This is a genomic window from Shewanella sp. N2AIL (assembly GCF_022690845.1).
GTDB lineage: Bacteria > Pseudomonadota > Gammaproteobacteria > Enterobacterales > Shewanellaceae > Shewanella > Shewanella baltica.
The window spans coordinates 1-53,289 of sequence record NZ_JALBYT010000035.1 but is presented as its reverse complement, the minus strand read 5'-3'; the positions used below and the strand labels follow the sequence as shown (position 1 = coordinate 53,289).

43 protein-coding genes and 1 pseudogene are annotated in these 53,289 nt (G+C 45.9%); 24 read left to right on the top strand and 20 right to left on the bottom strand.

Going from position 1 to position 53,289, the window contains the following annotated elements; genetic code table 11:
• The first annotated feature begins 152 nt into the window (after positions 1-152).
• From MO387_RS17550 to MO387_RS17460, 19 genes are all read left to right on the top strand, one after another.
• Positions 153-2,276: an OmcA/MtrC family decaheme c-type cytochrome gene (locus tag MO387_RS17550; RefSeq protein WP_242326432.1), complete on the top strand. Its 2,124-nt coding sequence runs from the start codon at positions 153-155 to the stop codon at positions 2,274-2,276.
• Between the two features lie 377 nt (positions 2,277-2,653).
• Positions 2,654-4,639 (top strand): OmcA/MtrC family decaheme c-type cytochrome, encoded by a 1,986-nt coding sequence (locus MO387_RS17545; RefSeq protein ID WP_107947034.1) that lies wholly within the window; start codon positions 2,654-2,656, stop codon positions 4,637-4,639.
• 68 nt (positions 4,640-4,707) lie between these two features.
• Positions 4,708-5,709, top strand: a complete 1,002-nt coding sequence (mtrA, locus tag MO387_RS17540; RefSeq protein ID WP_107947033.1) for a decaheme c-type cytochrome MtrA — start codon at positions 4,708-4,710, stop codon at positions 5,707-5,709.
• Between the two features lie 12 nt (positions 5,710-5,721).
• Positions 5,722-7,809 carry an MtrB/PioB family decaheme-associated outer membrane protein gene (locus MO387_RS17535; RefSeq protein WP_107947032.1) on the top strand — a complete coding sequence of 696 codons (2,088 nt, stop codon included), beginning with the start codon at positions 5,722-5,724 and terminating at the stop codon, positions 7,807-7,809.
• Positions 7,810-8,037: 228 nt separating this feature from the next.
• A complete protein-coding gene (locus MO387_RS17530; protein WP_107947031.1) occupies positions 8,038-8,643 on the top strand; it encodes a hypothetical protein in 606 nt (201 codons plus the stop codon).
• Between the two features lie 137 nt (positions 8,644-8,780).
• Complete coding sequence (locus MO387_RS17525; RefSeq protein WP_107950182.1) at positions 8,781-9,479, top strand: uracil-DNA glycosylase family protein; 699 nt, start codon at positions 8,781-8,783, stop codon at positions 9,477-9,479.
• Between the two features lie 8 nt (positions 9,480-9,487).
• Positions 9,488-10,726 (top strand): sugar diacid recognition domain-containing protein, encoded by a 1,239-nt coding sequence (locus MO387_RS17520; protein WP_107947030.1) that lies wholly within the window; start codon positions 9,488-9,490, stop codon positions 10,724-10,726.
• Between the two features lie 151 nt (positions 10,727-10,877).
• Positions 10,878-11,885 carry a catalase family peroxidase gene (locus MO387_RS17515; RefSeq protein ID WP_107947029.1) on the top strand — a complete coding sequence of 336 codons (1,008 nt, stop codon included), beginning with the start codon at positions 10,878-10,880 and terminating at the stop codon, positions 11,883-11,885.
• 327 nt (positions 11,886-12,212) lie between these two features.
• A complete protein-coding gene (locus MO387_RS17510) occupies positions 12,213-13,571 on the top strand; it encodes a GntP family permease (RefSeq protein WP_107947028.1) in 1,359 nt (452 codons plus the stop codon).
• Between the two features lie 84 nt (positions 13,572-13,655).
• Complete coding sequence (locus MO387_RS17505) at positions 13,656-14,867, top strand: glycerate kinase (RefSeq protein ID WP_107947027.1); 1,212 nt, start codon at positions 13,656-13,658, stop codon at positions 14,865-14,867.
• Positions 14,868-15,141: 274 nt separating this feature from the next.
• Complete coding sequence (gene panP / locus MO387_RS17500; protein ID WP_107947026.1) at positions 15,142-16,791, top strand: pyridoxal-dependent aspartate 1-decarboxylase PanP; 1,650 nt, start codon at positions 15,142-15,144, stop codon at positions 16,789-16,791.
• Between the two features lie 796 nt (positions 16,792-17,587).
• Positions 17,588-18,637, top strand: coding sequence for a DUF262 domain-containing protein (locus MO387_RS17495; protein ID WP_107947025.1), 1,050 nt, complete (start codon positions 17,588-17,590; stop codon positions 18,635-18,637).
• Entirely contained in the window at positions 18,618-19,214 is a 597-nt protein-coding gene (locus MO387_RS17490) for an MAE_28990/MAE_18760 family HEPN-like nuclease (RefSeq protein WP_107947024.1), read from the top strand. Before MO387_RS17495 ends, MO387_RS17490 begins: the two co-directional genes overlap by 20 nt.
• Positions 19,215-19,784: 570 nt before the next feature.
• Positions 19,785-20,093, top strand: coding sequence for a hypothetical protein (locus MO387_RS17485; protein WP_107947022.1), 309 nt, complete (start codon positions 19,785-19,787; stop codon positions 20,091-20,093).
• A 144-nt stretch (positions 20,094-20,237) separates the two neighbouring features.
• Positions 20,238-20,894 (top strand): Vat family streptogramin A O-acetyltransferase, encoded by a 657-nt coding sequence (locus tag MO387_RS17480; RefSeq protein ID WP_107947021.1) that lies wholly within the window; start codon positions 20,238-20,240, stop codon positions 20,892-20,894.
• A gap of 187 nt (positions 20,895-21,081) precedes the next feature.
• Complete coding sequence (locus MO387_RS17475) at positions 21,082-21,918, top strand: AraC family transcriptional regulator (protein WP_107947020.1); 837 nt, start codon at positions 21,082-21,084, stop codon at positions 21,916-21,918.
• A 241-nt stretch (positions 21,919-22,159) separates the two neighbouring features.
• A complete protein-coding gene (locus MO387_RS17470; RefSeq protein WP_107947019.1) occupies positions 22,160-22,981 on the top strand; it encodes an AzlC family ABC transporter permease in 822 nt (273 codons plus the stop codon).
• Positions 22,978-23,280, top strand: coding sequence for an AzlD domain-containing protein (locus MO387_RS17465; protein WP_006085337.1), 303 nt, complete (start codon positions 22,978-22,980; stop codon positions 23,278-23,280). Before MO387_RS17470 ends, MO387_RS17465 begins: the two co-directional genes overlap by 4 nt.
• A gap of 767 nt (positions 23,281-24,047) precedes the next feature.
• On the top strand, positions 24,048-25,340 hold the full coding sequence (locus MO387_RS17460; RefSeq protein WP_107947018.1) for an aerolysin family beta-barrel pore-forming toxin: 1,293 nt from the start codon (positions 24,048-24,050) through the stop codon (positions 25,338-25,340).
• A gap of 116 nt (positions 25,341-25,456) precedes the next feature.
• On the opposite strand, the gene MO387_RS17455 is transcribed toward MO387_RS17460, so the two are convergent.
• From MO387_RS17455 to MO387_RS17420, 8 genes are all read right to left on the bottom strand, one after another.
• Positions 25,457-26,170, bottom strand: a complete 714-nt coding sequence (locus MO387_RS17455) for a YafY family protein (protein WP_107947017.1) — start codon at positions 26,168-26,170, stop codon at positions 25,457-25,459.
• Between the two features lie 109 nt (positions 26,171-26,279).
• Positions 26,280-26,729: a GyrI-like domain-containing protein gene (locus MO387_RS17450; protein ID WP_071939018.1), complete on the bottom strand. Its 450-nt coding sequence runs from the start codon at positions 26,727-26,729 to the stop codon at positions 26,280-26,282.
• A gap of 101 nt (positions 26,730-26,830) precedes the next feature.
• Positions 26,831-27,214 (bottom strand): VOC family protein, encoded by a 384-nt coding sequence (locus tag MO387_RS17445; protein WP_107947016.1) that lies wholly within the window; start codon positions 27,212-27,214, stop codon positions 26,831-26,833.
• 173 nt (positions 27,215-27,387) lie between these two features.
• Positions 27,388-29,109, bottom strand: a complete 1,722-nt coding sequence (locus tag MO387_RS17440) for a phospho-sugar mutase (RefSeq protein ID WP_107947015.1) — start codon at positions 29,107-29,109, stop codon at positions 27,388-27,390.
• 191 nt (positions 29,110-29,300) lie between these two features.
• Complete coding sequence (locus MO387_RS17435; protein WP_107947014.1) at positions 29,301-30,839, bottom strand: hypothetical protein; 1,539 nt, start codon at positions 30,837-30,839, stop codon at positions 29,301-29,303.
• A 258-nt stretch (positions 30,840-31,097) separates the two neighbouring features.
• Positions 31,098-32,084, bottom strand: coding sequence for a TerC family protein (locus MO387_RS17430; RefSeq protein ID WP_012588062.1), 987 nt, complete (start codon positions 32,082-32,084; stop codon positions 31,098-31,100).
• Between the two features lie 297 nt (positions 32,085-32,381).
• Positions 32,382-32,651: a hypothetical protein gene (locus MO387_RS17425; RefSeq protein WP_234421005.1), complete on the bottom strand. Its 270-nt coding sequence runs from the start codon at positions 32,649-32,651 to the stop codon at positions 32,382-32,384.
• A gap of 9 nt (positions 32,652-32,660) precedes the next feature.
• Entirely contained in the window at positions 32,661-32,954 is a 294-nt protein-coding gene (locus MO387_RS17420) for a hypothetical protein (RefSeq protein ID WP_234421004.1), read from the bottom strand.
• 544 nt (positions 32,955-33,498) lie between these two features.
• Between MO387_RS17420 and MO387_RS17415 the strand changes: the two genes are divergently transcribed.
• Positions 33,499-35,118, top strand: a complete 1,620-nt coding sequence (locus MO387_RS17415; RefSeq protein ID WP_107947012.1) for a peptide MFS transporter — start codon at positions 33,499-33,501, stop codon at positions 35,116-35,118.
• A gap of 43 nt (positions 35,119-35,161) precedes the next feature.
• Here the strand turns inward: MO387_RS17415 and MO387_RS17410 are convergent, their stop codons facing one another.
• From MO387_RS17410 to MO387_RS17385, 6 genes are all read right to left on the bottom strand, one after another.
• The gene (locus MO387_RS17410; protein WP_011846424.1) at positions 35,162-35,401 is read right to left on the bottom strand and encodes a DUF3624 domain-containing protein; all 240 of its coding nucleotides are present in this window, start codon (positions 35,399-35,401) and stop codon (positions 35,162-35,164) included.
• 78 nt (positions 35,402-35,479) lie between these two features.
• Positions 35,480-36,670, bottom strand: a complete 1,191-nt coding sequence (oleD, locus tag MO387_RS17405) for a 2-alkyl-3-oxoalkanoate reductase (RefSeq protein ID WP_107947011.1) — start codon at positions 36,668-36,670, stop codon at positions 35,480-35,482.
• A gap of 460 nt (positions 36,671-37,130) precedes the next feature.
• Positions 37,131-38,981 (bottom strand): olefin beta-lactone synthetase, encoded by a 1,851-nt coding sequence (oleC, locus tag MO387_RS17400; RefSeq protein WP_199908796.1) that lies wholly within the window; start codon positions 38,979-38,981, stop codon positions 37,131-37,133.
• A complete protein-coding gene (locus tag MO387_RS17395; protein ID WP_107947010.1) occupies positions 38,981-39,889 on the bottom strand; it encodes an alpha/beta fold hydrolase in 909 nt (302 codons plus the stop codon). The genes oleC and MO387_RS17395 overlap by 1 nt, the downstream gene beginning before the upstream one ends.
• Before the next feature lie 147 nt (positions 39,890-40,036).
• Positions 40,037-41,086, bottom strand: coding sequence for a 3-oxoacyl-ACP synthase III (locus MO387_RS17390; protein WP_011846420.1), 1,050 nt, complete (start codon positions 41,084-41,086; stop codon positions 40,037-40,039).
• 253 nt (positions 41,087-41,339) lie between these two features.
• A complete protein-coding gene (locus tag MO387_RS17385) occupies positions 41,340-42,740 on the bottom strand; it encodes a methyltransferase (protein ID WP_107947009.1) in 1,401 nt (466 codons plus the stop codon).
• Positions 42,741-42,904: 164 nt separating this feature from the next.
• On the opposite strand from MO387_RS17385, the gene MO387_RS17380 reads away from it, so the two are divergent.
• The gene (locus MO387_RS17380; RefSeq protein WP_006085323.1) at positions 42,905-43,138 is read left to right on the top strand and encodes a DUF1289 domain-containing protein; all 234 of its coding nucleotides are present in this window, start codon (positions 42,905-42,907) and stop codon (positions 43,136-43,138) included.
• Between the two features lie 55 nt (positions 43,139-43,193).
• On the opposite strand, the gene MO387_RS17375 is transcribed toward MO387_RS17380, so the two are convergent.
• The 3 genes from MO387_RS17375 to MO387_RS17365 all read right to left on the bottom strand — a co-directional run bounded on the left by MO387_RS17375 (position 43,194) and on the right by MO387_RS17365 (position 46,677).
• The gene (locus MO387_RS17375) at positions 43,194-43,556 is read right to left on the bottom strand and encodes a YajD family HNH nuclease (protein ID WP_006081075.1); all 363 of its coding nucleotides are present in this window, start codon (positions 43,554-43,556) and stop codon (positions 43,194-43,196) included.
• Between the two features lie 165 nt (positions 43,557-43,721).
• Positions 43,722-45,698 (bottom strand): BCCT family transporter, encoded by a 1,977-nt coding sequence (locus MO387_RS17370; protein WP_006081074.1) that lies wholly within the window; start codon positions 45,696-45,698, stop codon positions 43,722-43,724.
• A 397-nt stretch (positions 45,699-46,095) separates the two neighbouring features.
• On the bottom strand, positions 46,096-46,677 hold the full coding sequence (locus MO387_RS17365) for a DUF502 domain-containing protein (protein WP_012088779.1): 582 nt from the start codon (positions 46,675-46,677) through the stop codon (positions 46,096-46,098).
• A gap of 187 nt (positions 46,678-46,864) precedes the next feature.
• Between MO387_RS17365 and MO387_RS17360 the strand changes: the two genes are divergently transcribed.
• Positions 46,865-47,260 (top strand): VOC family protein, encoded by a 396-nt coding sequence (locus MO387_RS17360; RefSeq protein ID WP_107947008.1) that lies wholly within the window; start codon positions 46,865-46,867, stop codon positions 47,258-47,260.
• 493 nt (positions 47,261-47,753) lie between these two features.
• On the opposite strand, the gene MO387_RS17355 is transcribed toward MO387_RS17360, so the two are convergent.
• Positions 47,754-48,713 (bottom strand): integron integrase, encoded by a 960-nt coding sequence (locus tag MO387_RS17355; protein ID WP_107947007.1) that lies wholly within the window; start codon positions 48,711-48,713, stop codon positions 47,754-47,756.
• A 372-nt stretch (positions 48,714-49,085) separates the two neighbouring features.
• On the opposite strand from MO387_RS17355, the gene MO387_RS17350 reads away from it, so the two are divergent.
• Entirely contained in the window at positions 49,086-49,394 is a 309-nt protein-coding gene (locus MO387_RS17350) for a hypothetical protein (protein ID WP_017428770.1), read from the top strand.
• An 81-nt stretch (positions 49,395-49,475) separates the two neighbouring features.
• On the opposite strand, the gene ltrA is transcribed toward MO387_RS17350, so the two are convergent.
• The gene (gene ltrA / locus MO387_RS17345) at positions 49,476-50,825 is read right to left on the bottom strand and encodes a group II intron reverse transcriptase/maturase (RefSeq protein WP_014609903.1); all 1,350 of its coding nucleotides are present in this window, start codon (positions 50,823-50,825) and stop codon (positions 49,476-49,478) included.
• An 800-nt stretch (positions 50,826-51,625) separates the two neighbouring features.
• Between ltrA and MO387_RS17340 the strand changes: the two genes are divergently transcribed.
• Positions 51,626-52,603: a transposase gene (locus MO387_RS17340; RefSeq protein ID WP_107947006.1), complete on the top strand. Its 978-nt coding sequence runs from the start codon at positions 51,626-51,628 to the stop codon at positions 52,601-52,603.
• 589 nt (positions 52,604-53,192) lie between these two features.
• Here MO387_RS17340 and MO387_RS17335 read toward each other — a convergent pair.
• Positions 53,193-53,289 (bottom strand): annotated as a pseudogene (locus tag MO387_RS17335) (IS5/IS1182 family transposase); the annotation flags it as partial.

The window sequence follows — 53,289 nt, the reverse complement described above, 5'->3', positions numbered from 1 at the left end:
CGAGTACCAGTTGGGAGAGGCGCCACCTCAAGTCACAGGACTCACAGTGGACCAGCAGATCATTCTCGACGTGTTAGGCGAACGGTATCGGCAAATTTATTCCTAAATCAGGTGCGGAAAGTCGGTTCAATTTCAATGCCGCAACAAAAGCGATGTTGGGTGCCAGTTTACTTTCACTTGTTCTCACTGGCTGCGGTGGCAGTGATGGTAAAGATGGTGAAGACGGTAAACCGGGCCCAGTCGGCTCGCCGATTAGTAAAGTTGCTAAAGTAAAAGCGCAAATTACCGCAGCCAATGTCGATGATAAAGGTTTTTTAACCATCAATTTCGATCTTACCGATGCAAACGGTGCTGCCGTATTTGGACTAACCAATACCGATATCAGTGCAGTCTCCTTTGGCCGTATGGGCAATGAAGACGAAGTAGGCACCACCGATATCCCAGGCTCACCCCGTGATATCTGGTTAAGTTATTTTAACAAAGATAAAAAAGACGGCTTTTATACTGGCTCCGATTACTTTCAGGGTAAAAACTGTAGTGACTGTTTAACTGATAATGGTGATGGCAGTTACACCCTTAAGCTAAACAAAGAAATTAATACTCTGGGTAAATATGCCTACGATGCAACAGCCACCAGTGGTGTATATTTGGGTATACAAGCTGTCAATGCAACAGGCTCAAAACTCGTTGAAAACAGCTTCCACTATTGGCAACCTAGTTCAAATACGGATCAAGCGAAACCCAAAGCGGCTATTGCTAACGAAACTTGCCAAAGCTGCCACCGTCTGGGCCAAGATGGTGCGTTAGCAATGCACGGTGGCAAACATGTCACGCTTGAATCTTGTACTTTCTGCCATACTGACAACAACTCGTACATGAAGTCAGACAAGGATGCGGCCGGCAATGTCATTAAAACTTACAAATATGATGGCTCGATTAAAGGCATGGCCCACGAGATCCACAGCCATTCCTACTACAACGGCATTTATCCGCAATCGGCATCAAACTGTATCACCTGCCACAAACCCGATGAAACATTGGAAATGGCAGACATTTGGAAAGCAGACCTAGATACAGCGACTTGTATGAACTGCCATAACAGTCAATACGCTGTACCAAGTTGGCATTGGAATGCTGAACAAGGTCAAATTGCTGATGGCAAAGAAAACTGTGTCAGTTGCCATAATGACCCTAATGGTAAACGTGGGGCTGAGCGTGGTCACTACGTGCAAAATGATAACGCTCAAGCTGCCGCAACTAAGGTAATCTTCAATAGCATGACCTACAATGCCGACACTAAAACTGTTGTCGCGAATATGTCCATTAAGCATGGCGATACATTAGCCACCCTAGCTCAGATAGATCCAACGCCTTATAAATATGGTGGATTTACCAGTGCGATAGTATTTAACGGCATAGTTAGTGATGACTTTATTGTTAACTATCAGAAGATTGGTTTTAATAAATTTGCTCAAGCTGCCGATGGCACAATTGATGTAACCTTTACTGATGACCCAATTAAAGTCGTTAAAATGATGGAAACTCCCAATGTTACAGTGACTCTAAGTAGCCAATTACACCTTTGCTTTAATGGTAAAGGGGCTGTTGCTGATTGTAAGTTAAGCGAAGATGGCAAAACAGCTACTAATGCAGGTCCTTACAGCGTCTCAGATACTTACTACTTTAAAGCTGATGGTTCCAAGGTAGTTAAACCACCGCGTGTACAACATGCAGAGATGAAAGATTGTCAACAGTGTCACACAACTAGCATTACGCATAGATTCACTAATGACCTAGATGGCTGCGCCTCCTGTCATAATGGCACTCGTGATAGGGATGGCAAAAATAGCTCTAACCTAGCCTACATTGTTCATAGTAAACACTATATCTATAGCGATCCTGAAAGAAAGAATCTGTTCTTCAAAAAAGCGGAATGTCAGGCATGTCATGGCAAAGATGGCTTCTCTCTGAGTAAGATTGCCGCCGATGCAGCTCCAGTTGCGTTTGGCAAAACAGCTGACGGCACAGAGCAACTCTTGGTATCACCACAAACAGCGGCATGCGTGAGTTGTCATCAAGGTCCATACGCTCTAAGTAGTGCTACTGCGGGTCATATTGAATCGATGGGTGGAGTATTATTGCAAGACTCATCAAATCTGACTGTTCTGGGCATTCCAGCATCTCAATATGATCTAACAAAAGTGCAAGAAAGCTGTAGCACTTGTCATAATGATGCAAATATCTTAGAAAAACATGCTAACTGGGGTGCGAAGTAATAGCCTCAAATGAATGTAATAGGATTAAGCCTGTATCTTTAGGTTAACTATCTCAAGAGGAGAGGCCACGGTCTCTCCTTTTTATAACTTTGGTTTCAAGTCTCATCTCATCTGCACCAATCTTATCTATTCTTAGTCAAAACATTTTATCAACCCTTCCCAGGTGTTTTAACTACCTCTTTAGAAATAGAAAGATCCAAGTCACACATTAGCAAAGGCCTTGGAGATTTTAAGGTCATGTTAGGTTAGCCTTTCCTTGGGGAATTCTATTTCCAGCATCCACTTAAGTCGCTTCTAGTGACCAAAAACACAGACATAGAATCTGTTGGCTCTAGAACACAGCGTTTAAGCAATGCCAAACCTATGCAGGGAAAAAAATGATGAACGCACAAACAACTAAAATCGCACTGCTGTTAGCAGCAAGTGCAGTCACTATGGCCTTAACTGGCTGTGGTGGCAGCGATGGTAATGATGGTAATCCCGGTGAACCTGGTGGCGAACCTGCTCCAGCGATTCAAACCCTTAATTTCACGTTTGATAAATCTGTCATCACTAACGGTGTACCGAGTGTTGAGTTTACCGTGACTAACGAAGATGATTTACCCGTCGTTGGTCTCCAAAAAATGCGCTTCGCCGCAGCACAGTTGATCCCACAAGGGGCGACAGGTGCCGGTAATGCCTCACAATGGCAATACTTTGGTGATGAAACCTGCGATGTCGCAGCAACATGCCCAGGGACCTTTGTTGACCAGAAAAACGGTCACTACAGCTATACCTTCAACATGAACCTGACCGCTAACGCTAAAATCACCTACAACGATCAGTTAGCTCAACGGGTGTTAATCCGCGCTTATAACACGCCGTTACCCGATGGAACTCAAGTCCCTAACAGTAACGCCTTTGTAGACTTTACGGCCGATACCGGTGCCGCACCGACATACAGCCGCAAAATTGTGGCCACTGAAAGCTGTAATACCTGTCACCAAGATTTAGCCAATGTGAAACACGGCGGCGCGTACTCAGATGTTAACTACTGTGCAACTTGCCACACAGCAGGCAAAGTTGGCGTAGGTAAAGAGTTCAATGTTCTCGTTCACGCTAAACACAAAGACCTGACCTTAGGTTCATTGGAAAGCTGCCAAAGCTGTCATGCTGCAAACGATGCCGCGCCAGATTGGGGTAATTGGTCACGTATTCCAACTGCCGCAACCTGTGGAAGCTGTCATAGCACAGTGGACTTCGCCGCAGGTAAAGGCCATTCACAACAGCTAGATAACTCTAACTGTATCGCTTGTCATAACAGCGACTGGACTGCTGAGCTACACACAGTGAAAACCGTGGACAAAAAAGTTTTAATTAACAAGTACGGTATTGAGGCAAGCTCCGTCGTAGATTCAGCAACTAAAGCCGCTACAATAAGCATCCAAGTAACTGACAGTAAAGGGTCTCCTGTAGATATCAGCGCCCTACTACCTCAAATCCAACGTGTTGAGATCATCACTAACGTTGGCCCCAATAACATTGCTTTGAGTTATTTCACTAAAGATTCAGTAATAGCCGTTAAAAATGGTGTACTTGATTCTAAAGCCAGTATTGTAGATGGTAAGCTGGTTTACACGACCACGAAACCACTGCCTTTTGGTGCAGTAAAAACCGATACTGATACCTCTGTAACCTTTGTTAACTGGGCAATGTGTTCTCTAAATGCTCAATTTGTAGCATGTGCAGAACCAACATTTGATGGTAGTGATGTGAGTAAATACACATCCATGAAAGCAGATATCGCCTTTGCAACATTATCTGGTGAGAAACCAAGTACTCGCCACGTAGATTCAGTAAACTTCAGTACTTGTGCTAATTGCCACGGTACGGAGTGGGAGTCTCGATATCACAAAGGTAAAAACAGCCCTGGTTTCGTAATGTCAGAACAACTTGCTCATAGTAAGGACGCCACTGGTAAACCGATTGTTGGCCTTGATGGTTGTGCAACTTGCCATACTCCACATGGCACCTATGCAAGTGGTAAAAACAAAGGCGCATTAGAGATGAAACTGCACGTGATCCACGGCGAGCAAGGTGTCATCAAAGAATGTACCCAATGTCACAACGACTTCAACCTAGATGCATTTAAGGTCAAAGGCGCGCTGGCAACTTCCGCGGGTAAATACACCACGCCAATCACAGCAACTTGTACTTCATGCCACAATCACAATCCGCTAAAGGCACATTCACAAGCTGTGCTTGAAGGCTTCGGTGCCATTATTGATGGTGACTTTACCCAAGCTAACCAAGCGGCGCAGTCAGAAACCTGTTTCTACTGTCACAAACCCACACCAACAGATCACACTCAGGTGAAAATGTAATTTGCCCAAGCAGGGGGAGTTAGCTCCCCCTTTCTTGAATTTTGTTGGGACAAATTGGGAAGCCTATTATGAAGAACAGCCTAAAAATGAAAAACCTACTGCCGGCACTTGTCATCACCATGGCAATGTCAGCAGTCATGTCTTTATGCATCGCACCAAACGCTTATGCGTCAAAATGGGATGCGAAAATGACGCCAGAGCAAGTCGAAGCCACCTTAGATAAGAAGTTTGCCGAAGGCAACTACTCCCCTAAAGGCGCCGATTCTTGTTTGATGTGCCATAAAAAATCTGAAAAAGTGATGGACCTGTTCAAAGGTGTCCACGGCGCCATTGATTCATCAAAAAGCCCAATGGCGGGCCTGCAATGTGAAGCCTGTCATGGTCCTTTAGGTCAACACAATAAAGGCGGCAACGAGCCGATGATCACTTTCGGTAAGCAATCGACCTTAAGTGCTGAAAAACAAAACAGTGTCTGTATGAGCTGTCACCAAGATGACAAACGTGTGTCTTGGAACGGCAGTCACCATGACAATGCAGATGTCGCTTGTGCCTCTTGCCACCAAGTGCATGTGGCAAAAGATCCTGTGTTATCAAAAAACACTGAAATGGAAGTCTGTACTAGCTGCCACACTAAGCAAAAAGCAGACATGAACAAACGCTCAAGCCACCCATTAAAATGGGCTCAAATGACCTGTAGCGATTGTCATAATCCCCATGGGAGCATGACAGATTCCGATCTAAACAAGCCGAGCATTAACGAAACCTGTTACTCCTGCCACGCCGAAAAACGCGGCCCAAAATTGTGGGAACATGCACCCGTCACTGAGAACTGTGTCACTTGCCACAATCCTCACGGCAGTGTGAATGATGCCATGTTGAAAACCCGCGCACCGCAGCTGTGTCAGCAATGTCACGCCAGCGATGGCCATGCCAGCAATGCTTACTTAGGTAACACTGGTTTAGGTTCAAACATCGGCGACAATGCCTTCACGGGTGGAAGAAGCTGTTTAAATTGCCACAGTCAGGTTCATGGTTCAAACCATCCATCTGGCAAGCTATTACAGCGCTAAGGAGACGAGAAAATGAAATTTAAACTCAATTTGATCACTCTGGCGTTACTGGCAAACACAGGTTTTGCGATAGCGGCCGATGGGTATGGCTTAGCCAATGCCAATACCGAAAAAGTCAAAATGTCCGCTTGGAGCTGTAAAGGCTGCGTTGTTGAAACGGGCACATCGGGCACTGTGGGTGTCGGTGTCGGTTATAACAGCGAAGAGGATATTCGCTCGGCGAATGCCTTTGGGACGTCAAACGAAGTCGCAGGTAAATTGGATGCTGATGTCACCTTTCGCGGTGAAAAAGGCTATCGCGCCAGCGTTGAAGCCTATCAACTGGGCATGGATGGCGGCCGTTTAGAGGTGAATGCCGGCAAACAAGGCCAGTACAATGTCAATGTGAACTATCGCCAGATTGCCACTTACAACAGCAACAGTGCCTTAACACCCTACTCGGGTGTGGGCAGCGATAATTTAACGCTGCCAGACAACTGGGTGACGGCGGGTTCAAGCAGCCAAATGCCATTACTGATGGACAGCCTGAACGCCTTAGAACTGTCGCTCAAACGTGAGCGCACAGGGCTTGGTTTTGATTATCAAGGTGAATCGCTGTGGAGCACACATGTGAGCTACCAGCGTGAAGAAAAAACTGGCTTGAAAAAAGCATCAGGTGGATTCTTCAACCAATCTATGATGTTAGCCGAGCCTGTCGATTACACCACTGACTCCATTGAAGCGGGTATCAAGCTTAAAGGCGACAACTGGTTTACCGCACTTAACTACAATGGCTCGATTTTTAAGAACGAGTACAACCAGTTAAATTTCGACAGTGCATTTAATCCAACCTTTGGCGCGCAAACCACGGGCTCTATCGCCCTTGATCCAGACAATCAGTCACACACAGTCTCGTTAATGGGCCAATACAACGACAGTACCAATGTGCTATCGGCTCGCGTGCTTGCAGGACAAATGAGTCAAGACCAAGCGTTAGTGACTTCAGGTTATGGTTATCAAGTGCCAACTGAAGCCCTAGATGCCAAGGTCGATCTTATCGGCTTAAACTTAAAAGTGGTCAGCAAAGTCACCAACTCACTGCGCTTAAGTGGTAGCTACGACTATAACGACCGCGATAACAATACGCAGATTGAAGAGTGGACCCAAGTCAGCATCAACAATGTCAACGGTAAGGTGGCCTACAACACCCCTTACGATAACACCAGCCAACGCTTCAAAGTGGCCGCAGATTATCGTATTACCAGCGGCATGAAACTCGATGGTGGCTATGACTTCAAACGTGACGAACGTAATTATCAAGACCGTGAAACCACGGATGAAAATACTGTTTGGGCGCGTTTTAGAGTCAACAGCTTCAAAACTTGGGATATGTGGGTTAAGGGCAGTTACGGTCAACGTGATGGCTCGCAATATCAAGCCTCTGAATGGACATCCTCTGAAACCAACAGCCTGTTGCGTAAGTACAATCTGGCGAACCGTGACAGAACCCAAGTGGAAGCTCGAGTCACTCACTCGCCTATCGAAAGCCTGACACTAGATTTCGGTGCCCGTTACGCATTCGATGACTACACAGATACTGTCATCGGTTTAACTGAGTCAAAAGACACCAGTTATGATGCCAACATCAGCTATATGATCACCGATGATTTACTGGCAACCGCCTTCTATAACTATCAAATCATTGAATCTGAACAGGCGGGAAGCAGCAACTACAGCACCCCAACCTGGACAGGATTCATTGAAGATAAAGTCGATGTTGTCGGCGCTGGCATTAGCTACAACAACTTACTTGAGAACAAGTTACGCATGGGACTGGATTACACCTATTCAGACTCCAACAGTAACACCCAAGTGAGACAAGGTATCACAGGCGACTATGGTGATTATTTTGCCAAAGTGCACAACATTAACTTATACGCTCAATATCAAGCCACCGAGAAAATGGCGCTGCGCTTGGATTATAAAATTGAGAACTATAAGGACAATGACGCTGCCAATGATATCGCCGTTGATGGCATTTGGAACGTCGTAGGCTTTGACAGCAATAACCATGACTATACAGCGCAGATGATCATGTTAAGCATGAGCTACAAGCTCTAATCCTAAATGATAGACAATCCAAAAGCCCGCATCTTGCGGGCTTTTGTTTAACCGCAGCAGTCACATCCAAAGTCACATGTAAAATCATTACATCAGCCAAGATATAAGTAAAAATCTTGAATAAGATCAGACTCTGGCGCAAAAGTCTGCCCATAAAAACCTTATTCCTTGAGTTTTAGCTCACTTTAGCGGATCTTAATTCAATCTTTTGGTTAATCCTCTGAGCCCATGCGTATTTATTCTTCCCTCTGCCAATCTAACTGGTTGTCATCGCTTCCCGCCCTACTGGGACTGAGTCTATTACCCTTACCCGCCTTGGCGTTCGACCCCTCGGGCGGCACCGCCAGCCTGTTTATCATTCTCGGCCTCGGCGGCTTTACCTTAATCAATTTATTTTTGCAGGGTTTGTTCTTTTTTGCGGGTCGGTATCGTAGTACCGCCTTTGCCAAACGCCATGTATTAAGCGCCTTAATCGTTCCGCTGATTGCCGTTGCGTTAGCCATTTATGATCACAGAGGTTGGAGTGATTTCGCCCTGAACTTAGGCATTATTTGTGTGGGGATTGGATTGATATTATTGCCACTACAACTGTGCCAAATCGATAAACCCGCCAATCGTAATGCCGATTGGATCATCAGCCTAGGGGCATTATTCATCCTCGCCTTGAGTTATGTCATTGCGCCCTTAGCCTTCTTTACCCTTGTGCTAACCCACATCTGTTTGGCTTCAAGCCCAAGTAGAGTGCCTAAGTTATTAAGCTACTTGGGCTTATTGTTGGGGTACGGTCTTTTTGGCTACTGGCTATATCAAACGGCGATGATGTTCCAATCCTGATTGAAAATGAATCAGCGATGACATTAATCACTGGCACTGACCACTGACTAAGACAAATGTTGACTAAAACACATTGCACTAACGCGCCGGCGCCATCACCGCTAAGCGAAACAGTATCGCCGCCCAGTTCTGCATCAATGGCAGCGCTGCTGACGAAAATTAACGCCTGTACTTTATGTCAGGCCGATTTACCCTTAGCGCCCAAGCCGATATTGCAGGCCAGTAGCCAAACGCGGATTTTGATTGCCGGCCAAGCTCCGGGCGTGAAAACCCACCATAAAGGCATACCATTTGACGATGCCAGCGGTGAACGGCTGCGCACTTGGTTGAATGTCACTCGCGAGCAATTTTATAACCCTGCCCTTTTTGCCATTATCCCTATGGGATTTTGTTTTCCGGGCAGTATCGAAAAAAACGGTAAAAAGCAGGGTGATAAACCACCGCGCCCCGAATGCGCCGCCACTTGGCATCAAGCCTTACTTGCGTTAATGCCACAAATTGAGTTAATCGTGATCCTCGGCCAATATGCCATCGATTATCATCTACCGCGTGAATCGTCCGTGGCCATAAACCTCACTTCGCCGCTCACTGAGCCTCAAACAATCAGCAATAATGTATCGTCCAGCACCAAAGCAAAAACCATCCCCAAACTGAAAGCCATCACAGTGACCCAAGCGTGCGCGCAGTGGCAGCAATATTGGCCTAAATATTTTGTCTTACCGCACCCGAGCCCACGCAATAATCTCTGGCTTAAGCAGCATCCTGAGTTTGAACGCGATATGCTACCCAGATTAAGAATGCGTATTGCATCCCTGTTAAACCTTCAACCACTCTAGGCACTTATATGTATCTGCTTGATTCTGCCATCGCTAAACAGATTGTGAGTCGCACAATGAAAATCATTGGCCACAATATCAATGTGATGAACGGCCAAGGAGTGATTTTAGGCTCAGGCGATCCCAAACGTATTGGCTCGACCCACGAAGGCGCCCTGCTGGCCATTGCCCAAAATCGCAATGTGGAGATAAGCCAAGAAGTCGCCTCTGGGTTACATGGTGTTAAACCTGGCATTAATTTACCCTTGCATTATCAAGGACAAATCATAGGTGTTGTCGGTATTACTGGCGATCCAAGTGAGCTTACCCATTACGGCGAGTTACTTAAAATGACCGCCGAAATGATTGTCGAACAAGCCAACCTGCAGGATAAATTGCAGTGGGAGAATCGCCAGCGGGAAGAGTTTATTCTGCAACTGATCAAAGCTGAAACCGATGATGCACAGTTGCACCGCTGGGCAAAACAGCTCGACATTGATATCAGCCTGCCAAGAGTCGCGGCCATTATTGAGATCAGCGAGAAACACACCCAAAAACAACATTTAAAGACTGACGCCAACTCATCGGCCTTATCCTTAGTAGAGGCATCCACTCAGTCCGTAGATGAACGCAGCCCCAGAGTCAGCGAAACCCTCAAGCAAGTGCTGCATCTATTGCAAAATCCGGATCGTGGTAACTTAATAGCCATGACATCCATGTCGCAGTTAGTGATCCTAAAGCCCGCTTTTTTAGATGGAAAACAATGGGATCCTGAACTTGAAAACCAGCGTATCGATAAACTGTTGCAGCGCTTACCCGCCCAAATGGATTTAAATTTTAAAATTGCCTTGGGTCATTTTTTCCCCGAAAAAGGCGGTATCGCGCGATCCTATCAAACCGCGCAGGAAACCTTAGCCCTAGGTAAACAACGCAATGCTGAGAGTAATAAATACCTGTTCGAAGATTATTCCCTACAAGTACTTCTTGCAGGACTTAAACATGACTGGCGCGGTCAGGCACTAGCGTCACCCTATCAGCAACTCGCCAAGGCCGATAAAAACGGCCAGTTACGCAAAACCTTAGCCGCCTATATCACCCACTTTGGTGATGCACAGCAATGTGCGAATGCGCTGTTTATACACCGCAACACACTTAGATATCGCCTCGATAAAATTCAGCAAATCACCCAAGCCGATATCCAATCCCTGCATGGATTATTGAGTTTGTATCTTGGACAACTGCTTGATACTTCGGCAACCCCAAGATAACGGGTGTTATTTCCTATGCAATTGAGTCAGTAAGGCATTAATTAACAGATCGATTGAAAGATTTATACCGTATCCCCTTTCCTATAGTTTCTAATAACAATCTCGCGCCGACATGTCGAACGCTCGACCCAGACCATTGAAAGGAATTGCAATGACCCCATTCAAACTGACTTTACTCGCCAAAGCCTGCCTCATCACAGGCTTAGCGCTAACTTCACCGACATTAGTCGCAGCCGAAAAAACCATTCCAGAGCTGGTTGATGCCGTCAATGGCACGCCCGATGCGGCAAGTCGCGAGGCGGGTAAAAAGGTAAAACTGCGTAATCACACGAAAGGATTTTGCACCTCAGGCAGTTTTAAACCGGATCCGCAATTACAACAAACACTGGCGATTCCGTTTTTTAATCAAGATGCCATTAAAGTTACTGCCCGTTTTTCCCTTGGCGGTACTAATCCACAGGTCTCCGATAAAACCGCTGGACGCTTTATGTCACTCAAAATAGATGGCGATAAAAAAAACCTTAACTTTGTTACCACTAACGTCCCCGTTTTCTTCGCCAGTAATCTAGAAGACTTTTTTACCTTTCAGACCAAAGTGAAACAAGGCGCAGAAGGTAAACAGTGGCTTATCGACAATCAACCCAGCGCTAAAGCCTTTTTCGACTATGTCAAACAGCTGCCTCCTAGCCCAAGTTTTGCCAACAGCCGCTACTACGGCGTGAATAGTTTCCTGTTTAGCACCCAAAAAGGGGGCGCTCAGCAAGGTGAAACGGTTGCGGGAAAGTGGATTTTTGAACCTGTCGCAGGTACGGCAGCACTGTCAGCCAGCGAACTTGCTAATCTGGGTGACGATTTTTTAGAGGCAGAATTACTCGAGCGCATTAAAACCCAGCCGGCACAATGGAACCTCTATATTCAACTGGCTGAAACGGGCGATGAGATTAATGACCCCACAGTAATTTGGCCTGAGACTCGCCAGCGTTTGCTGGTCGGCCAAGTGGTGATTAACGGTGAGCGAGATAACGATCCCCAAGTGCAACAGTGCGATAAAGGCATTTTCAACCCGCTGTTATTACCTAAGGGCATTGCCGCGTCTGCCGATCCGATACTCAATGCTCGCACCGCTGCCTATGTCGAATCTTTTATTCGTCGCCAATAAAACGACGAGTTAAGCCGAGTCCCTCCTATTTAAGGTTGGCAAATAGCCCTATTTGCCAACCCTTATCGACAAAACGCCTCCTCTTACATTCGAATTCACCTAAGCTTTTTTGTGCATGAGCACAAAAATGGCGAAACATAACGCGGTAATTCCGTGGATTTAGCCAAAGCTATTCAAGCATGCCTGCACAATAATAGGATGATCTTAAAATAGGATAACCTTAAAGCAGCCCTCATTTGGACTCAGGCCCAAATAAGCACTGCGCCCTACAATATAAGTCAACAAACTTACTCAAAAACTTCAGCCAAGAACTGAACGGGACATAATATGAACTTAGTGCTTATTCTCATCGGCGTGATTGCATTTATTGTTATCGCGACCTCAAAATTTAAACTCCACCCCTTTTTAACCTTAATTCTGGCCGCCTTTATCGCGGCTTTCGCCTATGGCTTACCGAGCGGAGAAATCGCTAAAACCATCACCACAGGTTTTGGCGGCATCTTAGGTTATATCGGTCTTGTGATCGTCTTGGGGACAATCATAGGTATTATTCTGGAAAAGAGCGGCGCCGCCATTACTATGGCTGATGTGGTGATCAAGGTATTAGGTAAACGCTTCCCGACATTAACTATGTCGGTCATCGGCTACCTAGTGTCTATTCCAGTCTTTTGTGATTCGGGCTTTGTGATCTTAAACTCGCTAAAACAATCGATGGCGAACCGCATGAAGGTCTCTAGCGTCTCCATGAGCGTTGCCTTAGCCACGGGCCTGTATGCCACTCACACCTTTGTACCGCCAACGCCGGGTCCTATCGCCGCTGCGGGTAACTTAGGCTTAGAGTCGAATTTGGGCTTAGTGATTGGCGTGGGTCTCTTTGTGGCCGCCGTTGCCGCATTAGCGGGCATGTTATGGGCGAACCGTTTTGCCGATGTTGAGCCAGATGGTGAAGGTGCGCAGGAGCTTAAAGCGGAAGCGAGCGACTATGAAACCCTGAAAAAAAGCTATGGCACCCTGCCCAGCCCATTAAAAGCCTTCGCACCGATTTTTGTGCCTATCGTATTAATTTGTTTAGGTTCTATCGCTAACTTCCCTTCAGCGCCTTTAGGTAAAGCAGAGTTATTTGACGCGCTAGTGTTCCTCGGCCAGCCCGTTAACGCTCTGATGATTGGCCTATTCTTATCCCTGTCGTTATTAAAGGGTGAGAATAAGATCAGTGAATTTAGCGAGCGTATCAGCCAAGGGTTAGTCACAGCTGCGCCGATTATTTTAATCACAGGTGCAGGCGGTGCCTTTGGTGCGGTCTTGAAAGCTACGCCTATCGGTGACTTTTTAGGCACATCATTGTCGGCACTCGGTATCGGTATTTTTATGCCGTTCATCGTCGCCGCGGCGCTTAAATCGGCGCAGGGTTCATCGACAGTGGCGTTAGTCGCAACCTCAGCACTGGTTGCGCCTATGCTCGGTGATATCGGTCTTGGCAGCGATATGGGCCGCGTATTGACGGTGATGGCAATTGGTGCCGGCGCGATGACGGTTTCCCACGCCAATGACAGCTTCTTCTGGGTCGTCACCCAATTTAGCCGCATGAGTGTGAAACAAGCTTACAAAGCACAAACCATGGCAACCCTTATTCAAGGTGTCACCGCTATGTTGACTGTGTATGTGCTGAGCTTAGTCTTGCTCTGATAGTAATTAGTGATCAGTGATTAAGCCTTGATTCAAGCGTGTCCCTTGAGCGCAAACCGCGCCCATTTAGCTGTAGGATTTTTAATGAAAATAGTTATCGCCCCCGATTCATTTAAAGAAAGCTTAAGCGCACTCGAAGTGGCCAACGCAATCGAGCAAGGCTTAAAACAAGTGATACCCGACTGCGACATAATCAAAATACCCGTTGCCGATGGTGGCGAAGGCACAGTGCAATCTATGGTGGACGCCACGGGCGGCAGTATTGTCAGCCTAGAGGTCATGGGTCCACTGGGGTATAGGGTGCAAGCGCACTATGGCATTCTTGGTGAAGGCATTCTCGGCAATGGATCAAACTCTGGCTCAAATTCTGGCTCAAACAGTGGCTCAATCGCTGATATAAGTACTGGCGCGATTGCCGTGATTGAAATGGCCTCGGCCTCTGGTCTGCACCATGTGCCGAGGGAGCAACGTAATCCGCTGCTAACCACCAGTTATGGGACGGGCGAGCTGATTTGTGATGCGCTTAATCGGGGGATAAAACACATCATTTTAGGTCTAGGCGGCAGTGCCACCAACGATGGCGGCGCGGGTATGGCCCAAGCGCTGGACATTTTATTGCTCGATAGCCAAGGTAAAACCTTGCCTTCTGGCGGCGCGGCGCTGGCGAATCTTGCCCGTATCGATATGACCAACGCCCATCCACTTTTACGTGAGTGCACCTTCGAAGTTGCCTGTGATGTTGATAATCCGCTGTGCGGCGAGCGTGGTGCATCGGCGATTTTTGGTCCGCAAAAAGGCGCGACGCCTGCGATGGTTAAGCAGCTCGATACCGCGCTCGCCCATTATGCCGATGTGATTGCCCAAAGTGGCATGAGTGATCAGCGTGAACATGCGGGTGCAGGTGCTGCGGGCGGTATGGGTCTTGGCGTGATGGCTTTTTTAAATGCCGAACTTAAACCCGGTGTTGAAATTGTAATGAAAACCGTTGGCCTTGCTGACAAAATCCGCGGCGCTGATTTAGTGATCACAGGTGAAGGCCGCATCGACGGGCAAACCGTGTTTGGAAAAACCCCGATGGGTGTGTTAAAGCAAGCCCAACTGCAGGGCATTCCTACTATCGGTATCGCGGGCTGCCTAGGTGACAACGCCAATGCCATATTGGATCACGGTATGGCGGCTATCTTCCCTATCATTCCGCACTTAAGTCCACTCGATGATGTACTGGCTAATGCCAAGCTAAACCTTAGTAATACCGCCCGAAATATCGGCGCGGTACTCATGTTAGGCCAGCGCTAATTTTTAGGGCTAACATGAATTTTAGGACTAATGCTCAGGCTTGATGAGCAGCTCGTCGAGTTAAACATAAAGGCGCCATAACGGCGCCTTTGCTTATTTAGGCCGCAACGCTTTGGTAACACAAATTTTAGTGCTTGATGCCTAAAAGGCCTTGCAGTAAAGTGAGCTCCCTTTTTGGTATTCCGCTGATTGAACATTTTGAGAGTCACTGGTCCGTTATACTCTTCGAGCCAATTTGCGGTTTCACTATAAAAATTAATAGACGGCAAGCCCCATGACCCAGAAACTCCCTCGCCAAGCCACAGCATCCGAAGAAAGTCTGCTACGCATTTTTACTGCACCGGAAGATGCAGGATCAACGCTGAGTATTATCGAGCAGAAGCTCTCCGAGGACTTAGCAGGCTTTTTGGGTGACAGTATCGCCGCGCTCGAAAAACCCTTGTCGGAAATTGAAACCGATTTTCAAGCCTTTGAAATTCCAACTCAGCCGCGTTTTGTTTCCGATTACACCGACGAGATTATGCAAAATCTGGTGGCGCATTCGGTACACACAGCGGCACCCAGTTTTATCGGCCACATGACATCGGCACTGCCCTACTTTGTGTTGCCGCTGTCTAAAATGATGGTGGGACTCAATCAAAATCTGGTCAAAATCGAAACCTCAAAGGCATTTACGCCGCTTGAGCGCCAAGTGCTCGGCATGATGCACCATTTGATTTACGCCCAAGATACGGATTTTTATCAAAGCTGGATGCACAGCGCCAATCATTCCCTCGGCGCATTTTGCTCCGGCGGCACGGTTGCCAACATCACCGCCCTGTGGATTGCCCGTAACCAATTATTGAAGGCCGATGGCGAGTTTAAAGGCGTCAGCCGCGAAGGTTTACTCAAGGCACTGCGCCACTATGGCTATGACGATTTAGCGATTTTAGTCTCGGAGCGCGGTCACTATTCGCTAGGCAAAGCCGTCGATCTGCTTGGTATCGGTCGTGACAATATCATCAGCATTCCCACGGGCATCGATAACAAGGTCGATGTCGCGAAAATGCGCCAAGCCGCCCTTGAACTTGCCAGTAAAAACATCAAAGTGTTGGCGATTGTTGGTGTGGCTGGCACCACTGAAACCGGTAATGTTGACCCACTGACAGAGTTAGCGGCGCTGGCAAAAGAGTTAAATTGTCATTTCCATGTAGATGCGGCGTGGGGCGGTGCGAGTTTATTATCCAATAAATACCGCCACTTACTCGCAGGTATCGAACTTGCCGATTCAGTCACTATTGATGCCCACAAACAAATGTACGTGCCCATGGGCGCAGGTATGGTGTTATTTAAAGACCCAGAGTTCGCCCACGCCATTGCCCATCACGCCGAATATATTCTGCGCCGTGGTTCAAAGGACTTAGGCAGCCAAACGCTCGAAGGTTCACGCCCCGGCATGGCGATGTTAGTGCACGCTTGCTTACAGATCATCGGCCGCGATGGCTATGAAATCTTAATCAATAACAGCCTTGAAAAAGCCCGTTATTTTGCCGAACAAATCAAAGCCCATGAGGATTTTGAGCTGGTTACTGAACCAGAACTGTGTCTGCTGACTTATCGTTATGTGCCCGCCCGCGTACAAGCCGCCATGCAGCTTGCCTGTGAGCAAGCAGACACGGTAAGAGTCGCCCGCTTTAATGAGCTGCTCGATGGCCTCACCCAGTTTATTCAAAAGCACCAACGCGAACAGGGAAAATCCTTCGTCTCCCGCACCCGCATTTCCCCCGCCCGCTATTTTAGACAAGCGACCGTGGTGTTTCGCGTGGTACTAGCCAACCCTTTGACTAGCCATGATATTCTTAATCAAGTGCTAATCGAACAAAGTGAAATCGCCGCACTAGATAACGAGTTTTTACCCGCACTCATGGCGATGGTTGCCCAATAGCGAGTTGTTTAGCGAAAGCTTTAAATCCCAGTTCAAATACAGTGTGTTAATAGCAAACAGCCGCAAATTATTTGCGGCTGTTTGCTACGCGACACGAAATAAGCTGAACATTAAAGAGACAAGACAAAGCGCTTATCCATCACTCGTTCGCCGAATTCAACTGCTTCCGTGACACGCCGTGAAGCCATCCATGGCGGCTCTACGATGACATCCATGTCATCGAAGGTCACGTCAGCAGTTGAATTCGCCTTAGCTAACATTATGCGTAATCTGTAGCATTTAGAAAACAAATAGCGCGATCACGTCGTATTGATTCTAACCACAACCTATAGGAATTATGGTGTAAAAGATCAATCATGAAAGTTGTGGGTGTCCTCACTCATTGTGTGAAAAGCTGAGCGCAATAAAATTGATGAAATTTTAGATTTTTTCAGTAATGAATTTTAATACACACTCTTTATGTAGCTCTTTAGTCGTATAAAAGTGAATGAGAATGCAGTTGCATCGGAGTTAGCATACTGCAATATACCTCACTTAAACAAAAGCATTAAAACACATTAATTTCATTTTAAATCATATAGTTACCGCATCACTCTTTATTGAGAAACTTAGTGGTACATATGATTGTTCATATCTGATAGATAATTCCCTATGATAACAGAACACAATCTGATAAGTTTATTTTAAGACAGATAGTTGTATTTTAGAAATCAACCATTTCAATTGAAGCACGGGCATATTTACAAGCTAGTGGTAATTAAAGTCCAAAATATTATTAACAAACTAGGAAAGTACCATGGCCGTAGAAATTCAAGATAAAACATTAAATTTATATCCATTAGATTATCCATTTGAAACGTTAGTATCCAGAATTTCTTCAGACAGCCCTAAAACAATATTAAATCCTGACTTCCAGAGAAAATATAAATGGGATAAAGAGGGATGGGGGAGAGCCTCTAAATTTATAGAATCATGTTTAATGAGAATCCCTCTTCCATCATGTTATTTCGCTGAAGATGAAAATAGGAATCAATTGGTCATTGATGGTGTTCAGAGACTTACAACAATAACTAAATTTTTTAATGATGAGTTTGCTTTAGAAGGGATGACGACATTCAAAGAACTCGAGGGGAAAAAGTTTTCTGAACTTGGAGATCTCCAAGCTGAACTTGAGACAACAACTATTCGTTGCATTGTTCTTCGTAAAGAAAATCCAAAAAAATTAATAAGAGAGATATTTGCAAGGCTCAATCAAGGGGCAGTTCAATTAAGCGACCAAGAAATAAGGCATGCAATTTATCCTGGTGCGTTTGATGAGTTACTAGTTGAACTTGCAGGAAATCCAGCAATAGCTAATTTTGGCATTGCAGAAGGAAGTGATAGAACAAAAGATAGTCGTGAATCAGATGAACAGATATTACGTTTTTTTGCATTTTCTGCTGATTTGGCTCTAACGTCATATGATGGTGTTTTAAGAAATTTCCTTGACGACTTTATGGAACATAATTCAGATATAGATGAGGAAGGTGTAAACCATCTCCGTCTAAAATTTAATAATGCTCTGAATAACTGTAAAACAATTTTCGAAGATAACTTGTTCATAGATACTTCACGTGATAGGCAAAAACAAGGAATGGTTCATTATGATCTTTTAATGGCTACTGTTGGGTTAATTAATAAAGAAATCATTGATGATAAAAGAATCGTAATCAAAGATGCTTACCATGAGCTATGTTCAAGTGAAGATTTCAGGCGGACATTATCTGGCGGCTTACAAAAAAAGACATCGATTCTAAGAAGACGCTCGTTATGGGAGCCATTATTGAATGCAGCCCTCGAAAAATAGTGATTTATACTTGCAGTATACAGGCCTATATTTATCTTTAAGAAATGTAATCAATAGCTCAAACGCACGAGTTATTGCTAACGAACCAGATCAATTATTCATTGATAACGTGAATTTTTTTGTTAAGTCGTATTTAATAAGTATATGTAGTTATCTTGAAGCATACCTTCAAGATATTGCTTTTAAACACTCAGTTAATATATCCAACCGACTATCCTCAGTCGGTATACCACATAATTTTGTGCATTGGAGATTAAATACTGGCTTAAAAGATAAGTATTTTAACTATGAAAACCTCTCATTGGATGTTACAAAGAAAGATATATCTGACAATATTTCTGCAAATCCCTATAGAACTCTGAAACTTTTTCAATTTCTTGGCATTGACTTATCAAGAAAAGATGACTTTGAGAAGTATAAACACATAATTAATACCATAGTCACAAAAAGAAACAATATCGTCCATCACAATGATAGAGCTGCAGATATATCCTTCAGTGATCTTTTGGTTTACATCGATGTAGTTATTCCGTATATGAATGCTGTTAAAGAGGCTGTCGATGAGGTTACGCAATAAAATCGAAATCTGTAGAACTTATTCTACTTTGCGCAATTTAACGAGACACCCATTGTTAAATTTCTAAAAGTAGTAGTAAACATTATTCGGTTTTCTTTGCATGACTTGCAAACAACACAAAAGCTGAAGGAGTTCACCTTCCCCTCGGAGTTGCCGCAGGGCATTTGCGTTCGTTGCGTGAGCGAGGCAGGGAAGCCGAGATAGCGTCAGTCGAATCAGGGACGAGCGTCTGACGCGATAGCATAAGGACGCTTAATGCCCAAGGGGCTTTCAACTCCGTTGGGGGCGGCAAGGGAGATCCAAGAGGGAATTGCTGTTGATCCCCTCTTGGTCGGGTGTGGGGTGAAGCCCCACGACTTTGACTTTGCTTTTAAATTATTTAACGAAGAAAGATTTAACAAGACACTCATTGTTAAATTGTTAGAATGCCCTAATTGTGAGTAACAGACTATCAGCCATACCAAAGGCTTAATGGGATTCAGGTGTGGGGTGAAGCCCCACGACGTTGATTTAGCCTTTAAAAATTAACCATCAATCATCCCCGAAACCACATAGGAACTAAGGCCTTACATGCGAAAGATAATTCTCCCACTGATCATGTTAAGCCTTGGCGCATTACCTCTATTTGCTCAAGCACAGGACACCAGCGCGTTATGGGGTAAAAAATACGCTGAGGTGAAATCAAGTTTATTGGCTGCAGGCTGGGTGTTAACGCCCGTAGCGGAATATGAAGCGCCTATGACAGAAGACTATCCCGAAATAACCTGTGGTAGTGGCGCGATGGCAATTTGCTCTGTCGGCTTTATGCGAGACAAAACTACGCTTGCCTTAGTGGTTGAACCTATTGAAAATACACTTGTGGTGACGGGCGAGTATTAATCCGACTCATCCCGCTATCAACACCACCACAGGCACCACTGCAATAGGCACCACAATCAACACCGCAATAGGCACCACAAATTCGCACATCAATCTTATAAAAGAATGCACGAGTTAAGACGTACTTTAACGATGGAGACAGCTATGCCTGACACGACACCCCATTCCCAATTAGGCCCAAATCCCAACGACAAAGCGCCGATGAAAGGCTTCCCTCAGGTTGGATTTCTTAAAAACTTTATTACCCGCGAGAACATTATCGTCGGCGATTATACCTATTATGACGATCCTGCGGGGCCTGAAAGGTTCGAGTCGAATGTGCTTTATCACTTTGACTTTATTGGCGATAAACTGATTATCGGTAAATTCTGCGCTATTGCGAAAGACGTGAAATTCATTATGAATGGCGCCAATCATCAAGTGTCAGGCTTCTCGACTTATCCCTTTTATATCTTTGGCAATGGCTGGGAAAAGGTAATGCCAGATCCCACCGATTTACCCCATAAAGGCGACACCTGTATCGGTAACGATGTGTGGATTGGTTATAACGCCACTATCATGCCTGGAGTGAAGATTGGCCACGGCGCCATTGTTGCCAGTCAATCCGTGGTGACGAAAGATGTGCCGCCCTACGCTGTGGTTGGCGGTAATCCTGCCACTGTCATCAAGCTCAGATTCGAGCAAAATGTGATAGATGAGCTCGTGACCATCGCTTGGTGGGATTGGCCGATAGAAAAAATCACTCAGCGCCTACACGCCATCGCGGGCGCTGATCTGAGTCAATTAAAGCAGGCGACCTAAGATAAGCGGGTCGCGAGCAAGCTTGATGAAAAATCTCAAGCGACAGCAATAAGCAACAAACATTAAGAAACCGCCATTAAGCGCAAAACAAAATCCAATATGCGCAATTTTGTACAAAAGCGCTGAGGATTTCTGGGTTACTATCAGGCATAACCCGCCCATTCATCCATTCAAGAAAGGAGGCTTGATGAACACAGAACATGCGGCCTACCAAATTGCCGATGAATTAGGTGGCCTGGAGTTACTCAATGCCCACTACCATAAACAAAATTTTAGTCGGCACACTCACGAAGGTTACACAGTCGGCGTGATTGAAACGGGTGCGCAGCGTTTTTATCGCACGGGTGGCAACCATGTGGCGCCAAAGCACAGCATCATTCTCGTCAATGCTGATGAAGTGCATAATGGCTGTAGCGCCACTGAGAGCGGTTGGTCCTATCGTGCCATGTATCCAGTCCCTGCGCAGTTTGCCGGTATTAACAGTGAGCGAGCAGTAAACAGCGGTGCGCCTTATTTCCCTGAGCCCGTAGTGTACGATCCTGAATTAGCCGAACTGCTGCGCCTCACCTTTACTACCTTAGATACATCGGATAATCGCTTACTGCGTGAAAGCTTAGTCTATTCAAGCCTAATGCAGTTAATGGCACGCCATGGCAAACATCGCCCAAGCGATAATCTCGCGGCAGTCGCTAAGCCTGCATTAGCGTTGGTGAAATCCTTTATCGACGATCATCCTGCGGCCGATATTTCCCTTGAAGAGCTGGCAACGCTTGCGGGATTAAGCCCCTATTATTTACTCAAGCAATTTCAGCGCTATTACGGCTTACCGCCCCACGCTTACCAAATTCAGGCCAGAGTCAGACTGGCCAAGGGCAAAATCAAGCAAGGCACACGGCTGCTCGATGTCGCCCTCGATTGTGGTTTTCACGATCAAAGCCATTTGAATCGGCATTTTAAAAAGACCGTCGGCGTAACCCCAGGACAATTTGCCAAAGAAATAGGCCGCAATATTATCCAAGCCTAAACAACCACTTTAGGTTAATCTGCCATGCTCAGCTTGCTTAATATCCCCAATAACAGGCCGCTAATAACAGGCCGCTAATAACAGGCCGCTAATAACAGGCCTGCCATGACTAAACACTAGTCTCTAAGAAATAGTCACTAAACAGTCGTAACTGAGCGGTAATAACAGAGCAAGCAGACCTTATCCAAGCATTCATTGTTTAACAGCGACCCTAGTGTCGCCGCTATTTTTAGGAGCCAAAGTGACCACCGACAAGCTTATAGAATCTGATGTTTCTCCCGCGCATCCCACAAAAGCCAAGGCTTTTTTAAAAGGCACCTTGGCCATGATGCCGCTGACAATAGCAGTGGTGCCTTGGGGCATTTTAGCAGGCTCCTTCGCCATTGAGGTTGGACTCACGCCCATTGAAAGCCAAGCCATGTCAGCTATTATCTTCGCGGGCGCGGCTCAGTTAGTGGCGCTCGGCATGGTCAAAGCCGGTATTGGTCTGTGGAGTATCTTAATTACGACGCTACTCATCACCTCGCGACATCTGTTATATGCGATGGCGATGCGCAGTCAAATCAGTCCCTTGCCATTAAAGTGGCGCCTGACATTGGGCTTTTTGCTCACAGATGAACTGTTTGCCATCGCCAACCAAGGCAAGTTACATAAGTTCGATCGCTGGTACGCCCTTGGCGGCGGCTTGAGTTTTTATATCGGCTGGAACATAGCGACCTTGCTTGGCATAGTCGCGGGCAATGCTATCGAGAACTTAGGCGAACTTGGGCTCGATTTCGCCATCGCCGCCACCTTTATCGCGCTGGTCGTGCCCACGGTAAAAAAGCCGTCGATTCTCGTCTGTGTATTAGTCTCGCTCACTCTCGCTGTGATATGCGCCTTGTTTGAAATTCAAGCGGGATTACTGATCGCCGCCATTGCCGGAATGACAACTGGCGTACTTTACGCCAAAGTGACTAAGGAAGCGGAACGCGCAGAACAATCCGCAACAGAGCTTGCAAGCACACAAACCCAAGCAGAAACTGGGACTAAGACAAACACAGCATCAGGAGAAAAAGCATGATTTGGTTAATGATTTTCTCAATGGCAGCGGTTGTGTTTATTAGTCGTCATTTACTGCTTGAACCTAAATTACCGCTGCGATTAAGTAAGGGCACCCAAACTTTTTTAAGTTACTCAGCCCCTGCAGTACTGACCGCTATCTTCGCGCCCATAGTGTTTGTGCAAGAAGGCCAGCTCGATCTCAGCTTAGACAACAGCTATCTCATCTGCGCCGTGGTCGCGACGATACTCGCGCTCGTCACCCGTAACACCTTGTTGACCACAGTGTTGAGTATGGGACTGTTTTTCTTTATCCATTAAGCAAACAACATTAAGTAAACAAAGAGCTAGTGCCCAACAGCGGCACTGGCTCTTGCATCAAGCACTTAACCGCCTCTACGACTCTTTTACACAATCTCATCCCATCTGAGACGTCGTCTCTTAGCAAATCATTTTCACATTATCATCTTCCACAATCTTCATGTCTCTATGCCCTTATGGCTCTACAACAGTAGCGACTTTAACGGCATTTCATACATCGACGATAATGGAGAGAGATGAGATTTGTCTGCAATAACAAAGACTCAAACCACAAAGAGAAAATACTTAATCTAGCCATATTCACACTATTCATTGCCTAAAGACTTCCGCTCAAACGTGTTATTTACTGTATCCATTACAGTATTTATCTCGGTATAGCTTTCGATATAACTCTCGGTATAACTATAGATATAAATCTCGACACAAAGAGTCCATTTAAAAAGTTTTTCATAAAAAAGTCAGCATAAATATTAAATACGCCATGCCATTAATATTAATCCACGCACAAAAATTAACCTATTAAAAATAAAGTAAATACACTATATTATAAAGTTTCAAATACCGTTTAAAAATAAAGTAATTAACAAATTTAACTTAAATCAAACACCATTTAAATTAATCTAACTTTACTTTGTTTAATAAAAATAAAAGTGCTAGTTTTTAGATGTGCCTAGCAGTAATGATTATTTATATGATTTAGGACTACATATAATTGCCATCGGCGCTCTCAATGAAAGGACATATTTTATTAAAATAAAGGAACAATCATGAGAACAAAATCTAGCCTGAGTATATTAACTTTATCCTGTTTAACCGCACTTGGAACTGTTTCTTTGTTGGCCGAAGCCGCTATTCCGAATACTATTCCAAAACTGTCAATGGTAGAACACGCTGCCCCTGATCTTGATTCGCTTAAAAATGATGCGATTAACGATCCCTCGTTTATCAGCTCATTATTCTCCTTGGGACACCATCTTGGATATGCATGGGCTGGCGGTACGGCATCCCAGTATGTTGGTGAAGACATCGAAGTCAAAAGAGAATCGAGCAACGAATACAGTCTTAAAGCCCGCTATAACGGCAATGATCCTTATGCAAGCGGCTACAGAGCGAATGAACGTTTGAAGGTGAATTTACAAAATATCCATTTCGTGACTAATCCACAAAGCCTAAAGTTAGGTTCACCTCAAGTTTATGATCGTGAAGCTATTTATACCGCTCCAGTAGTGATTTACAACTGGGGCGATACCGAAGATACCGGTGTAGCCACCCTAAACTATGATTACACCACTAGCTGGGCCAAAACCGATAATTTCTCTTTCTCCGAGAAAATTGGCGTAACCAATAAATATGAAGTGGGTATTCCAGGAATAGGTGGAGCGAGTTCTGAAATCAGTGCCGAATTTTCCGCCAGCCAAGGTTGGAGTGAAACCGACGGCAAAAGTACAACGATTTCTAGTCAAGCACAGTACCGCGCCATTATGCCGCCTCGCAGCAAACGTTATATCTCAATCACTCTGTTTAAACAGAAGGCGGATGTCCCATACACCTCAAGTTTATATATGATGTACGATATAAAATATGAGAACTTCTTAAAATGGGGAGGTAATGCGCATATTAATCATCCAACAAACAGACCTAACTTCCCTTACACCTTTGGCGGAGCGAATGCGAATAATCTTAATGGGCCAGAAGCCTTAGTCGATCAATATCTTCATCAAGATATAAATGGTTATGGTGTATGGGATTGGCCTGCAGCGATTAATTCGGCACAGTCAAAAAGTGGCTTTGAGTGGCAATTGGCGAATATTGTTAGACAACATGGCGCACCAATAAGCGGTAAATTTACCGCAATAGATTCGAGTCAATTTAATATAGATGCCAGTGAATCCTATCCGCTAACGGATGAAGATATTGCTAATCGTCCTAAAAGCGCTCAAAAATTAGGACTGAGTCGTAATATTCAAGTTGCCGTCGGCGAGATCCAAAATAATGATGAAGATGGTTTAATCAAAAAACTGCATATTTCGCAATCAAGCGAAGTCATGTTAAACAATTAAAAACGGTGAGTTTAGGCTCTCAATAATAGTTATGATACGATTATCATAGAGATCTAGATACAACTAGCGAATTGCTAGAATGTTACTAGCAAATTAGAAATGTATTAAAAAGCCACTCATTCGAGTGGCTTTTCTTTTGTTTCGGCTCGCGCCTTCGCATGTTCATCCATCAGGCAAATATAATCTTCCAGCTCTTGACCAGGTGCTTGTTCAAAATGACGGTTCAACCGCACAAGGCCTGTGATGCGATCAACCCTGAAATTACGAAAAGCCGAACGCAGCTCACACCAAGTCAGTAAGGTCCAAGTGCCACGCCAAAAATAGATGGCGAGCGGGCGCACTTCACGCTCGGTGACATCGAGTTTGACGTCTTGATAGAAGAGTTTGACGTATTCGCGGCGCTGAGCTGAATTACGCAGCGGATCGAGGAATTGGAACTCATTGGAGTCGAGATAAAAATCCGGTGAAAACATCAAAGATTGATAGGCTTGTAATCGTTTTGGCAATACGGCTTCGACTTTGATCATCGCCTGTCTCGCGGCGCTACCAAGCTCCTTACCACCCCAAGTTTGCACCATACGCATGCCAACTTGAATCGCTTCGAGTTCGGCTTCGTTAAACATCAAGGGCGGAACATTGACCTCATGGCGCAACAAATAGCCGACACCCGCCTCCCCTTCAATGGGAATGCCACTTAAACACAAATCCTGCACGTCACGGTAAATCGTGCGCGTGGATACCTCTAACCGTTCAGCCAATTCTTGGGCTGTGGTCAGGCGTTTATGTTTAAGAATTTGCACTATTTGAAATAGGCGGTCGGCGCGGCGCATTGACTCTAATTTAATCCTTTATTTGCCTATCCGTTGATTAAGCATTATGAGTTTACATAAATCACTGACATATCCTGATACTCACTTGAGTGATAGTTTACGATTTAAATCATAAAATCCCGATATAAATCTCAACCTCAGTGGCGCTAAGATAGACTTCAAAATCAGTTTGATAACGTCGCTGATGCGGACAATCGTTAGCACTAAAATAGCCCCACACTTGTCCCCAAAGATCGATAACACACTGGGGCATGTCACCTTGACCGGTGAATTTAAGGTATTTACCGGCTTCAAGCTCCAGCGATGTGAAGTGGTTTGCCTCGACAGGGGCATCAATTGCCTTGCCCACCAGCACAGCAAACTCGCCATTCATGTCTGACTCATAGTCGTAATACACGCCATACATGGGCGAATTGAGCATAGCGGTGAGTTGTGATGATTCAAAAAAGGCTTGCCATAAACCGCCAATTTTAGCGCCATCGGCGGACATTTCGGCCCGATTGTTCGTGCGGGTGCTCAATCCAAGTAGCGGTCGAGCATCAATATAAACCACGTCCATCTTTGTTTCTTCCATAGAAATCTAAACCCATACTTTAGTTAATTGCGTGATTTTAGCGTCGTGCCTTAAGGCCACGACGCTAATACATTAATCACTCGAGACTACTTATCCTTAGACCACAGACCCACTTTGTTACCTTCGCTATCGGCAAATAAGGCGATATAACCACACTCACCGTCTTTTATCGGTGTGACTGGCAGGATAATCGTCACCTCTGCTGCGATAAGTTTATCCACTAAAGGTTGCAATTGTGCGCTGAAATGCAGATACACAGTGCTGCCTTGCATCGATGGCTGACCCATGCTGCATTTGACTAACCCTATGCTCGCCGCGCTCGCATCTTCGGTGACTATCGTCGCATATTCCATGTCTTCCATATCGTCACGTTTAAACTCAACCCCAAAATGCTGCTGATAAAAAGCAACGGCACGGTTCATGTCACTGACAGGAATTTCACCCCAAACTAACGGTGCAATAGATAACATTTTCACTTTCTCCTTGTTGAAAAATATCAATGATTCAAAACCTTATTTATAAAATTCAGGACTGAATCATTAACGGGCGACAACAAGAATAAAACAAGGCTACTGACAGCATGATGTCAGTAGCCTTTTAATAAAAGTGAATGTTGAGGTTTTTGGCTTAGCAGTTAAAAGCGTTACTTTGGCAAACTGGCTTGGTGCGCCTGAATAAAATCATCCATGGCTTTGCTCGCTCTCGCTTGGGCACTGGCTAAGGTATCTGTATCGACCATAGTTTCGACCACTTCGTAGTAGCACTTAATTTTAGGTTCTGTACCAGATGGCCTAACGATCACCCGAGCGCCACCCGCTAAGCAATAGGTCAATACATCACTCGGTGGCAAGTCGATTTTCTCAACGCTACCATCGGCAAAACGACGCTCAAGGGCTTTTAAATCATCGGTTGAGAGCACGTCATGCTCACCAATCTTCACGGGGGGATGTTCGCGTAAATAGGCGCCAATATTAGGCGTGTCAGGTTTTAGTGCAATACTCACCTGCGCATTGAGATGGAAGCCATGCTCACGGTAAATTTGCTCGAGTCTGTCCCAAATCGTTTGCCCCTTCGCCACCAGCTCGGCAGTTAATTGGGCAAATGCCACCAGCGCCGACAAGCCATCTTTATCCCACACCATGCTGCCAACTGTGTAGCCAAGGGCTTCTTCATAGGCAAACAGGAACTGATCCTCAGGGGACGTTTTCGCGATACCCACATTCATCAGCCACTTAAAGCCGGTGAGCGTGGTAAAGCTTTGCGTGCCAAACCCTTGCGCAATCTTAGATAACAGACTCGATGACACTATCGTGGTACCCGTAAGTCGCTGATTATCTTTAGCATGAGATAACAAGTAATGCCCAAAGAGCACACCAACTTGATCGCCCGTTAGCATCTGGTATTCGCCATCATCACGACGCACAGCGACCGCAAAACGGTCGGCATCGGGATCGTTAGCACAGGCGAGCATAGCGCCGTGTTTTTTCGCCTCGGCGATCACTAAATCCATCGCGCCCTTTTCTTCCGGATTGGGGAAGTTCACCGTCGGGAAATCCCCATCGGGTTCGCGCTGGGAGGCTACCGAATACACTTGGGTGAAACCCGCATCTTTCAATACGGTTTCAGCCATTTCAGCGCCCACGCCGTGCATGGCGGTATAGGCTAAACTGACCTTTTCTGGAGCCGTATGGTTCTGCAGCACCTCAGCTTGCTGCACGCCATGGCGATAGCTTTGGTAAAAATCGTCTTGCAGGAGTGTCAACTTACCTTGTTTTACCGCCTCATCATGTTCTAAAAACGGAATAGCTTGATTCGCGGCGCGCTCAATTTGCGCGGCAATGCCAGAATCGTGGGGCGGAATAATCTGCGCGCCATTGTCCCAATACACTTTATAGCCATTGTATTGCGGCGGGTTATGGCTCGCGGTCACTACAATGCCTGCTGCCGCATTAAAATGTTTCACCCCAAAGGCCACCAGCGGTGTCGGCGCCACTTTAGACGTTAAGCGCACCTTAATGCCCATAGCGGTGAGCACACTCGCCGCATCATGGGCAAAATTGAATGAATCGTGGCGACCATCGTAACCAATCACCACACCACGCTCGGCGGCATCTTTAATCTGATCAAGTAGATAAGCACCAAGGCCTGCCGAGGTTTGACGGATCACCAGACGGTTCATCCCCATGGGTCCTGCGCCGACCACACCGCGTAATCCTGCGGTACCAAACTCTAAGCGACCGGCAAAGCGCGCCGCGAGTTCGGCTTCATTGCCACTATCGACTAGGGTTTGTAATTGGGATTGAGTGCGAGGGTCAGGATCATTTTCAAGCCAATGGTTTACCTGTAACTGCAGATGGGTATTCATAACACGCCTCATTGAAAATCATTTGCAATCACATTAGGAAAAACAGCGGCGAAGAACAAGCTAATTTGCATTAATTTCAAAATCAGCTGAGGCTTAGTTTCGGCATAAACTAAGGCTGAGCATAAAAAACGCACTATCTGACCATTCATGCCGGATAGTGCGTAGGTGTTAACCTTAAACAAACTTCAACATTAGCGAGAAGGTAAAGTGCCCTCGAATACGCGCACTTTGATGTTCTTTTTCAGGTTATCTTGGTCTTCTTGCCATTCTTGCCACTGGGTGAGACTGATACTGAGCTGTAATGAAAAGTCAGTAGAAATCCACTCTTTTTGCCCTTGGGCATATTTAGGTACGGGGACTATGTTGCTTGGTCCAACAAAGGATGCTGAGCACTTAAAGGTTTTGAAATACACTTGGTCAATCGATAAATCGAGTGCGCTGGGCGATGTTAAACATTGACCACTGCCCGGCTGTTGATACGAGGCAAATTGGTACAAGATTGCCGGTGTATTATTAGTGCCATCGGGAACAGATGCGGTTTGATGGCAAGATAAACAGCTACTTAATGCGTTATCCGCAGGGCCATTTAAACGTCCGTTACACCCTAAGTGTCCCGCATTGGTGTGCTCATTCAAGCGACCAACGACCTCTTGAAATACAGCGCTATCCTTAAGCCCTGTGATTGGGTTTTGAGGGAATGCTGCCGCTCCCACTGTGGCAGGCGGCGTATCATTACCCCACATTAATCCCAGTGGAGAGATACGATCCCAAGGATTTTTCTCTTTCGCTTTAAACTGACCATCGGCGACAAAAGTGCCATAGGCCCAGCCCACGGGCGAGCGGCTGTCACGCACTGCGATGTCAAACTGTAATAAGTACACATCGGCGACAGAGCGCGGGCATTGCTCTGTTTCCTGTTGGAAACTGCAAGCACTGCCATCGGCATTTTTACATTCGCAGAAATCACTGGCGCTGATATTGGCTTGCCAAACGGGTACGTTTTCGAGGAAAGGATAATTATTGGGCGTTGCTGTGGTGAACAGTAATTTGCCGATCACACTGCCTTCATTAAATACAAAATTTTGCTGCGGCATCACAGGTGACGGCGCTCCCGTCCATACCTTGCCAATGCTATTAGCCGCCTGAGGATTATAAAACCCCACCGCCCACATAGTGGTTTTCAAATCGCCTTGGCCTTTTATCTCCATAGTGACGGGGGCTTCGCGGGTCAAGCCGTGGATAAATTCCCGTCCACTCATAGGATCATAGGTCTGATAGGGAATATGGTACCAAGAGCGAACCTTGTTATTACACAAATCCCAGTCCTTACTGATATCGCCTTTGTCGATGTTCCCCTCTTGAATGTACTTCATCACAGCCCAAAGGTATTTCCACGCTTGGGTATTTTTATCTGTCTCACTCAGACTTTTATCGAAGGGATTGAATTCAAGCCAAGGTGCAGCATTATCTTGCTGCGCACTCGAATAGGCATCGCTCAAGCTAAAAATGGGTCCCTTCCAGCCCGAATAAGCTTGGTTGATGATGACTTGATTGTCCCACATACCTGTTTTATTGAACGCGGGGTCTTGGAAGTAACTTGGGTATGCTCCAGTACAAGTGGAAGTTACATTAGATGCTGTATCAGTTGCTTGTTTGTCTGCAGCTTTTGCACTGACAGTGGTCAATGAACAAACTGAGAGCATGAGTATGGCGGCAATGTTAAGTTTCATAATATCGTCCTTGAAGAGTATTAGTCCTAAAAACTCCCTTTGTGAGTCTCGGCACCAGCGGCGACTCAAAGTAAGCATAGACTAATTTTTAATATCCTCATTTTTTAACATCCTCTATAAAGCTTAACGATTCGGATAGTAAGAATATAAAAAAGGCCATTTAGCATGGGCTAAACGGCCAAGAGATTCGTTATTGTACTCGCCACGAGTCGCGCAAACTATTTCTCTATTTCTCTATTTCTCTATTTCTCTATTTCCCTATTTATCGATTTCTTGGCCGCGCGTTTTCCACAGCGAAAACAAGACCCCGGCAACTAACAGGCCGAACGTCACCCCAAGAGACAGTGCGGTTGGAATAGTAAAGTCCACTATGCCCTCGTGATTGAAATACACTAAGCCCACTTTTACCCCGATAAACACTAATACCACCGACAGCGCGTATTTAAGGTACTCGAAACGATGCACCATAGCCGCCAAGGCAAAATACAAGGCACGTAACCCCAAAATCGCGAAGATATTCGAGGTATAAACGATAAAAGGATCTTGGGTAATCGCAAAAATAGCTGGAATACTGTCGACAGCAAACACTAAATCCGCGGTTTCCACTAAGATCAACGCTAAAAATAACGGCGTCGCCCACCATCCTTTTGATAACTGATGATCTTCACCCCGTACCCAGAACTTCTCCTTATGCAGTGTCGGCGTAAAGCGCATCTTAGTGCGTAACCATTTGTAAAACTTATTATCTTGGATATCACTGTGCTCGTCATTGGAGAAGAGCATTTTCACACCAGTGAAAATCAAGAAGAGTCCAAATAACACCAGTACGCCTTGATACTGAGCAACGAGCACAGCGCCAAGGCCAATCATAATCGCGCGTAGCACTATTACACCCAAAATACCCCAGAAGAGCACTCTGTGTTGGTATAAACGCGGAATGCCTAAACTACTGAAGATTAAAGCGATAACAAAGACGTTATCCATAGACAGCGATTTTTCAATCAGATAACCCGTCAGATATTCCATACCCGCCGTTGAGCCCTTGTACCACCACAGCCAAGCCCCAAACAGTAAGCCCATACAGATATAAAAAGCTGAAAGCTTTAAACTTTCGGCCACAGTAATTTCATGCTGCTCCTTGTGTAATACGCCAAGATCGAAGGCCAATAACGCCAGCACAAAACCGAAAAACATCAACCAAACCCAAAGCGGGTAACCCACAAATAGGGTGGTAAAAAACTCCATAAGTCTCCTTAAAAACCAACATAACGGCTGAGCGAAATCAGCATAACTGAGTCTGAAAACCCATAGAAACCCTAGGTATCAAAACAGTGACTATCCAGATAAATCATTCTTAACATCAAAAGCTAATTGATTAAAATTGAGCTTATATCCACCGCCATTGGCATCTAATACCTATTTCATTCAACACTGCTGTGCAACCGATACGCAAGTCTCTGATGCAGAGCTAAACAAGCCCTTTACCTTGCTTTCGGGCCTAATGTAACGTCATAACGCTAGCAAACGGTTGTTTTACTATTTCTAGTCGAGTCGCTGCCAAACTTCGACTTCTTTTAACTCACCATTTTCAACTCTTTGAGTATGTAACTCTTGGCCCTTAATGGCGTAACTAAACACAAACTCCGCACCTTTAGCTGCACCAAAAGAGTTCAGCTCTGGCCGCTCTGTATACTCAGTCGCCGTTGCCTGATAAGTCCCAGAGCCCGCCGCCCAGAACTGGCTGACACCGTCCACATTCTTCATGGTCGTAAAACTAAAGTGCCGCGCTGATATCACTTTAATTGCACTCAAATTGAGGATCTAATAATCCACCCATTCGTGCTTTTCATTTAAATAACGACCTGAGACTAGTTGCCAACTTCCCACTAACGCAAGAACTTGCGCTGCTGATCCAGTGGCCGTATCGACACTCGCTTCAGTGCTCACTGTTTCAGCATTCATCACTACTAAACTGGCAGTATCAGCATAGGCGCCTTGTGTCCAAACAAAGCCACTAGCACTGGTGAGCACGGCTAACAAGGTAAAAGCCTTCACATTCTGGCGAACCGCACTCATTACACTAACAGCACTAATGGCACTAATAGAAAATCCCATGAAAATATCCCTTTATAAAAGTACAAAGCCGCTGGCGCTAAGTTCTCATGTTGTGGAGGTATCTTCAACTGCACAGAATCGAGATCAAGCTCGCGCTTAAAATAAGGGATAAACAAGAGCTAAACAAAATCTTTAGCAATACCTTAAGCGGCTCGCTAAACGACTCCCTAAATATCAAATCAGCACAGAATCAAAGCCCTAAAGCAATCTTTAAAAACTGTCGCTGTCAAATTCTGGCCACTATGTAGCACTCATTGATTAACTGAAAATGAATTAATTTAGCCACTCAGTCTTACTCAGAAGCAGGTTAACCACAGTTTCAAAGAACGGCAAAATGGTGAAATAAGCAAAATATTCATCAGTTTCAAGCCCCTTGGCTGTTCCATAGCATCCGAGTGTGATTAACTGCAGCTACTGCGGCGTCTTTTAGCAATCAGCAAGGCTGCAATAACCACTAATAATGAAAAATAATTAATAAAATTCATTACGATAAAATGAATCAATCGAAGCTTGGTGCATGAAGCGCCAGCAATGGGAGTCTTAAGTGTCAACAGAACAACATCCTCCGCATGCTATACAAGGCCCACAGGGTTCGCCCCCACCCGAAATGCTCTTTGGGCATCCTAAGGGCTTGTTTGTCTGCTTTTTTACCGAAATGTGGGAACGCTTTTCCTTCTACGGCATGAAGGCGTTACTGTTTCTTTATCTGATTAAATATCATCTGTTTACCGACGAATTTGGCTATAACGTCATTGGTGCTTACGGTGCCTTAGTGTACGCCATGCCCGTGGTCGGTGGTTTATTGGCCGACCGCTATATCGGCATGCGTAAAGCGGTGATCTTCGGTGGTATTTTGTTGGTCCTCGGCCACTTAGGCATGGCCTTTGAAGGCCATCAAGCGGTTATCGTCGCCGGTGAAGTTCAGCGCGATGAACAAGCACTGCAGGTGTTCTATTTATCCCTCGCCTTGATCATTGTCGGTGTGGGCTTTTTAAAACCCAATATTTCCACCATAGTCGGTCAGCTGTATCCCGAGTCATCTCCAAAGCGGGATTCAGGCTTTACCATTTTCTACGCTGGCATCAATTTAGGCGCCACCTTGGCCCCGCTGATTTGTGCTTATTTAGGTGAAACCTATGGCTGGAAGTACGGCTTTGGTTTGGCAGGTTTAGGCATGTTAGCGGGTTTATTGGTGTTTATTCGGGGTAAGAAACATTTGCAGGGCTTCGCCGAACCCAGAGATCCCGCAAGAATTTTAAAGAAAACCGCTGGCATCACCACAGAGCAATGGATTTATTTAAGCACCATCGGCAGCGTAGTGCTGGTCTGGGGCTTAATTCAAACCCACTCCCTTGTGCTTTCTATTAGCAGTTTATTACCCGCTGTGAGTCCAGTGATCTGGTTCTTGCACTCAGTATCTCTGGTGCTCGCCCTCGGGATTGGCTGGTTTATGGTGAAACACTGCAACCCGATTGAACGTCAACAGATGTCGGCCTTACTGCTGTTCATCGTCGCAGGTTTGGTCTTCTTCGGCTTATATGAGCAAACCTATGGCTCATGGGTAGCATTTTCGGACCGCGTGATGGATCGCAACATGCTCGGTCTCGAATGGAGCGCGGGACAGTTAACCTTCCTCGGCGCCTTCTTTGTGATCAGTTTATCGCCCATCTTTGCTTGGCTCTGGCCTGCCCTCGCCCGTAAACATTGCGATCCGAGCAAACCGGTTAAAACCGCACTCGGTATTTTGTTCGCAGGTTTATCCTTTATGGTGCTAGTGCTCGGGATCCAAATGCCGCTAAGCAGTGGCCTAGTGAGTATTTGGTTCTTAGTCGCGGCTTATTTTGTATTAGAAATTGGGGAGTTATTGCTGTCGCCAATAGGCTTATCTGCGGTAACTCAGCTGTCGGTAAAACGCGTGGTCAGTCTGATGATGGGCGCTTGGTTTCTCGGCACTTCATACTCTGAAATTTTAGCCGCCGAATTAAACAAACTCGCCGCGATTGATACCCAAGGCGGCGTGATAAGTGACGTGCCCAGTGCAATGGCGCTATACGAGCAACTGTTTATCTTTTCGGCGCAAATTGGTGTGGTGATGGCGTTAGTCTTCTTTGCCCTTGCGCCATTAATGAAGAAAATGATGCACGAAGAAACAGCGACAAATTAAGTCTATGTCCAAGAATTAAAAAGAGCAGGAAAGGAAACTTGGCTTACTCTCGGCCTCTGAGGCGACGGTAAGCCAAGACAATAAGATGTAAAGCCAATAACCCCGTAAAAGCAGTGCAGAAAAACAATAAGGCAATCGAATTCACTTCCCGCGGCGCATCATAATAGAGCCACCACCACAGCGGCCAACCGATAGCCGACAAAGCCGTAAGCTGCCACATACAGCGTTTGCAGCGACCAATCTTTTGCCTGAAAATCTCCGTTTTACAATCACCGCAACTCATAAGTCCCCAACGAGGTTATTCAAATAAGGGCAGGCATATTGAATATCAAGCACTCAGCGAATCCCATACCTAATAACACTAGAGTGACGCTTTTAGTCTTGCCATCCCTTCATTGATAGAGACAAGTGCACGATAGCCTAAATCTCGCTTGGCGGCGCTGATATCAAAATAATGGCTGCAGGATAACTGCCGTGCCACGAAGCGCGTCATCATGGGCTCTTCTTGCTTCTTTAGTAGAAAATACACAGTTTCCAACACGGCGCCTGCCACATAGGCCACAGATTGCGGCACACGCTTAGTGACTGGCGGCAAAGCATCGCAGGCCAAAATAAGATTGAGCATTTTGGCCATAGTGATGGGTTCATCGTTACTCAAAAAATAAGCTTTTCCCTGACACTTAGGCTTTGCTTGGCACAGTTCAAGCGCGGCCAGCACATGGGCATAGGCGGCGTTGTCTATGTAGATGGTATCAACCAGCTTATCTTCACGGCCAACCAGTTTAAGCTTATCTAAACGGCCGCGCGCTAACACCCTAGGCACAAGATGGGGGTCACCAGGACCCCAGATCAAATGCGGCCTGAGTGCGACAGTTTTTAACGCGTAGGGTGCAGTGGCTTTAGTCGTGACCGGAATAGAGACTTGAGTGCTAGCTGAATTAATGTCTGAAATAGTGGCTGTCGTGGCTTGAGTTACAGCGGTATTTTCAACCGATACGTCACCCACTTGATTGGCATCAAGCATCATCTTTTCGGCGATTGCTTTGGAATGGGCGTAATAATTAAGGAAGGATGTGGCATAGGGAGTGGATTCATCTATACCGGATTCATCCTGCCCAGCAAAGGTCACACTCGGGGTACTGGTGTAGACTAACTTATTTATTTTTAATGCTTTACAAGCTGCAATCACATTCGCTGCGCCCTTCACATTCGGGCAAAAATAGCTGTCTCTGTCGCCCCAAACGCCGGCTTTAGACGCCACATGGAACACGATATCGCAGCCTTGCATCGCCTGTTGCAACTGGTCTTTATTGACTAAATCCCCTTGCAACATGACTACGCCCAGCGCTTCAAGTTCGGGATAATGACCACGGGCAAAACCTGTGACCTTAATGCCCGCGGCTAACAATCTCAAACAAATCGCTTTACCTAAAAATCCCCCCGCTCCCGTCACAAAGGCGTGTTGTACCTTAAGGGCGAGCTGCGCGAGTGCAGTTTGTTCAGCCGCATCAAATTGCGCAAGCGTCGTGCTCTTGATTGGGTTTATCGTCATTTAGGTATCCATTTCAGCACATTTACATGAACTTAAAGTCGGTGTAAGAAGTTTAAAATAAGCACAAGGGCTTAAAAATAAGCGAGTTTGTTCAAATGAACACAGAATATAACGTAAAAAATGCAGGAAAAAAGCCGCAGAGTATATACCCAAGCTACCTGAAAATACGAGTTTCAGAGCACCTAGGGTGCTTCAATTCAAGGTGCATCAATGATGAAATGTCGGCCACCTTTTGAATTGATGCAACACGGAAGTGAAGTGCCCTAGGCGCTCCGTCCCGGCGTGGTTTAACGCACTTTATGCTGTGTTGACTATTTTTAACTTAGTCCACTAGGTCTGCAAATAGCCGCAATCGCCATGGATGGCGTGAATGCCATTTATGCAGGAGCAATAAATGGCATTGCCTAAAGTACGTTAACCGCACGCTGAATCCTGCATTTTCAGGCTGTTTGGGTATAAATCAACCTTTCGTTTGCGATTGTGCCCAAACGGCTAATTTTTCTCTAAAAATCTTGGCATTATGCCGCACATCCACAGGGAAATCAGGATGGATAAGAAAACGTCTTATGCCCTGTGTCTGGGTAAATTGCTCAGCGATGGTAATCAAATCTTGATACAGCTGTTGGCTCTTATTGCATGCCAATGATTGGTCGAGTTCGATACAGATCAAAGGCTCTATCTCGTTCGCCACTTTCACTCCAACTAAGGCAGAGCGCTTCACATTGGGATGGGTATTAAAAATGCGCTCGCAAGGAATAGAATAATAACGCTTTACCAACTGGCATTTACGGGTGGCATCGACTCTGTGGGCCTTGCGACCGCACATCCACAGTCGGCCTTGATCATCGAGATACCCGAGATCGCCCATGCGATGCCTAACGCTATTGGTGGCGGAGTCCAACATCTTGGCCGCCGCAGTCGCGCTATCGCGTTGACTATCTTTTAGATAATAGGACTGACTCACCATAGGCCCCTGCACCACGATTTCGCCGATTTCACCGTTATTCAGTACTAAGGCCTCATCCCACTCGGGGATAACGGCTTCGCTGATGTCGATGATGCGAATCGTCACGCCATCGATAGCGCCGCCGACACAAATGCCGCCGCCGTTATCTGTGATATCTGTGGTGGTAAATAACGCATCGCTAGCAATCATGCTGATCGGTAAAGATTCGGTCGCACCGTAGGAATTTAAAATCGGCACGCCTTGGCTCAGCATCTTGCTAAATCGGGCGATGGAAGCAATGGTGGCTGGCGCACCCGCAGAAATGACCCGCTGCACGCTGGGCAGTTTATGCTGTTTTTGTTCACCTGCGCGGCCTAAACGTTCAAGCAAGGCGGGATTAACAAAGATGTTGCTGCATTGATATTTTTCAATCGCGGCAAACAGGAATTCGGGATTAGCGGTGATGGGTTTGCTGGCATCCATTTCTGGAACGATAGACGCCATACCCAGCGCGGGGCCAAAGAGTGAAAACAGCGGAAACGTGGCTAGATCGCGCTCGCCATGGCAAATGCCATAATCGTTTTTTAATGCTTGGATTTGCGCCTCAAACATACCATGGCTATACACTACGCCTTTAGGCGTGCCGGTACTGCCACTGGTGAATAAAATCGCCGCCATCTCATCAGATTTGAGCATCACCATGGGATATTCAGCATGTTGGGCTTGGGTGTGTTGAGCCGAGGCGTTTCGTGAAGAGCTGTTTTGCAGCAGAGTCGATAAACTGATAGCGCCAGTAGCGATGCGGATTAATCGTGCAGCTAAGCCAGTTTTACCGCCATCAACATTGAGCAATGACTTAATGCTGCCCTTACCCCAACCAAATAAACGTCTGGCGATATGGGCTTTGGGAATACCGATAAAAGCATCGGGCGCGGCTTCGGCAAAACACTGCTTAAGATTGTTAATCCCCATGCCGGGATCAACGAGGATAGGAATAATCCCCGCTTTAAACAGCGCAAAGGTGAGTGCAAAAAAATCCAGACTCGGCGTGACCATAAGCACAGCTTTCATGCCACGCTCAATACCATGGGCGTTTAGCGCAAAGGCTATCGCATCGCTTTGTCTATCTAGATTGAGAAAGTCCAACTCGCTGTAACGCAAATTCGCCACAGAAGCGCCCTGAGCGCTTTGTACTGCTACCGCAAGATGGTGGGGAATGGCATGGGCGGCTTGCTTGAGATGACGACAAATATTGGCGTCACTGGCCATTGCTGACGCAGAAGTACCCGTTAAAAGTGACGTATCCAACGGCGTCACTACAGCAGCCAACAAAGGAGTCACTTCAGTCTCAAGCAAGGTCGACATTAACCTAGGGCCTGTTCGGACGGCGCCGCTGCTTGGTCGTCGGCCATAAAGCCCTTGATATGAGCAATCACTTCATCGCTGGCATCTTCCAGAATGTAGTGACCACAATCGGCAAATTCATGCACGGTCGCATGGGGCATGTGCTGACGCCATTTTGCTAAAAAGTGCTTATCGAATACAAAGTCCTTCAGGCCCCAGCAAATCAAAGTCGGCACTTTGGCAAACTGCGGTAAACTCGCAGCGATATCAGAGACTAACTGATAATTTCTATCGCCTTCACGCAGCGGAATATCCTGCACAAAACGCAGCGTCGAAATGCGATTGGCCCAAGAGTTAAACGGTGCGACATACGCCTCACGAATGTATTTGGACATTGGCTGACGCTTAACGCCCACATATGAGGCGATAGACGAAAAGGCATTAAAACCACGTACCAGCACTGTGCCTAGCAGAGTATTACGACAGATCCACAGCGGCCAAGGAAACGGCTTAGTCTCAGGCAGATGGAAAGCACCCGTGTTCAAAATCACTAGGCGTTTGATACGCTCAGGATAACGCGCCGCATAACCCATACCTATCATGCCGCCCCAGTCGTGTACGACTAAGGTAATGTTTTCTTTCACATTCAGGCTATCGAGCAGGGCTTCGAGATCGTCGATGCGGTTCTTAAGGGTATAGTCATAGCCGCTATCGTCGGGCTTATCCGACAGACCACAGCCGATATGATCTGGCACTATGCATTGATGCGTGTCTTTTAAGGCGCTCACGAGATTGCGGTAGTAAAACGACCAGCTAGGATTACCGTGAACCATCACTACAGGTTCGCCTTGGCCCTCGTTGATATAATGCAGCTTGTTGCCATTACGGCTAAGAAAATGACGTTTAAAAGGCAACAGAGTGTCTAACATGACGCTTCCTATCTTTTGTTCTATTTATGAGAGCGAATAACGATTTGTGTATAGCTGGCTTAGCTTATCGACTGAATCATGGACTTACTGGGTTGGCTAGAATGTATTCTAGCCATCAAGCAAAGGCGTGAAAAGGTGCACTGCACCCTACCACTTAATGCCTAACATCATGCAATTCAATCCACTGCCTATGCCTAAAAAGCTCACTTGATCGCCCGCTTGTAAAAAGCCTTGATCGTGCGCCATGGCGGCGGTCACAGGTAACGACACTGTGCCCATATTGCCCAGCAGCTGATACGTAGGAAATTCTTTCTCGGGGGGAATATTTAACGCGCTAAGCACTTGCTTACGGTTTGAGGCGCCCACTTGATGGCAAATCACTTTGTCCACTTGCTCAACCAGCCAATTACGCTGCTCAAGGAAATGTTCCCAAGTATGCTTAGCCAGCTCAACGCCTTCTTTGAGAAGCGTCACCGCATCGGTACGCATAAACTCGCGGTACAGATTGTGCCCCACTTCCTGCAGGCCCCATTGACACAACTGGTGATGCTCAGGCGCCGATAAGTGCGATGCGCCCAACAATTGATGCTGACGCACATTTGTCAGCGGCAAACTGCCGTCGGTAAGGATAACCGCCACTGCGCCAGAGCCACCGGTTAAGGTCGCCAGCGACTGGGCAAAATTCTGCATAGTGGGATCGGCCAGCATGTTATCGATAGTGACATCGACAATATCCCGCGCCGATTCACAGGACACCACCATACCCGCCTTGATTTGACCCAACTCAATACGGTTAGCGATATCTAAAATACCCGATAACACCCCAAGACAAGCGTTGCTAATGTCGTAAATGGCGGTGTCTTTCGACACGCCCAATTCGGCAGCAACACGACACGCGGTCGCGGGTTCATGTTGATCGCGGCACACGCCAGTATAGACAACAGCACCTAAATCGGCGACATCAATCCCAGTTTCAACCATGGCTTTACGGGCAGCTTTAATCGCACCGTCGGACAATTGATGTCCTTTTGGCCACCAGCGGCGTTCAGTAATCCCAGTCAATGCGGCAAGCTGTCCCATTGGAATACGGAACTTTTGATACAAAGGAGCAAGACGAGACTCTAGCTCACTACTGGAAACCACAACAGGCGCCAGTTCATAGGCCAGGCTATTAATAAATACGCGGGAATATTTCATGAAACTGTTTTATTCGCTCACTAGAATGACTGACCAACAGGTCAGCTTTCAGTTGTTATTCGTCATTAATGCGACATTTGAACAAGAAAAGCCCGATGATTCAATAAAAAACCATCTTCAGTGTAAGACTTGTCTCACAGCGCAGGTTCCAAACACGACGGCCCTGAATTCACTATCACTAAACTTAAATGCGCTAATATAGAAATACTTCATAAAAAACATCACAGTACAGCATATTTTCAGACACTCAAAATTATACTGACATTTTTTGCGCTAAAATCAGCGAATTTCTTGGTGTGACGTTGTTTGCACAAAATTCACCCACGCAAACACCATATCCTTGTTCCTGCAAAAAACAAGCGCGATCTAAGATTAACCATTGCTCGAGTACAGTGCGGAACAAATGCGCCACTAAATCGATGCGGCGAGTTAATTGTTGTCTTTGTCGCCCTATCTCAAGCCAAGCCTCAAAATCCCTGTTTTGGGTTAAATTAACGGCCTTAGTCTGCGCCGCCCACAGGCAAAAATCAGTAAAACTGCCGCTCAACTGACTCTGCTTTAACGAGGGCAAAGGTAAATATGCGTCGATTTGTCGACATTGACGTTGCAGTGCATCAAAGCCTAAGCGCCACGCGATTTCTTGATGGCGCAGCGCCTGTTGTTTGGGATTGGCGATCACGCTCTGCTGCAGCGGTAACTGTAAATCATGGCGACTGAGTTTTAGGCTGCTCTGCTGAGCAAGATTGGATAACGGCTGATAATGGCTCGCGTGAATTAAATGATAACAACAGGGAGAAATCGCCAGCGCCTGCGTGCCCGCCTCGGCCGCCAGCATTAACAGCCGAACATGCAAGTCACCGCAGGCATGCAATGCAACCGCTTGCTGCCGTGCGCTTAACGGATTGGCTTTTGCGGCGTGTTGAGCTGGTGCTTCAACTGTAGTAATGGATGTGGTTATAGATGTGTTTGTCGCAGCATGTTCTGCACCAATAGCAAAGGCATCGGCACAAATAAAGGTTTGTGACAACTGCCACTTATCGGCAAAGGCCTGTCCTGCTTCACATAATGGCGCTTGCCATTCTAAGCTCACCACTTCGGCGCCGCGGGCTTTAGCAATCAAGCGGCCCAAATGCCCTTTACCCGCACACCATTCCAGCACAGGTAAATTAAGCTGGGGTAAATGCTGCACAAAGGCGGTAATTTGCTGCCATTTACGGCCTTTGATGTGCGCACTGAAATGCGCCTCATCGTCAAAGGACAAGCCGCCTTGCTGCGCTGCGGTATTATCCATAAGCGACGGTTCAGCCACGCCAGCCTTATCAGTAACCGTCTTATCGTTAAAAACCGTACGTTCGGCAATGGATGCGGTGAGCAATGACAAGTCCCAATCTTGGCCTAATGTCCTAAGATCGTGACTTAATGCCGGTAACAACGCTTTAACCAGCAAAGATTGCTCGGCATCGAGTCCATCGAGCTCATCGTCAGCCAGCGCCCACACAGCTTCGGCCAACTGCGGAAAATCCTGTGCCCAAGGTAAAGCGTTCACTTCAAATGCACGCACTTGCCACAGGGCTGCACTCTGTTCAAGCAACTGATTAAGTTCGCTAAATTGCTGTGAGTAAGTGAGTTGTTGCTGCAGATTATCTTGGTTCACGTCATGCCCAGTGTAAAAAATACTTGTCTCACCTTAGGTCAAGGGAATGCGCCCTAAAGATGACTTTATGCGAAAAAATGTTAGTATCGCGGCCTTTAAACACTCAACCATATCGTTAACTGAGAAGACTCGGTTAACTAGCCATAAGGCTCCAGGGGACACCTATGCTTTCACCTTGCGTCGCACGCTGCGGTTTAAATGACGAAGACTACTGCATGGGCTGCTTTCGACATATCGATGAAATCGTCAGTTGGCGCACGAGTAGCGAAGCGCAACAGGCGGCCATTTGTCAGCAACTCCCCGCCCGTAAAGCTTTATTTGAAGGCAGTGAAAATCAGCATATTTTAAGCCGTGATAAATGGTTAGCTGCCGAGGCGCGTTTAACCGACAAGGACTAAACCCGTCCGCTAACGCTACCCTCTACGCAATCTGATCCAGCTAAAGCCAGCAAGACTATTTTTTCAGCATTGATTTCAAGTCAGCAAAGGGATTGTAGGTCGCCGCCGCTTGCTTGGTTTCTGTGGTGCTGCCGTAACGGATCAGTTCTTCGAAACGAGAATGTTCGTTGTCGTGGCAATATAGGCACAATAACTCCCAGTTTGAACCGTCTGACGGGTTGTTATCGTGGTTATGATCGCGATGATGCACTGTCAGTTCACTTAAGTTTTTCGGGGTAAACTCGCGGGTACAGCGGCCACATACCCAAGGATAAAGTTTTAACGCCTGCTCACGGTAACCACCCTCACGCTTAGCTTTGTACTCCCGCGCATCGGCTAATACTTTGTCTAACTTACTCTGGCCTGGCACTGACGACATAGTGTAATCCCTAAAACAAACCCTAAAAAAATTGCCCCAAGGATAATCCGAGTTATCACTTGGGGCAATATCTCCCGCACTTTGCGGGTTAATGGTGCGCGATTTGTAGACGCAAATGGCTAAACCGACTTACGTTACTGGCTTACCTTGCTTAACTTACATTACTTAGCTTATGTGGGCATGATCGGCATTCGACAGATGCAAATAGTGTAAGTATTTTTCATACTGAGTCACCACATCCGCGAGGATTTGCTCTTCGGTATACCCCATCACATCGTAATGCTGACCACCTTGTTCAAGGTACACTTCGGCGCGGTAATACAAGGTATTGCCCTGCTCGATTTCAGTCCCTATCGGGTTAGTGATGTCAAAACAACGGGTGCGTACTCCGTAAACAAAGGGCAAGTTCACCTCGTTGCTGATCACCAAACGTACGCGGCCATCTAAGTATTCGAGATCGGCCACTATGCCTTTGGCCATAAAGTGTTGACACACCTTAGACAAAGCAGGCGTCGCAACATTATTCAAGAACACTTGCGCTTCTTCATGGGTAGGATGCGAGACGAGCACGCCAATGCGTTCTTCCCAGCTCATGTTGGTTTTGGCGTACTGCACACTGGTATTGTGTAATTGCACGCTGTTGATCTTAAGCCAGTCATTTTTCAGGGCTTTAAATAATCCCAGACACATGAATAACATCACCACAAGGAACGGCATGGCACTGGCGATAGCCGCCGTTTGCAGCGCCTGTAAACCACCGGCTAACAACAATACCGAGGCCACAACCCCTTGCAACAGTGCCCAGAAAATCCTCTGCCATACGGGCGCATTGTTATCGCCTCCCGAGGTCAGATTATCAATCACTAAGGATCCCGAATCCGACGAGGTCACAAAGAAGGTCACGACTAAACAAATCGCAATCCCTGAGAGTAAGGTCGGGAACGGCATGTGCTCGAAAAACACAAACAAGGCCACTGACACATCGGTATTTACCGCCTCGGCAAGGTAAGTCGCGCCTTGATTCATAATCGAATCAATCGCCGAGTTACCAAACACTGTCATCCACAGGAAGGTCAGCGCCGATGGCACAAATAACACACCAATCAAAAACTCACGGATGGTACGACCGCGGCTCACACGCGCAATAAAGGTACCGACAAAAGGTGACCAAGAAATCCACCAGCCCCAATAGAGCAAGGTCCAGCCGCCGAGCCAATCTTCCTTATGTTGATAGGCGTACAAGTTAAAGGTTTTACCAACCAAATCACTTAAGTAACTGCCGGTGTTTTGCACAAAGGCCTGCAACAGCATGACTGTAGGGCCCAAGATCAAGACGATAAGCAATAAGATAATCGCGAGGCCAAGATTGAGTTCGCTTAAGCGTTTGACGCCTTTGTCGAGGCCAGAAAACACCGACAGCGTCGCGAGCAAGGTAATGCCGATGATCAAGCACACTTGCACTACTGCGTTATTAGGTAAACCTTCAAATAGATAACTCAAACCCGAGTTAACCTGCAACACCCCAAAACCCAGTGATGTCGCCACCCCAAACATAGTGCCGAGCACGGCAAAGGTATCGACAATATGGCCAATAGGACCATAAATGCGTTCACCAATTAAGGGATAAAGAGCACTTCGTGGCAGTAGCGGTAACTTATGACGATAGGAGAAGTAGGCCAGACTCAATGCCACTACGGCATAAATCGCCCAAGCATGCAGTCCCCAATGGAAGAAAGTAATCTTCATCGCCTCTTTAGCGGCGGCGAGACTCTCAGGCGTAGCATCTGGCGGCGCCAGATAGTGCATTACAGGTTCGGCAACCCCAAAAAACATCAGGCCAATACCCATACCTGCCGAAAACAACATGGCAATCCAGCTTTTATAGCTGTAATCCGGCACAGAATGATCTGGCCCGAGTTTGATATCACCAAAGCGACTGACCATGACAAAGATGATAAAAATCAGGAAAAACGCCACGCTCAGAATGTAAAGCCAACCGGCTTTCACTTCTATCCATGACTGTATTGATCTAAAAACGGTGTTAGCCTCTGTGGGCCATACTGCACAAATCATCACCATCAAGATGATGAAAAAGACCGACGAATAAAATACCGGCGGATTAATACTCGACTTGATCGACATTGACTCTCCCTATTTCTAGCGGGTTCACTCTCCAAATATCTCAGCGCACCAACGGAGAGATAGAACAAAACTTATACTCATAATATGTTTAATGCTGCGGGGCTCATCTATGACCAGTATGGGCTCAATCCCACAGTTCAATGCAACGACTCGCTATGGCTAAACGTGACGGGATCTGAAAAACGGGATTAACAACACACGACTTTGACAGCCGATGATTGATGGATAAATAGCGTTAACACCACTAAGGCAGTCAAAGCATGCCTTTAGCATAAAACAAATTTATAATTAGAATATTTAGCACAAAAAATGGCGACCATATTGGTCACCAAAAAATTATACCACAAAAAACATCAAATTTAATTTTAAACGCTAAAACGCTTAAACCAACATCCGATTACTGAGACGGTGTTTGCGAAATGCCAGCGGTTAAATTAAAGCGCATCGCCTCTTCAAACGACCAGTCGACCATGATTAGATCGTCCCGTTTGATCAAGCTCGTCACGCCCGCCATTTGGTAACTCAATTGGAACAACACAGGCACCCAATCGCCCTCAGGCAACGCATCTAACAAAGGCTGCGGCGGCGTATCTGTCATGATAAATCCCACCACAAAACTGCCATTCGCCTGCTTCACTAACACTGTCTTTTGGCTGGTCGGCTTGCCATCACGATTCATCAAAGAAGCAATATCACGGATACTGCCATAAACCGATTTAAACAATGGGAAACGCATCAACTGGCGCTCAAGCCAGCCATAAAGCCACACAATCGGGCTGACTGAAAACAACAGTCCCACAGCAAAAACTAATGCCACCACTAGCATAAAACCGGCGCCGACAAAGTGTTGGTTAATCCCTACCAACTCTAAAATTACAATTCCTAAACCATCTAACGATACAAACAGAGACCAAAAAAGCCACAAACTCAAGGCCATAGGTAATAGATTCATTAAGCCGCGGGCTAAGGTTTTCTTCATCACACTCTCATTCGGTCATAGGGATATAGTAGGCACAAAATATTTACGCAAAAAAACGCCACAAATGCTACCACAGAGTCACTTTTGCACCAGCACATGATGTAAGGTATCTGACTCTTATTCGTCTCAAGCATAGAGATAGCGTTCAAAATCAGAGCCCACTCTGAGCCATTCTAAGGAAAGTAAAATGCGCGTAACCCGCTTAGATCATTTGGTCTTAACCGTAAAAGACATCGCCGTCAGTGTCGAATTTTATCAAACCGTACTCGGAATGAAGAAAGTGGTATTTCGCAATCAGCGTATTGCGTTAAGTTTTGGCGACCAAAAGATTAATCTGCACCAAGCGGGCGCCGAATTTGAAACTAAGGCCGCAGCAGCCACGCCCGGCAGTGCCGATCTGTGTTTTGTAGTCAGCCATAACATAGAAGAAGTGATCGCGCATTTAAACGCACTTCAGATTGAAATCATTGAAGGACCAGTGCTACGAACCGGTGCCACAGGCCGGATAAACTCAGTCTATATCCGCGACCCAGATTATAACCTGCTTGAGTTATCAGAATATCTGCCCGCCTGCACTGGGTAAGCGAATTGGAGCAATGTCTAATCTTTAAGTTCTGCTAGCACACTGCGAGCAGAACTGCAGCTAACGTTATACTGGTTCACTGTTGTTTGCGATAAGACTCTCGACAGTTAGATGGTATTCATTGTCATTATTCCCTGATTAACTCGCGATCCTTTTAGCTAATTAAGAAGTATCCCTATAGGCTCAGCTAAAAAGCGAGTGTTCAAAACAAGACGACTGGGTTTTGCAGCGTTAATTATCATTACTTCCCCAGTGACTCGCCGTAAACTCATCCTTGAGGGCTCTACTAAAACATCCCTGTTTTAGAAGGTCACTGGTGCAGCAATGACAATCTTAGGTAAGTTATCAATACCTATGTCTGCCCTAAAAAGCATTTGCCCCATTATGATTTAGAACAATTACTCATTCGAACTTTGTGTTTCTGTGTTTGCCTCATATTTACTAATGCGGAAAGCAAAAGATAAGGCCCTAGTAACTTGTTTTGTAGTATGCCTTAAAGACTGTCAAGAGGACTTATGACCCCAGTATGATGGCCACCAATCACATGGGTATATATCTCGGTCGTTTTGACATCACTGTGTCCCAATAACTCTTGGATGGTACGAATGTCATGGCCTTTGAGTAATAAAGATGTTGCAAATGAATGGCGGAAAGTATGGGCGGTAACGCGCTTATCTATACCACAGTTAGTGGTAGCTTGCCTTAATGCACGTGAAAAAGCCGTTGGATGAATATGGTGTCTGCACACATAGTTGTCACTTGGGTGCATACAACGGCGGCTAGCAGGAAAGAGATATTGCCAATGAAACTTAGAGGCGTTACTGCGGTATTTTCTGATGAGAGAGATGGGCAATGAAGCAAGTCCAAAGCCATCTGACAAATCCGCCTCGTGGAGCTTTTTTACCTGTTTCATTTGTGACTTTAGAACATCAATCAATCCGTTAGGTAGCATACAAACTCGATCTTTTTGCCCTTTACCTCGGTACACAAAGATAGATTTAGTGGTTAGATCAATATCTTTTACCCTAAGTTTTAAGGCTTCCTTTAATCTTAGCCCTGAGCCAAATAGGATGGCACCAATTAAATAGTGGTAGCCTGACAAATTGCTGATGATCAGTTTTGCCTCTTCGTTAGACAATACCTGCGGTATTCGTTTAGGGGCTTTTGCATAGGGAAATTGTAACTCATTGGGCTCAATTTTTAACACATGGCGACAAGCAAATACAATGGCACATAGAGCCTGTTTCTGGGTGCTCGCCGACACTTCGCACTCCACTGCTAAAAAACAGAGAAATTGTTCAATCAAAGCGGGGGTTATATCAGCGCCATGACGAATATTGCAATGTCGAATGAAATAGCGGTTCCAATAGAGGTAGGATTTTTCTGTTTGATAGCTGTAATGGCGTACCCTGATCTCTGTCCGTATAGCCTCCAAAAATGTTAATTGCCCCATAACCGTTACCTTACCAATGCACTGTGTTTATATACAGTTATAGTTGAAGTTGAGATAATTGCTATGAAAAAGATGCATAAATCGTTGGATTGGCGCATCGATAATACTAACTGTTAAACATTAACTCATTATTATCAATAGTTTGTAATATATATAAAAGTGCTATGCAGACCTCGTAAACACCTATGCATCTTTTTTATCTGCTAAATTGTCATATTTAACCTGTATTTTTTGTTAAATAATATATTTACAACAAACACTTACAAGTGATATTTTGACGAAGAAACTTACAAGAAAGCAGGAGGTTATCCTGCTGCTAATCAATAAGCTGTTAGCTGGTAAGTGGAATATTCATCAGAAAAAGGATTGTCTATGTTTAAAGAACCGATAAAGTCATCATTTGCAACGGTACAAATAGGTGTGGCAAAGGCGGACGGTAAGCTGTCGTTGACGGATACAGAGGTTGTTTTTGTCCCATTTAACGAGCAGCTTGGCCTCGGTCCCTACCATATCAAGCGTGATGAAATAAAGTCAGTGATTCAAGATGTGGGTAAGGGTGGTGGAATCATTCCGATCACAACTGAGGCAATTCGAATCACTTTATCAAATGATTCAACGTTTGTTTTTATCACGGCTAATCCGAAACAGTGGGTCGAAATTTTCAGTGAAATTACCAGCTAATCGGGTAGCCGGAGGTATCTAGCCTCCAGCCCCCACACCACCCTGCATGCGGCTCCGCACAGGGCGGTTCATTTAGAACGCCTAACCTGTTTTCTGGTTCGGATAGTGAACCGCGATCCATCCATCTCTCAGTGAATACAATCCTGCTTTCTTAAGATACTCATTACTCAGCGCTTGCTGTATTCCTGGTGTTTTCGAGCTCCGCCATGGGCCTTTACTTGTGATCCCACAAGCAACGGCAGCTTGGATCCTGACGCCACGTTTAAGTAAGTTTTGTACCTTAGTCCGCGGTTTTCGCCACTGACGCCAGTAGCACATACGCACTCGACGACGGATCCAATGGTCTAAATCGACACACCCTTGATAAGCGTTGGCTATGCCAAAGTAGTTGATCCAGCCTTGCATGTATTGCCGTACTTTAAACAATTGATATCCCATGCTAACGCCCCAATTTCGGTTCGTCAGGCGTTTCATCTTTTGTTTAAAAATGTGTAATGTTTTAGCATGCCACTGGATCTTCCCGCGGTTAAAGGTAAAACCGAGGAACTTGCTTTGACCTACCTCTACCACTTGGCTTTTCTGTTCATTAACAACCAATTTTAGCTTAGTGGCAAGGTAGCGAGTAATACTCTTGAGTACCCGCTCTCCCGCTCGAATAGACTTTACCAAAATGATAAAGTCGTCCGCGTAGCGGGCGAATTTGTGCCCTCGGCTTTCCAGCTCTTTATCAAGACTGTCCAACATAATGTTAGAGAGTAATGGCGAGAGTGGGCCGCCTTGAGGCACGCCTTCGAAGCTTGCTTCAAATTGGTCGTTGACCATCACACCAGCTCGCAGGTATTTACCAATAAGCGCCAGCAGACGCTTATCCTGTACCTTGATTCTCAATTGAGTCATCAACAGGTCGTGATTTACTCGATCAAAGAACTTGGACAGATCAACATCGACGGCAAATTTGCGCTTCTGTTTGATGATATCTCTGACTTGCAAGACCGCTTGTTTGGCATTCCTATTCGGTCTAAAGCCGAAGCTATTAGCCGAGAAGAAAGGGTCAAACAACGGCGTGAGAATTTGAGCAATAGCTTGCTGTATCACACGATCAATGACGTTAGGGATACCCAGTTTGCGTTTACCGCCATCGGGTTTGTCGATCTCTACGCGTCTGACTGCTGAAGGGTTATATTCACCTCGTTCCAGTAGAGATTTACACCGTTGCCAACCGCCTTGTTGCATCCAAAGCGGGAAGGCTTCGATAGTCATGCCATCGATGCCAGCCGCGCCTTTATTGGCTTTAACTTGACGCCAAGCTCGGTGTAGATTTTCAGGTTCGAGTAGTTGTTGGAATAAATCGCTGTTGAAGGCCGGTTGCATATCAATACGCTGCCGATAGTAATCGTCTGGCGACGTAGTGGGTATCGACAAGTTTGACAAGACTCCTCCTTCTTCTAAATGTTCAGGCCTTCACCATATCCCAACCATTACGATGGGCGTTGGGCTACTATGCCGTCTGCTGACTTCTGCTTAATCACATACCGAGTTACCCCGTCATGCGCTATCGGTTTTCATCTGGTTCGCTCTTTTCAGTCGATGAGATTGAAAAGCCAAGGCACTTAATAGACCAGAGCCTTACTGGTTATTGACCGATCGCGTGTTAAGCAGATCTCCCCAGATAAGAACATGAACTTTCTTTGCACTGCTGCATCATTTACGGTGGCCATTAGATCACGTGGTTTCGTCGTCTTGTGCCAACTCACCTCTAGCCTACGCCTCATATGATGTTCTTGTTCATCAGCTCGCAAATTTGCTAGCGGCTTCCTTCAGACCAATCCTCGCGGATAAGCCCTTGCCATTCGCTAGTAGTTAACGTTTAATAACAGCATGTTATTGAACGGTGACCTTCCTACAGAGGACTTTCACCTCATTAGTTCATGCCCATGCTGGGCGTACACAAGGCCAGCCAATCTGACCTCCGTAAACTGTCTTCTTTTTTGCAAAAAACGCAAAAAAGCAGCCAATTCACTCCGGCAGTTGCTGGCGGCGTTAATCCATAGAAATTTTAATCCTAAACTTACGAATTAGATTTGGAAACCTAGCTCGTTTCTGTCCAAAAATGTGTTGCGTATATCTTGTAAATCAACAGATTACGAACGGTTAACTGGACACCCAGCCTTAATGGCGCAGTTGTTAACCTCCGACTATGCTTGGGTTAAGCATTAAACAAGGAGGTTTGTATGCCGCGCCCTCGCAGAACTCAGATAAGTGTTGAAGACACTCCATATTACCATTGCTGTAGCCGCGTTGTTCGGCGTGCGTTTTTGTGTGGCGATGATGCCTATTCTGGAAAAAACTATGACCATCGCCGTGGTTGGGTTGAGTCACTACTGTTTGAACTTGAAGCCGTTTTTGCCATTGATGTGGCAGCCTTTGCGGTAATGTCGAATCATCTGCATGTGGTGCTGCGGGTCGATATCGACAGTGCAAATTGTTGGACTGACCGCGAAGTACTTGAGCAATGGCATAAGCTGTTTAAAGGCGATGAGTTAACGCAAAAATTTGCGCAAGGAGAGCTTGTTGAGGCGCATGAGGTCAACAGATTAAGGCATTCAATCGCCATTTATCGCAGTCGATTATGCGATATTTCATGGTTTATGCGCTGCCTTAATGAAACGATAGCAAGACAAGCAAATCAAGAAGATAACTGTACTGGTCGTTTTTGGGAAGGACGCTTTAAATCCCAAGCCTTACTTGATGAAGCTGCCGTTTTAGCCTGCATGTCTTACGTTGATTTAAATCCCATCAGAGCGCAACTGGCTGATACGCTAGAACAATCCGACCATACCAGTATTCAGCTGCGCATTCGGGCCGCATTAAAAGGTGAACAACCTAAAAATTTACTACCTTTTATCGGTAATGAGCGCGTGAACCAGCCCAATGGCATTGCGTTTTCCTTAACGGATTATCTCGAATTAGTGGATGATACAGGCCGAATCATCCGCAATGATAAACGTGGGACAATAAGTGCAAATAGCGCTAAGTTACTGACAAGATTAAATATCCACCATGAGAATTGGCTCAAGCTGTCCACTGAATTTGGCAAGCTATTTCATGGTCCGGTGGGTACGCTGCAAGAACTCACTGATTACTGTGAACATCTAGAAAAGCGACGACGGCACTTTGCGGCAAGCTGTCAGCACTTTCACAGCAACTAACTGTAATACTGCTTAACCAAACCAATCACTGCCCATTTGTTTTATTGGGTGGGTTAGCATGTCTTAAATACACCATTTTTTAATGAATTAGCTCATTTTTATGCCTCAGCTTCAGCTCTTCAACTTTTGATGACTCTCATTTAAGCAATTTTAGCTCGTACAAGTTGTAGACAAACCAAAAGTGCATTATGTTGTTGATCTAAAATGGATGGCCAGATTTAAAAAAAACAAATTCTTATAGTATCATTTATACCAATTGACATGGATGTGGCAGCGGCCATATTTGAGATTGAGCCAAGAAGTGATTTATGCCCTGCAAACAGCGCAACGCATAAATACTAAGACGTTAGCTTGAAAAGGATATCTAGCATATGTATCAACTGTACTTCTCTTTAGCTCTAGTACTTATTGTTTTTAGTTTGCCAATTTATATTCAGTACACGGCATTAAAACTTGAACAATCCGAAAATGGTGAGTCTACAGCTTGGTCTTTGTTTTTTGCAGATCCAAGTTTAAGGGTAATACTAACAATTATTAGTTTTCCTGTTATTGGTTTAACTAGGGCCTGTTGATCTTTGCTGTTCATAATTTAGCCAACCCACATTGGCAGCCATATAAGGCAGCAAGCCAAGGCCAGTGTACTTGCATAATTCCGGGCTAATTTATCATACCTTGTTGCTACTGAG

Bases quoted from the DNA above. Each gene is read 5' to 3' on its own strand.
- MO387_RS17550 (WP_242326432.1), top strand. From the start codon at position 153: ATGTTGGGTGCCAGTTTACTTTCACTTGTTCTCACTGGCTGCGGTGGC.
- MO387_RS17545 (WP_107947034.1), top strand. From the start codon at position 2,654: ATGATGAACGCACAAACAACTAAAATCGCACTGCTGTTAGCAGCAAGT.
- mtrA (WP_107947033.1), top strand. From the start codon at position 4,708: ATGAAGAACAGCCTAAAAATGAAAAACCTACTGCCGGCACTTGTCATC.
- MO387_RS17535 (WP_107947032.1), top strand. From the start codon at position 5,722: ATGAAATTTAAACTCAATTTGATCACTCTGGCGTTACTGGCAAACACA.
- MO387_RS17530 (WP_107947031.1), top strand. From the start codon at position 8,038: ATGCGTATTTATTCTTCCCTCTGCCAATCTAACTGGTTGTCATCGCTT.
- MO387_RS17525 (WP_107950182.1), top strand. From the start codon at position 8,781: ATGGCAGCGCTGCTGACGAAAATTAACGCCTGTACTTTATGTCAGGCC.
- MO387_RS17520 (WP_107947030.1), top strand. From the start codon at position 9,488: ATGTATCTGCTTGATTCTGCCATCGCTAAACAGATTGTGAGTCGCACA.
- MO387_RS17515 (WP_107947029.1), top strand. From the start codon at position 10,878: ATGACCCCATTCAAACTGACTTTACTCGCCAAAGCCTGCCTCATCACA.
- MO387_RS17510 (WP_107947028.1), top strand. From the start codon at position 12,213: ATGAACTTAGTGCTTATTCTCATCGGCGTGATTGCATTTATTGTTATC.
- MO387_RS17505 (WP_107947027.1), top strand. From the start codon at position 13,656: ATGAAAATAGTTATCGCCCCCGATTCATTTAAAGAAAGCTTAAGCGCA.
- panP (WP_107947026.1), top strand. From the start codon at position 15,142: ATGACCCAGAAACTCCCTCGCCAAGCCACAGCATCCGAAGAAAGTCTG.
- MO387_RS17495 (WP_107947025.1), top strand. From the start codon at position 17,588: ATGGCCGTAGAAATTCAAGATAAAACATTAAATTTATATCCATTAGAT.
- MO387_RS17490 (WP_107947024.1), top strand. From the start codon at position 18,618: ATGCAGCCCTCGAAAAATAGTGATTTATACTTGCAGTATACAGGCCTA.
- MO387_RS17485 (WP_107947022.1), top strand. From the start codon at position 19,785: ATGCGAAAGATAATTCTCCCACTGATCATGTTAAGCCTTGGCGCATTA.
- MO387_RS17480 (WP_107947021.1), top strand. From the start codon at position 20,238: ATGCCTGACACGACACCCCATTCCCAATTAGGCCCAAATCCCAACGAC.
- MO387_RS17475 (WP_107947020.1), top strand. From the start codon at position 21,082: ATGAACACAGAACATGCGGCCTACCAAATTGCCGATGAATTAGGTGGC.
- MO387_RS17465 (WP_006085337.1), top strand. From the start codon at position 22,978: ATGATTTGGTTAATGATTTTCTCAATGGCAGCGGTTGTGTTTATTAGT.
- MO387_RS17460 (WP_107947018.1), top strand. From the start codon at position 24,048: ATGAGAACAAAATCTAGCCTGAGTATATTAACTTTATCCTGTTTAACC.
- MO387_RS17455 (WP_107947017.1), bottom strand. From the start codon at position 26,170: ATGCGCCGCGCCGACCGCCTATTTCAAATAGTGCAAATTCTTAAACAT.
- MO387_RS17450 (WP_071939018.1), bottom strand. From the start codon at position 26,729: ATGGACGTGGTTTATATTGATGCTCGACCGCTACTTGGATTGAGCACC.
- MO387_RS17445 (WP_107947016.1), bottom strand. From the start codon at position 27,214: ATGTTATCTATTGCACCGTTAGTTTGGGGTGAAATTCCTGTCAGTGAC.
- MO387_RS17440 (WP_107947015.1), bottom strand. From the start codon at position 29,109: ATGAATACCCATCTGCAGTTACAGGTAAACCATTGGCTTGAAAATGAT.
- MO387_RS17435 (WP_107947014.1), bottom strand. From the start codon at position 30,839: ATGAAACTTAACATTGCCGCCATACTCATGCTCTCAGTTTGTTCATTG.
- MO387_RS17430 (WP_012588062.1), bottom strand. From the start codon at position 32,084: ATGGAGTTTTTTACCACCCTATTTGTGGGTTACCCGCTTTGGGTTTGG.
- MO387_RS17420 (WP_234421004.1), bottom strand. From the start codon at position 32,954: ATGGGATTTTCTATTAGTGCCATTAGTGCTGTTAGTGTAATGAGTGCG.
- MO387_RS17410 (WP_011846424.1), bottom strand. From the start codon at position 35,401: ATGAGTTGCGGTGATTGTAAAACGGAGATTTTCAGGCAAAAGATTGGT.
- oleD (WP_107947011.1), bottom strand. From the start codon at position 36,670: ATGACGATAAACCCAATCAAGAGCACGACGCTTGCGCAATTTGATGCG.
- oleC (WP_199908796.1), bottom strand. From the start codon at position 38,981: ATGTCGACCTTGCTTGAGACTGAAGTGACTCCTTTGTTGGCTGCTGTA.
- MO387_RS17395 (WP_107947010.1), bottom strand. From the start codon at position 39,889: ATGTTAGACACTCTGTTGCCTTTTAAACGTCATTTTCTTAGCCGTAAT.
- MO387_RS17390 (WP_011846420.1), bottom strand. From the start codon at position 41,086: ATGAAATATTCCCGCGTATTTATTAATAGCCTGGCCTATGAACTGGCG.
- MO387_RS17380 (WP_006085323.1), top strand. From the start codon at position 42,905: ATGCTTTCACCTTGCGTCGCACGCTGCGGTTTAAATGACGAAGACTAC.
- MO387_RS17375 (WP_006081075.1), bottom strand. From the start codon at position 43,556: ATGTCGTCAGTGCCAGGCCAGAGTAAGTTAGACAAAGTATTAGCCGAT.
- MO387_RS17370 (WP_006081074.1), bottom strand. From the start codon at position 45,698: ATGTCGATCAAGTCGAGTATTAATCCGCCGGTATTTTATTCGTCGGTC.
- MO387_RS17365 (WP_012088779.1), bottom strand. From the start codon at position 46,677: ATGAAGAAAACCTTAGCCCGCGGCTTAATGAATCTATTACCTATGGCC.
- MO387_RS17360 (WP_107947008.1), top strand. From the start codon at position 46,865: ATGCGCGTAACCCGCTTAGATCATTTGGTCTTAACCGTAAAAGACATC.
- MO387_RS17355 (WP_107947007.1), bottom strand. From the start codon at position 48,713: ATGGGGCAATTAACATTTTTGGAGGCTATACGGACAGAGATCAGGGTA.
- MO387_RS17350 (WP_017428770.1), top strand. From the start codon at position 49,086: ATGTTTAAAGAACCGATAAAGTCATCATTTGCAACGGTACAAATAGGT.
- MO387_RS17340 (WP_107947006.1), top strand. From the start codon at position 51,626: ATGCCGCGCCCTCGCAGAACTCAGATAAGTGTTGAAGACACTCCATAT.